This is a genomic window from Pseudomonas rhizozeae, assembly GCF_031583775.1.
Classification (GTDB): Bacteria; Pseudomonadota; Gammaproteobacteria; order Pseudomonadales; family Pseudomonadaceae; genus Aquipseudomonas.
The window spans coordinates 1-57,671 of sequence record NZ_JAVLSB010000021.1 but is presented as its reverse complement, the minus strand read 5'-3'; the positions used below and the strand labels follow the sequence as shown (position 1 = coordinate 57,671).

General features: G+C 61.9%; 50 protein-coding genes and 1 pseudogene (1 of these 51 running past the window's edge). 26 read left to right on the top strand and 25 right to left on the bottom strand.

Annotated elements, in window-relative coordinates:
* Positions 1-646, top strand: partial view of a choline metabolism transcriptional regulator GbdR gene (gbdR, locus tag RG836_RS04535; protein WP_259497202.1) — the 3' portion only. It extends 458 nt beyond the left edge of the window; only the last 646 of its 1,104 coding nucleotides appear in the window; its start codon lies beyond the left edge, outside the window; its stop codon occupies positions 644-646.
* A 149-nt stretch (positions 647-795) separates the two neighbouring features.
* On the opposite strand, the gene RG836_RS04530 is transcribed toward gbdR, so the two are convergent.
* From RG836_RS04530 to choX, 5 genes are all read right to left on the bottom strand, one after another.
* Positions 796-1,059 (bottom strand): hypothetical protein, encoded by a 264-nt coding sequence (locus RG836_RS04530; protein WP_310843556.1) that lies wholly within the window; start codon positions 1,057-1,059, stop codon positions 796-798.
* A 342-nt stretch (positions 1,060-1,401) separates the two neighbouring features.
* Complete coding sequence (locus tag RG836_RS04525; protein ID WP_310843555.1) at positions 1,402-1,878, bottom strand: thioesterase family protein; 477 nt, start codon at positions 1,876-1,878, stop codon at positions 1,402-1,404.
* Positions 1,879-2,000: 122 nt separating this feature from the next.
* Positions 2,001-2,966, bottom strand: a complete 966-nt coding sequence (locus RG836_RS04520) for an L-carnitine dehydrogenase (RefSeq protein ID WP_310843554.1) — start codon at positions 2,964-2,966, stop codon at positions 2,001-2,003.
* Between the two features lie 140 nt (positions 2,967-3,106).
* A complete protein-coding gene (cdhC, locus tag RG836_RS04515) occupies positions 3,107-3,994 on the bottom strand; it encodes a 3-dehydrocarnitine:acetyl-CoA trimethylamine transferase CdhC (protein WP_310843553.1) in 888 nt (295 codons plus the stop codon).
* 86 nt (positions 3,995-4,080) lie between these two features.
* Entirely contained in the window at positions 4,081-5,025 is a 945-nt protein-coding gene (gene choX, locus RG836_RS04510) for a choline ABC transporter substrate-binding protein (RefSeq protein WP_310843552.1), read from the bottom strand.
* A gap of 194 nt (positions 5,026-5,219) precedes the next feature.
* On the opposite strand from choX, the gene RG836_RS04505 reads away from it, so the two are divergent.
* Positions 5,220-6,179 carry a GlxA family transcriptional regulator gene (locus RG836_RS04505; protein WP_310843550.1) on the top strand — a complete coding sequence of 320 codons (960 nt, stop codon included), beginning with the start codon at positions 5,220-5,222 and terminating at the stop codon, positions 6,177-6,179.
* A gap of 32 nt (positions 6,180-6,211) precedes the next feature.
* On the opposite strand, the gene RG836_RS04500 is transcribed toward RG836_RS04505, so the two are convergent.
* On the bottom strand, positions 6,212-6,628 hold the full coding sequence (locus RG836_RS04500) for a DUF3010 family protein (RefSeq protein ID WP_310843549.1): 417 nt from the start codon (positions 6,626-6,628) through the stop codon (positions 6,212-6,214).
* A 51-nt stretch (positions 6,629-6,679) separates the two neighbouring features.
* Positions 6,680-7,081 (bottom strand): lysozyme inhibitor LprI family protein, encoded by a 402-nt coding sequence (locus RG836_RS04495; protein ID WP_310843547.1) that lies wholly within the window; start codon positions 7,079-7,081, stop codon positions 6,680-6,682.
* 238 nt (positions 7,082-7,319) lie between these two features.
* Here RG836_RS04495 and RG836_RS04490 point away from each other — a divergent pair, with 238 nt between their 5' ends.
* The 6 genes from RG836_RS04490 (at position 7,320) to etfB (ending at position 15,146) form a co-directional block, all read left to right on the top strand.
* Positions 7,320-8,297, top strand: a complete 978-nt coding sequence (locus RG836_RS04490; RefSeq protein WP_310843546.1) for a dipeptidase — start codon at positions 7,320-7,322, stop codon at positions 8,295-8,297.
* Positions 8,298-8,374: 77 nt separating this feature from the next.
* Entirely contained in the window at positions 8,375-8,905 is a 531-nt protein-coding gene (locus tag RG836_RS04485; protein ID WP_005792152.1) for a DUF5943 domain-containing protein, read from the top strand.
* A 15-nt stretch (positions 8,906-8,920) separates the two neighbouring features.
* Positions 8,921-10,981, top strand: a complete 2,061-nt coding sequence (dgcA, locus tag RG836_RS04480) for a dimethylglycine demethylation protein DgcA (RefSeq protein WP_310843543.1) — start codon at positions 8,921-8,923, stop codon at positions 10,979-10,981.
* 209 nt (positions 10,982-11,190) lie between these two features.
* A complete protein-coding gene (gene dgcB, locus RG836_RS04475; protein ID WP_310843542.1) occupies positions 11,191-13,140 on the top strand; it encodes a dimethylglycine demethylation protein DgcB in 1,950 nt (649 codons plus the stop codon).
* Complete coding sequence (gene etfA, locus RG836_RS04470; RefSeq protein ID WP_310843540.1) at positions 13,140-14,360, top strand: electron transfer flavoprotein subunit alpha; 1,221 nt, start codon at positions 13,140-13,142, stop codon at positions 14,358-14,360. Before dgcB ends, etfA begins: the two co-directional genes overlap by 1 nt.
* 15 nt (positions 14,361-14,375) lie before the next feature.
* Positions 14,376-15,146, top strand: a complete 771-nt coding sequence (gene etfB / locus RG836_RS04465; protein ID WP_310843539.1) for an electron transfer flavoprotein subunit beta — start codon at positions 14,376-14,378, stop codon at positions 15,144-15,146.
* A gap of 277 nt (positions 15,147-15,423) precedes the next feature.
* Here etfB and RG836_RS04460 read toward each other — a convergent pair whose 3' ends face one another.
* Positions 15,424-15,651 (bottom strand): hypothetical protein, encoded by a 228-nt coding sequence (locus RG836_RS04460; protein WP_310843538.1) that lies wholly within the window; start codon positions 15,649-15,651, stop codon positions 15,424-15,426.
* 298 nt (positions 15,652-15,949) lie between these two features.
* Between RG836_RS04460 and RG836_RS04455 the strand changes: the two genes are divergently transcribed.
* Positions 15,950-17,602 (top strand): PI-PLC domain-containing protein, encoded by a 1,653-nt coding sequence (locus tag RG836_RS04455; RefSeq protein WP_310843537.1) that lies wholly within the window; start codon positions 15,950-15,952, stop codon positions 17,600-17,602.
* 50 nt (positions 17,603-17,652) lie between these two features.
* Here RG836_RS04455 and gbcA read toward each other — a convergent pair whose 3' ends face one another.
* Positions 17,653-18,948, bottom strand: coding sequence for a glycine-betaine demethylase subunit GbcA (gbcA, locus tag RG836_RS04450; protein WP_310843535.1), 1,296 nt, complete (start codon positions 18,946-18,948; stop codon positions 17,653-17,655).
* 295 nt (positions 18,949-19,243) lie between these two features.
* On the opposite strand from gbcA, the gene gbcB reads away from it, so the two are divergent.
* A complete protein-coding gene (gene gbcB, locus RG836_RS04445; protein WP_310843534.1) occupies positions 19,244-20,344 on the top strand; it encodes a glycine-betaine demethylase subunit GbcB in 1,101 nt (366 codons plus the stop codon).
* A gap of 233 nt (positions 20,345-20,577) precedes the next feature.
* Here the strand turns inward: gbcB and RG836_RS04440 are convergent, their stop codons facing one another.
* Positions 20,578-21,618, bottom strand: coding sequence for a threonine aldolase family protein (locus tag RG836_RS04440; protein WP_310843533.1), 1,041 nt, complete (start codon positions 21,616-21,618; stop codon positions 20,578-20,580).
* Positions 21,619-21,750: 132 nt separating this feature from the next.
* On the opposite strand from RG836_RS04440, the gene RG836_RS04435 reads away from it, so the two are divergent.
* The 9 genes from RG836_RS04435 to RG836_RS04395 all read left to right on the top strand — a co-directional run bounded on the left by RG836_RS04435 (position 21,751) and on the right by RG836_RS04395 (position 32,611).
* Positions 21,751-22,467, top strand: a complete 717-nt coding sequence (locus RG836_RS04435) for a TraX family protein (protein WP_310843532.1) — start codon at positions 21,751-21,753, stop codon at positions 22,465-22,467.
* Between the two features lie 317 nt (positions 22,468-22,784).
* On the top strand, positions 22,785-24,038 hold the full coding sequence (glyA, locus tag RG836_RS04430) for a serine hydroxymethyltransferase (protein WP_310843530.1): 1,254 nt from the start codon (positions 22,785-22,787) through the stop codon (positions 24,036-24,038).
* A 23-nt stretch (positions 24,039-24,061) separates the two neighbouring features.
* The gene (locus RG836_RS04425) at positions 24,062-25,312 is read left to right on the top strand and encodes a sarcosine oxidase subunit beta (protein ID WP_310843528.1); all 1,251 of its coding nucleotides are present in this window, start codon (positions 24,062-24,064) and stop codon (positions 25,310-25,312) included.
* A gap of 14 nt (positions 25,313-25,326) precedes the next feature.
* Complete coding sequence (locus RG836_RS04420; RefSeq protein ID WP_310843526.1) at positions 25,327-25,656, top strand: sarcosine oxidase subunit delta; 330 nt, start codon at positions 25,327-25,329, stop codon at positions 25,654-25,656.
* Positions 25,653-28,670: a sarcosine oxidase subunit alpha gene (locus RG836_RS04415; protein WP_310843525.1), complete on the top strand. Its 3,018-nt coding sequence runs from the start codon at positions 25,653-25,655 to the stop codon at positions 28,668-28,670. The genes RG836_RS04420 and RG836_RS04415 overlap by 4 nt, the downstream gene beginning before the upstream one ends.
* A gap of 132 nt (positions 28,671-28,802) precedes the next feature.
* Positions 28,803-29,435 carry a sarcosine oxidase subunit gamma gene (locus RG836_RS04410; RefSeq protein WP_310843524.1) on the top strand — a complete coding sequence of 211 codons (633 nt, stop codon included), beginning with the start codon at positions 28,803-28,805 and terminating at the stop codon, positions 29,433-29,435.
* A gap of 217 nt (positions 29,436-29,652) precedes the next feature.
* Positions 29,653-30,510: a formyltetrahydrofolate deformylase gene (gene purU, locus RG836_RS04405; RefSeq protein WP_310843523.1), complete on the top strand. Its 858-nt coding sequence runs from the start codon at positions 29,653-29,655 to the stop codon at positions 30,508-30,510.
* Positions 30,511-30,694: 184 nt separating this feature from the next.
* Entirely contained in the window at positions 30,695-31,894 is a 1,200-nt protein-coding gene (gene fdhA, locus RG836_RS04400; RefSeq protein WP_310843521.1) for a formaldehyde dehydrogenase, glutathione-independent, read from the top strand.
* A gap of 159 nt (positions 31,895-32,053) precedes the next feature.
* Positions 32,054-32,611, top strand: a complete 558-nt coding sequence (locus RG836_RS04395) for a DUF2780 domain-containing protein (protein WP_310843520.1) — start codon at positions 32,054-32,056, stop codon at positions 32,609-32,611.
* Here the strand turns inward: RG836_RS04395 and RG836_RS04390 are convergent.
* Positions 32,608-33,495, bottom strand: coding sequence for an acyltransferase (locus tag RG836_RS04390; RefSeq protein ID WP_310843519.1), 888 nt, complete (start codon positions 33,493-33,495; stop codon positions 32,608-32,610). The two genes, RG836_RS04395 and RG836_RS04390, sit on opposite strands and share 4 nt — an antisense overlap.
* Before the next feature lie 196 nt (positions 33,496-33,691).
* On the opposite strand from RG836_RS04390, the gene rloA2 reads away from it, so the two are divergent.
* The 4 genes from rloA2 (at position 33,692) to creD (ending at position 37,859) form a co-directional block, all read left to right on the top strand.
* Positions 33,692-34,198 (top strand): retropepsin-like aspartic peptidase RloA2, encoded by a 507-nt coding sequence (rloA2, locus tag RG836_RS04385; RefSeq protein WP_310843518.1) that lies wholly within the window; start codon positions 33,692-33,694, stop codon positions 34,196-34,198.
* 75 nt (positions 34,199-34,273) lie between these two features.
* Positions 34,274-34,954, top strand: a complete 681-nt coding sequence (creB, locus tag RG836_RS04380) for a two-component system response regulator CreB (protein ID WP_310843517.1) — start codon at positions 34,274-34,276, stop codon at positions 34,952-34,954.
* A complete protein-coding gene (gene creC, locus RG836_RS04375; RefSeq protein WP_310843516.1) occupies positions 34,954-36,372 on the top strand; it encodes a two-component system sensor histidine kinase CreC in 1,419 nt (472 codons plus the stop codon). The genes creB and creC overlap by 1 nt, the downstream gene beginning before the upstream one ends.
* A 116-nt stretch (positions 36,373-36,488) precedes the next feature.
* Complete coding sequence (gene creD, locus RG836_RS04370; RefSeq protein ID WP_310843515.1) at positions 36,489-37,859, top strand: cell envelope integrity protein CreD; 1,371 nt, start codon at positions 36,489-36,491, stop codon at positions 37,857-37,859.
* A 204-nt stretch (positions 37,860-38,063) separates the two neighbouring features.
* Here the strand turns inward: creD and RG836_RS04365 are convergent, their stop codons facing one another.
* From RG836_RS04365 to RG836_RS04330, 8 genes are all read right to left on the bottom strand, one after another.
* On the bottom strand, positions 38,064-38,693 hold the full coding sequence (locus RG836_RS04365; RefSeq protein WP_310843514.1) for a glutathione S-transferase family protein: 630 nt from the start codon (positions 38,691-38,693) through the stop codon (positions 38,064-38,066).
* A gap of 76 nt (positions 38,694-38,769) precedes the next feature.
* Positions 38,770-38,949 carry a hypothetical protein gene (locus RG836_RS04360; RefSeq protein WP_310843513.1) on the bottom strand — a complete coding sequence of 60 codons (180 nt, stop codon included), beginning with the start codon at positions 38,947-38,949 and terminating at the stop codon, positions 38,770-38,772.
* Entirely contained in the window at positions 38,946-40,079 is a 1,134-nt protein-coding gene (locus RG836_RS04355; protein WP_310843512.1) for a PepSY-associated TM helix domain-containing protein, read from the bottom strand. The genes RG836_RS04360 and RG836_RS04355 overlap by 4 nt, the downstream gene beginning before the upstream one ends.
* 73 nt (positions 40,080-40,152) lie before the next feature.
* Positions 40,153-42,579, bottom strand: coding sequence for a TonB-dependent siderophore receptor (locus tag RG836_RS04350; protein ID WP_310843510.1), 2,427 nt, complete (start codon positions 42,577-42,579; stop codon positions 40,153-40,155).
* Between the two features lie 121 nt (positions 42,580-42,700).
* Positions 42,701-43,669: a FecR family protein gene (locus RG836_RS04345; RefSeq protein WP_310843509.1), complete on the bottom strand. Its 969-nt coding sequence runs from the start codon at positions 43,667-43,669 to the stop codon at positions 42,701-42,703.
* Positions 43,666-44,184, bottom strand: coding sequence for an RNA polymerase sigma factor (locus RG836_RS04340; protein WP_310843508.1), 519 nt, complete (start codon positions 44,182-44,184; stop codon positions 43,666-43,668). The genes RG836_RS04345 and RG836_RS04340 overlap by 4 nt, the downstream gene beginning before the upstream one ends.
* Before the next feature lie 260 nt (positions 44,185-44,444).
* Entirely contained in the window at positions 44,445-45,152 is a 708-nt protein-coding gene (locus RG836_RS04335; protein ID WP_310843506.1) for a 3'-5' exonuclease, read from the bottom strand.
* Positions 45,149-47,083 (bottom strand): putative nucleotidyltransferase substrate binding domain-containing protein, encoded by a 1,935-nt coding sequence (locus RG836_RS04330; protein WP_310843505.1) that lies wholly within the window; start codon positions 47,081-47,083, stop codon positions 45,149-45,151. The genes RG836_RS04335 and RG836_RS04330 overlap by 4 nt, the downstream gene beginning before the upstream one ends.
* A gap of 261 nt (positions 47,084-47,344) precedes the next feature.
* Here RG836_RS04330 and RG836_RS04325 point away from each other — a divergent pair, with 261 nt between their 5' ends.
* The gene (locus RG836_RS04325; RefSeq protein WP_310843504.1) at positions 47,345-47,791 is read left to right on the top strand and encodes a response regulator; all 447 of its coding nucleotides are present in this window, start codon (positions 47,345-47,347) and stop codon (positions 47,789-47,791) included.
* 189 nt (positions 47,792-47,980) lie between these two features.
* Here the strand turns inward: RG836_RS04325 and RG836_RS04320 are convergent, their stop codons facing one another.
* Positions 47,981-50,158 (bottom strand): malate synthase G, encoded by a 2,178-nt coding sequence (locus RG836_RS04320; protein WP_310843503.1) that lies wholly within the window; start codon positions 50,156-50,158, stop codon positions 47,981-47,983.
* 634 nt (positions 50,159-50,792) lie between these two features.
* On the opposite strand from RG836_RS04320, the gene RG836_RS04315 reads away from it, so the two are divergent.
* Entirely contained in the window at positions 50,793-51,311 is a 519-nt protein-coding gene (locus tag RG836_RS04315) for a glycine cleavage system transcriptional repressor (protein ID WP_310843502.1), read from the top strand.
* A 226-nt stretch (positions 51,312-51,537) separates the two neighbouring features.
* On the opposite strand, the gene rarD is transcribed toward RG836_RS04315, so the two are convergent.
* From rarD to RG836_RS04290, 5 genes are all read right to left on the bottom strand, one after another.
* Positions 51,538-52,425, bottom strand: coding sequence for an EamA family transporter RarD (rarD, locus tag RG836_RS04310; protein WP_310843501.1), 888 nt, complete (start codon positions 52,423-52,425; stop codon positions 51,538-51,540).
* A 179-nt stretch (positions 52,426-52,604) separates the two neighbouring features.
* On the bottom strand, positions 52,605-53,579 hold the full coding sequence (locus RG836_RS04305; protein ID WP_310843500.1) for a serine/threonine protein kinase: 975 nt from the start codon (positions 53,577-53,579) through the stop codon (positions 52,605-52,607).
* A gap of 162 nt (positions 53,580-53,741) precedes the next feature.
* Positions 53,742-55,637 carry a PhoX family protein gene (locus RG836_RS04300; protein ID WP_310843499.1) on the bottom strand — a complete coding sequence of 632 codons (1,896 nt, stop codon included), beginning with the start codon at positions 55,635-55,637 and terminating at the stop codon, positions 53,742-53,744.
* 72 nt (positions 55,638-55,709) lie between these two features.
* Complete coding sequence (locus RG836_RS04295) at positions 55,710-56,474, bottom strand: TOBE domain-containing protein (RefSeq protein ID WP_310843498.1); 765 nt, start codon at positions 56,472-56,474, stop codon at positions 55,710-55,712.
* 62 nt (positions 56,475-56,536) lie between these two features.
* Positions 56,537-57,277, bottom strand: a complete 741-nt coding sequence (locus RG836_RS04290) for a ComF family protein (protein WP_310843497.1) — start codon at positions 57,275-57,277, stop codon at positions 56,537-56,539.
* 90 nt (positions 57,278-57,367) lie between these two features.
* Between RG836_RS04290 and RG836_RS04285 the strand changes: the two are divergent.
* A pseudogene (locus RG836_RS04285) lies at positions 57,368-57,671 on the top strand (biotin synthase BioB); the annotation flags it as partial.

The window sequence follows — 57,671 nt, the reverse complement described above, 5'->3', positions numbered from 1 at the left end:
GGCGATGAGCACTCGTCTGTTCACCCTCGATCGCAATCGCTTCACCAGCTCCGGCGGCACCGCACCGCTGGACATGATGCTGCACCTGATCAGCCGTGATCATGGCCGTGAACTGTCCGCCGCGATCTCGGAGATGTTTGTCTACGAGCGTATCCGCAACGAACAGGATCACCAGCGCGTGCCGCTCAAGCACATGCTCGGCACCAACCAGCCGAAGTTGCAGGAAATCGTCGCGCTGATGGAAGCCAACCTCGAAGAGCCAATCGACCTCGACGAACTGGCGGTGTATGTCGCCGTGTCGCGTCGTCAACTGGAAAGGCTGTTCCAGAAATACCTGCACTGCTCGCCGTCGCGCTATTACCTCAAGCTGCGGCTGATTCGTGCACGGCAACTGCTCAAGCAAACGCCCATGTCGATCATCGAAGTGGCGTCGGTCTGCGGTTTCGTCTCCACGCCGCACTTCTCCAAGTGCTACCGCGAATACTTCGGCATCCCGCCGCGCGACGAACGCGTCGGCTCCAACACCACCCAGCAAGTGGCAATGATGCCGCTGCCGCAAGCGATGGTGCTGTCACCGCTGTCCGGCCCGTTGTCAGCCCTGAGCCAGGCGCGCAATGAATCAACGTTTGCCAGTGTAAGGCTGTAGATCGAACACGCTTTTGTGGCGAGGGAGCTTGCTCCCGCTGGGCTGCGTAGCAGCCCCTAAACCTCATCACGCGTTCTGTCTGATCTAACGCATCGACTGGTCTTGCGACCGCTTCGCGCTCGAGCGGGAGCAAGCTCCCTCGCCACAAGTCAGGCGCTACGGGATTGTTGATACTCCGCTAACGCTGGCAGCAATTGCTTGTCGATAGCCTGGCGCACCGCCGGCAGGATGGTGGCGCTGCTGGTGTACATCTGCTTGACCATCGTGCGCAAGGTGATGGCCCGTTCGTCGTTCAAACCCCGCACTGCGCACTCGCAGGCCTGCTCGGCGGTGGAGCCGCTCGGCACCTGGAAACCCAGCGACTTGAGCTGGCCCAACAGGTCTTCCTGGTCAATCAAATCGGCGTGCATCATGACGCAAATCCTTCTTCTGGGAACGTGGTCGTGGCTCGATTCTGGTAGCGGTGCGCGGGGACGGCAAGGGCGTTTTGTCGCAGTGGCCGCTTTACCTATGAACAGGTCGTTTTCGGCTAACTTGCCCGCGAGCGCTATAGGCACACTGGATTCAGCTGGCTTCACGAAGGTTTGGTCACCCTCGCGCAACAGCTCCTCAACAGTAGACCCTGCCCCGATCCAGTCACGGCTTGATCGGGGATTTTTTTGTCTGGGTTTCAGCGATGAGAGTAGTGTTTGAACGGACGCTATCGCGGGCGAGCCCTCTCTCACAGGGTCTTGTGGCAGGCGAAAAGCGAACGCTTACTTCGCCGGGGGCAGGGCGATGACGCGGCCGATATAGGCGGGCGGCGGCAGGCCGGCTTGTTCGGCAACCAGGCGACGCAACACCGCGAGGGTCGACTCACTGAACGGTGCCGAGCGCGGGCCGGCGAGGTCCACGTGCAGCAGCATTTGCTCATTACCCGCCAGCTCCTTGTCGTCTCCCGCCAAGTGCAGGCTGTGGTAGAGGTGCAGGCGTTTGCTGTCGTGAGCGATGATCTGGGTACGCACTTCAACCTCGGCATCGAGCTTCACTTCGTGCAGGTAGTTGAGGTGCAATTCGAGGGTGAACAGTGAGTGGCCGCTGGCTTCGCGATTGCTGCTGTCCATGCCGAGGCGATCCATCAAGGCGTCGGTGGCGTAGCTGAAAATCAGCAGGTAAAAGGCGTCGCGCAAGTGGCCGTTGTAGTCGACCCAGTTGGGGATGATCTGGGTTTGGTAGGTGGTGAGGGCGGGCATTGTGTCTGCTTCCAACATGTAGGGTGACTGGGCTGCCGCCTTCGCGAGGCCCGCTCCCACAGGTGATCGTGTACCGATGTGGGAGCGAGCCTGCTCGCGAAGGGGCAGGACCTGCGAGTGAATCAGTCAGCGAACGCCATCCCGTGCTTCTCTTTAGTGGTCTTGACCGCCTCCAGCACCGCTAGCAGGCAATCATCGCGATAACGCTCCAGCGCCGAGATGCTGTGGGAACCCAGTTGATCGCTGGTGCCGTCCACCACGTCGTCGATCAGTTTGTCGGTCAGTTCTGGGGCCGGCAGGTAGGTCCACGGCAACTGCAGTGCCGGGCCGAATTGCGCCATGAAGTGCCGCATACCGGCGTCGCCACCGGCCAGGGTATAGGTCAGGAACGTGCCCATGAACGACCAGCGCAAACCGGCGCCGAAGCGAATCGCATCGTCGATTTCACCGGTGGTGGCCACGCCGTCATTGACCAGGTGCAGCGCTTCGCGCCACAGCGCTTCGAGCAGGCGATCGGCGATGAACCCCGGGACTTCCTTGCGCACATGCAGGGGGCGCATGCCGAGGGATTCGTAGACGTTGATCGCCGCTTGCACGGCCTCCGGCGCGGTGTTTTTGCCGCCGACCACTTCCACCAGCGGCAGCAGGTATACCGGGTTAAACGGGTGGCCCACTACGCAGCGTTCCGGGTGGGTCGAGCCTTCGTAGAATTCGCTCGGCAGCAGCCCCGAGGTACTGGAACCGATCAGTGCGTTGGGCTTGGCCGCCGCGCTGATTTTGCTGTGCAGATCGAGTTTCAGGTCGAGGCGCTCGGGCGCGCTTTCCTGGATGAAGTCGGCATCCTTGACGCACTCTTCGATCGTCGCGACGAAGCGCAAGCGATCCTGCGACGCACCTGGCGCCAGGCCTTGTTTCTCCAATGCGCCCCAGGCATTCGCGACCCGTTTGCGCAATGCCGCTTCCGCGCCGGGCGCCGGGTCCCAGGCCACGACGTCGAGGCCATGGGCGAGGGCGCGCGACACCCAGCCACTGCCAATGACACCGCTGCCCAGCGCGGCGAAGGTTTTGATTTCGGTGATAAAGGTCATGGCAATTTCCTGAAAAAAATCGGTGATACCTTGCGGGAGCGGGCTTGCTCGCGAAAGCGGAGTGTCAGTCGACAACGATGTCGGATGTGACGGCCCCTTCGCGAGCAAGCCCGCTCCCACAGGTGGAGTGTTTGGTGAGGTCAGCCGCGCTTGGTCAGGCCCATTTTTGCCCGGCCTTGCGCCGGGGTCATGACGCGGGCGCCGAGGCGGCTGAGGATTTCGCTGGCGCGTTCGACCAGTTGGCCGTTGGTGGCGAGCACGCCTTTGTCCAGCCACAGGTTATCTTCCAGGCCGACCCGCACGTTGCCGCCGAGCAATACCGCTTGCGCGGCCATCGGCATTTGCATGCGCCCGATGCCGAACCCGGCCCAGACCGCATCAGTCGGCAAATTGTCGACCATGGCTTTCATGGTGGTGGTGTCGGCCGGCGCGCCCCATGGGATGCCCAGGCACAGCTGGAACAACGGGTTGTCCAGCAGACCTTCCTTGATCATCTGTTTGGCGAACCACAGGTGGCCGGTGTCGAAAATTTCCAGCTCGGCTTTCACGCCCAGCTCTTGAATGCGTTTGGCGCCGGCGCGCAGTTGCGCCGGGGTCGACACGTAAATGGTGTCGCCGTCGCCGAAATTCAGGGTGCCGCAATCGAGGGTGCAGATTTCCGGCAGCAGTTCTTCAACGTGCGCCAGACGGGTCAGCGGGCCGACCAGGTCGGTGTTGGGGCCGAACTCCATAGGGTTCTCGCCGCCGCCGATCTCCAGGTCGCCGCCCATGCCGGCGGTGAGGTTGACGATGATGTCGATGTCCGCCTCGCGGATGCGCTCCATCACTTCGCGGTACAGCGCCACGTCACGGCTGAACTTGCCGGTCTCGGGATCGCGGACGTGGCAGTGGACCACGGTGGCGCCAGCCTTGGCGGCTTCCACGGCGGCAGCGGCGATCTGTTTCGGGGTGACCGGCACGTGGGGGCTTCTGGCGGTCGTGTCGCCAGCACCGGTAAGTGCGCAGGTGATGATGACGTCGTGGTTCATGAGGCGGGTTCCTTATTGCGTGGATTTCAGGCGTAGGGCGGCCGTCCGCAGCCCCTGTGGGCTGCGAATCAGTGAGGCGATCGGGATTAGTTGCTGGTGAGTTTCAGATTGGCTTCGGCCGGTTTGCCGTCGAAGGTGGTCACGCCTTCAAGCCAGCGTTTCTGGTCTTGCGGGTGATCCTTGAGCCATTGTTTGGCGGATTCGAAGGCGTCCTTGTGATCCAGCAGCGGCTGCATCATCCGGCTCTCGTCTTCGGCGGTGAAGGTCAGGTTGCTGAGCAAACGGCTGACGTTCGGGCAGGTTTGCGCATAGGTCGGCGCGGTAACCGTCCAGACAGTGGCCATGCCTTCGTTCGGGCCCAGGGCATCTTCACTGCCGGTGAGGTAAGTCATTTTCACGTTGACGTTCATCGGGTGCGGCGCCCAGCCGAAGAACACCACGGCTTCGTTACGGCGTACGGCGCGATCCACGGCGGCGAGCATACCGGCTTCGCTGGACTCGACCAGCTGGAATTTGCCGAGACCGAACTGGTTCTTGGCGATCATCGCTTTAATCTGGGTGTTGGCGCCCGAACCTGGCTCGATGCCGTAGATCTTGCCGCCCAGCTCTTTCTCGAACTTGGCGATGTCGGCGAAGGTTTTCAGGCCCTTATCGGCCAGGTAGGTCGGCACGGCCAGGGTGGCGCGGGCGTCCTTGAGGCTTGGCGCGTCGAGCACCTTGACCTGGTTGGCCTCGACGAACGGGGTGATGGTCTGCGTCATCAGCGGGTTCCAGTAGCCGAGGAACATGTCCAGGCGCTGGTCGCGGATGCCGGCGAAGATGATTTGCTGGGAAGCACTGGTTTGTTTGGTCTTGTAGCCGAGGCCGTCGAGCAGCACTTGGGTCATGGCGCTGGTGGCGATGACGTCAGTCCAGTTCACTACGCCCATGCGCACGTTCTGGCACGCGGCGGCATCGGCCGCCATGGCGTTGGCGCTCAACAAAGCGGTACCGCTGAGTGCAAGAACACAGCTGCTGATCAGTCGTTTCATAGTGAGGTTTCCTCGGCAGACGTTATTGTGGGTTCCGGCATCTTTGCGCACCGGTGACCACACGTTACGCAGCTGCGGCGCCGTGAAAACGCACAGCGGCGACAGGCTCTTGCACTGGAGCGACCTGCACCCTTGAATGGCGCGTGCAACTGGCGTATCAACGTCCACACGCTACCCGCTACCGAGTGCGCTTCATGTCCCAGGATTTCTACTTCTTGTTGATGCCGGGTTTCTCGGCGATCGGTTTCATCTCGGCGATTGAACCGCTGCGCGTGGCCAATCGCTTTCGCGGCGAGTTGTACCGCTGGCATGTGCTGAGCGCCGACGGCGGCGCGGTGCTGGCGAGCAACGGCATGTCCGTCAACGCCGATGCGGCACTCGAGCCCCTGAAAAAAGGCGCGACCCTCTTGGTGGTGGCTGGCTTCGAGCCGCTGAAGTTCGCCACCCCGGCGCTGGAGCATTGGCTGCGTCGGCTCGATCAGGAAGGCGTGACCCTGGGCGCCATCGACACCGGCAGTTTTGTCCTCGCCGAGGCCGGCCTGCTCGAAGGCCATCGCCTGACCCTGCACTGGGAAGCCATCGACGCGTTCAAGGAGTCCTATCCGCAGCTCAGCGTGACCCAGGAGTTGTTCGAAATCGATCGGCGGCGCATCACCTCCGCCGGCGGCACCGCGTCCATTGACCTGATGCTGGATCTGATCGCCCAGGCCCACGGCCCGGAACTGGCGATCCAGGTCAGCGAACAGTTCGTGCTCGGGCGTATCCGCCCGCGCAAAGACCACCAACGCATGGAAGTCGCCAGCCGTTACGGCATTCGCAACAAGAAACTGGTGCAGGTGATTGGCGAGATGGAGCAGCACAGCGAGCCGCCCCTGAGCACCCTGCAACTGGCGGAATCGATCAAGGTCACCCGGCGCCAGCTCGAGCGGCTGTTCCGCCTGCACCTCAACGACACGCCCAGCAACTTCTACCTGCGCTTGCGCCTGGAAAAAGCCCGGCAACTGTTGCGCCAGACCGACATGAGCGTGCTGGAAGTGAGCATTGCCTGCGGCTTTGAATCACCGTCGTACTTCACCCGCAGCTATCGGGCGAAGTTCGAGCGCTGCCCGCGGGAAGATCGACGGCGGTTGGGGGATGGGCGGGAGGTGGTTTAGCTCCGTCGTAAACCCGAAAACGGGTCAATCGCTTACTTCTTCATCAGCGCCGAGCAAGCCGCCTTGTACGCCTCATGCTGATACTTGTTCAGCGTGGCCGGCAGGGCGAAGTCGAACTTCTTGTGTTGGGCGTTGATGGTTTGCGGCGACAGCAGCGTGACCTCGCAATTTTCCAGCAACTGGAAAACCCCTTCGATCTTGAACGTGGTCGGCCCGCCGGCGAACTCGCCCTTCTTGCTGCGCTTCTTGATGACGATACGGTCGACCGCGTTCTCCCGCACAAAAGACGCCACCTGCGCGGCGAAGACCTTGACATTGGCGGCCTCGTCGTCATCGTCCAGAGCGATTTTCTTGGTCGCCAGCACCACATGCAGCAGTGTCTGACCGTCCAGCGCGGCCACGGCGATGATCGCTTCGCTGCCTTTGATTTCGATGCCGCAGATGTTCATGGCTATTCCTTGAGTGGCTGATGGGTGCAGCTTACAGCCTCATATGAAACATCACTCCTGCGAAATCGACTCCAAAAACTCTGACCGTTCGTCGCTCATGCGTGCCACGCAGTCGTTCAGTGCCATGGTGAAGGCTTTGCTGCCGGTTTTGGCGGGGAAGACTTCGACGTCGCAATCGGCGTCGCGGGTTTTCAGCCATTGCTGTTGCGAGGCCTTGAGTTTGGCGGTGACCTCGGTCAGTTGCCCTGGGGTCTTGCCGTAGGCGGTTTGCAGGCGTTCGGTGAGGGCTTGGAAGTTTTCGTTTAGCAGTTGTTCGGCGGTGGTCCTGCCGTACGCCGAGCATTCCACGGTCTGCACGTCGTCTTCGACCGCGTCGCAGGGGTTGTTTTGCGCTTCTTCAGCGGCGTGCACGCCGGTCGCGATCAGTGCCATTGCCAGGAACATCGATTTCATTGCGCAGCCGCCCTTTGATTTCAGTGACGCATCCAGTGATGCGGCGGATTCTCGCCCAAGCCGAGGGGCTTGAACAGGTGGGCGATGGCCCCGGTTGACGCCCCTTTGTCGCGGATTGACGCTTTCGGCAATTCCCCTGTCGTTTTTGCACCCGGCTGCTCAGGCACCGAGGCATATGCTGGCCCCAAAGCGCCGGCAGACGATTCGGCGCATGAATCGCTAATAAGGGGACAGCCTGATGAGCCCAGCCGAATTGCACGCCGACAGCATCGTTATCGACGGGCTGATCATTGCCAAGTGGAACCGTGAGCTGTTCGAAGACATGCGCAAGGGCGGCCTGACCGCAGCCAACTGCACCGTGTCGGTGTGGGAAGGCTTCCAGGCCACCGTCAACAGCATCGCCGCGAGCCAAAAGCTGATCCGCGAGAACAGTGACCTGGTGATGCCAGTGCGCACCACCGCCGACATCCGCAAGGCCAAGGAACAAGGCAAGACCGGGATCTTGTTCGGCTTCCAGAACGCCCATGCTTTCGAAGACCAGATCGGCTACGTCGAGATCTTCAAGCAGCTGGGCGTGGGCATTGTGCAGATGTGCTACAACACCCAGAACCTGGTGGGCACCGGTTGCTACGAACGCGACGGCGGCCTGTCCGGCTTCGGTCGCGAGATCGTCGCCGAAATGAACCGGGTGGGCATCATGTGCGACCTCTCCCACGTCGGTTCCAAGACCTCCGAGGAAGTCATCCTCGAGTCGAAGAAGCCAGTGACCTATTCCCACTGCCTGCCTTCGGGGCTCAAAGAACACCCACGCAACAAGTCCGATGCCGAACTGAAGTTCATCGCCGACCACGGCGGTTTCGTCGGCGTGACCATGTTTGCGCCGTTCCTGGCCAAGGGCATTGATTCGACCATCGACGACTACGCCGAAGCCATCGAATACGTGATGAACATCGTCGGCGAAGACGCCATCGGCATCGGCACCGACTTCACCCAGGGTCATGGCCAGGACTTCTTCGAATACCTGACCCACGACAAGGGCTACGCGCGCCGTCTGACCAGCTTCGGCAAGATCATCAACCCGCTGGGCATCCGCACCGTCGGCGAATTCCCGAACCTCACCGAAACCCTGCTCAAGCGCGGCCATTCCGAGCGCGTGGTACGCAAGATCATGGGCGAGAACTGGGTTCGCGTGCTGGCGGATGTCTGGGGCGAATAAGCCAATTCATCACTGATTTTTTCCCTCTCCCGTTCGCGGAGAGGGCACCCAAACGAATTTTCTGGAGTTAAGTTTCCATGGCCAAGATCGCCCCGCAATTGCCCATCGAAGTCGACAGCGAAACCGGTGTCTGGACCTCCGACGCCCTGCCAATGCTGTACGTGCCCCGTCATTTTTTCGTCAACAATCACATGGGCATCGAGGAAGTGCTGGGCGCCGACGCTTACGCCGAGATCCTCTACAAGGCCGGCTACAAATCCGCTTGGCACTGGTGTGAAAAAGAAGCCGAATGCCACGGCCTGGAAGGCGTCGCGGTGTTCGAGCACTACATGAAGCGCCTGTCGCAACGCGGCTGGGGGTTGTTCAAAATCCAGGACATCGACCTCGACAAAGGCACCGCCAGCGTCAAGCTCGAGCACTCCGCGTTCGTCTACGTGTACGGCAAGGTCGGGCGCAAGGTCGACTACATGTTCACCGGTTGGTTTGCCGGCGCCATGGACCAGATTCTCGAAGCCCGGGGCAGCAAGATCCGCACCGTCGCCGAGCAAGTCTACGGTGGCTCCGAAGAAGGCCATGACGACGGCTTGTTCACCGTCAAGCCGTTGTAAGTCGAGGACCGTTCCATGGCTTTTGAAGCGATGTTCCAGCCGATCCAGATCGGCAAACTGACCATCCGTAACCGCGTGCTCAGCACCGCGCACGCCGAGGTCTATGCCACCGACGGCGGCATGACCACCGACCGGTACGTCAAGTATTACGAAGAGAAAGCCAAGGGCGGGATCGGCCTGGCGATTTGCGGCGGTTCCTCCAGCGTGGCCATCGACAGCCCGCAAGGCTGGTGGAAGTCGGTCAACCTGGCCGACGACCGGATCATTCCGCATTTCCAGAACCTGGCCGATGCCATGCACAAGCATGGCGCCAAGATCATGATCCAGATTACCCACATGGGGCGTCGCTCCCGTTGGGACGGCGATCACTGGCCAACCCTGATGTCGCCGTCGGGCATCCGCGAACCAGTGCACCGCGCCACCTGCAAAACCATCGAGCCGGAAGAAATCTGGCGGGTGATCGGCAACTACGCCAGCGCTGCGGCGCGGGCCAAGGCCGGTGGCCTGGACGGCGTGGAACTGTCGGCGGTGCACCAGCACATGATCGACCAGTTCTGGAGCCCGCGGGTCAACAAGCGCACCGACGAATGGGGCGGCAGCTTCGAAAACCGCATGCGGTTCGGCCTCGAAGTGCTGAAAGCCGTGCGCAAGGAAGTCGGCGATGATTTCTGCGTCGGCCTGCGTATCTGCGGTGACGAGTTCCACCCGGACGGCTTGTCCCACGAGGACATGAAACAGATCGCCAAGTATTACGACGACACCGGCATGCTCGATTTCATCGGCGTCGTGGGTTCGGGTTGCGACACCCACAACACCCTGGCCAACGTGATTCCGAACATGAGTTACCCGCCGGAGCCGTTCCTGCACCTGGCCGCCGGCATCAAGGAAGTGGTCAAGGCGCCGGTGCTGCACGCGCAGAACATCAAGGACCCGAACCAGGCCACCCGTATTCTCGAGGGCGGTTACGTCGACATGGTCGGCATGACCCGCGCGCACATTGCCGACCCGCACCTGATCGCCAAGATCAAGATGGGCCAGATCGACCAGATCAAGCAGTGCGTCGGCGCCAACTACTGCATCGACCGCCAGTATCAGGGCCTCGACGTGCTGTGCATCCAGAACGCCGCGACCTCCCGTGAATACATGGGCGTGCCGCACATCATCGAGAAATCCACCGGTGTAAAACGCAAGGTGGTGGTGGTTGGTGCCGGCCCGGCCGGGATGGAAGCCGCCCGTGTCGCCGCCGAGCGTGGCCACGACGTGACGCTGTTCGAGAAGAAAGAATTCATCGGCGGGCAGATCACCACGGCTTCGAAAGCGCCGCAGCGTGACCAGATCGCCGGCATCACCCGCTGGTTCCAGTTGGAACTGGCGCGGCTGAAAGTCGACCTGCGCCTGGGCGTGGCGGCGGATGCGCCAACCATCCTGGACCTGCGCCCGGACGTCGTGGTGCTCGCCGTCGGCGGCCATCCTTTCCTGGAGCAGAACGAACACTGGGGCGCCGCTGAAGGCCTGGTGGTCAGCAGTTGGGACGTGCTCGACGGCAAAGTTGCGCCGGGCAAGAACGTGCTGGTCTACGACACCATTTGCGAGTTCACCGGGATGTCGGTGGCGGACTTCCTCGCCGACAAGGGCAGCCAGGTCGAGATTGTCACCGACGACATCAAGCCCGGCGTGGCCATCGGCGGTACGTCGTTTCCGACTTACTACCGCAGCATGTACCCGAAAGAAGTGATCATGACCGGCGACATGATGCTGGAGAAGGTCTACCGCGAAGGCGACAAACTGGTGGCAGTGCTGGAGAACGAATACACCGGCGCCAAAGAGGAGCGGGTGGTCGACCAGGTCGTCGTCGAAAACGGCGTGCGCCCGGACGAGGAAATCTACTACGCCCTCAAGGAAGGCTCGCGCAACAAAGGCCAGATGGACATCGAAGCCCTGTTCGCGATCAAGCCGCAACCATCGTTGAGCACCACGGGTGAGGGTTACTTGCTGTTCCGCATCGGCGACTGCGTGGCCCAGCGTAATACCCATGCCGCGATCTATGACGCCCTGCGGTTGTGTAAAGACTTCTAACGGCTTCACCACCATCACCTGTGGCGAGGGAGCTTGCTCCCGCTGGGTTGCGAAGCAGCCCCAAAACCAGCCAATGCGCAGTGTCTGAAAAACGCACTGGCCGGTTCACGACTGCTTCGCAGCCGAACGGGGGCAAGCCCCCTCACCACAGGTAGGTACGTCGCCCTTGCTGGCGCGCACATGACCCCGAGGTCTTTGGGAGCTTCACCATGTTGAACACCCTTCTTCCAATCCTGCTGTTCGCTGCCCTGGGCCTTGCGGTCCTGGGTGCTGTGCGGCGGATGGCTATGTGGCGCCGTGGCCGGGCGTCCAAGGTCGACCTGATCGGCGGCCTGCTGGCCATGCCCAAGCGCTACATGGTGGATTTGCACCACGTCGTCGCGCGGGACAAATACATCGCCAACACCCACGTGGCCACCGCCGGTGGCGCAGTGGCGTCGATCATTCTGGCGATCCTGGTGCATGGCTTCGGCCTGCATAACCGCATCCTCGGCTATGCGCTGCTGTTGATGTCGGCACTGATGTTCGTCGGCGCGGTGTTCATGTACCTGCGTCGACGCAACCCGCCGGCGCGTCTGTCGAAAGGCCCGTGGATGCGCCTGCCGAAAAGCCTGATGGCGTTCTCGGTGAGCTTCTTCCTGGTGACCCTGCCGGTGGCCGGGATCCTGCCGGAAAACTTCGGCGGCTGGCTGGTGGCGGCAGTGCTGGGTCTCGGTGTGTTGTGGGGTGTCTCGGAACTGTTCTTCGGCATGACCTGGGGCGGGCCGATGAAGCACGCCTTTGCCGGTGCCTTGCACCTGGCCTGGCACCGTCGCGCCGAGCGCTTTGGCGGCGGCCGTTCCACCGGATTGAAACCGCTGAACCTCAACGACAAAACCGCGCCGCTGGGCGTGGAGAAACCCAAGGATTTCACCTGGAACCAACTGCTCGGTTTCGACGCCTGCGTGCAGTGCGGTAAATGCGAAGCGGCGTGCCCGGCGTTCGCCGCCGGCCAGCCGCTGAACCCGAAAAAACTGATCCAGGACATGGTGGTCGGCCTGGCCGGTGGCACCGATGCCAAGTTTGCCGGCAGCCCGTATCCCGGCAAGCCCATCGGTGAACATGGCGGCAATCCCCATCAACCGATCGTTAACGGCCTGGTGGACGCCGAAACCCTGTGGTCCTGCACCACCTGCCGCGCCTGCGTCGAGGAATGCCCGATGATGATCGAGCACGTCGACGCCATCGTCGACATGCGCCGTCACCTGACCCTGGAGAAAGGCGTGACCCCGAACAAGGGCGCCGAAGTCCTGGAAAACCTGATTGCCACTGACAACCCAGGCGGCTTTGCCCCAGGCGGGCGGATGAACTGGGCGGCGGATTTGAACCTCAATCTGCTCAGCGACAAGAAATCCGTCGACGTGCTGTTCTGGGTCGGCGACGGTGCCTTCGACATGCGTAACCAGCGCACCTTGCGAGCCTTCGTCAAAGTCCTGAAAGCAGCGAAAGTCGACTTTGCCGTGCTCGGTCTTGAAGAGCGCGACAGCGGCGACGTGGCCCGGCGCCTCGGCGATGAGGCGACCTTCCAGTTGCTGGCCAAGCGCAACATCCAGACCTTGACCAAGTACAGCTTCAACCGCATCGTCACCTGCGACCCGCACAGCTTCCACGTGCTGAAGAATGAATACGGCGCCTTCGACGGCCATTACCTGGTGCAGCACCACAGCACCTACATGGCGGAAATCATCGACGCCGGCGCGCTCAACCTCGGCCAGCACAAAGGCAATAGCGTGACCTACCACGACCCGTGCTACCTCGGCCGCTACAACGGCGAATACGAGGCACCGCGCCAAGTGCTGCGCGCGCTGGGCATCGAGGTCAAGGAAATGCAACGTTCCGGCTTCCGTTCACGCTGCTGCGGCGGCGGTGGCGGGGCGCCGATCACCGACATTCCAGGCAAGCAGCGGATCCCCGACATGCGCATGGACGACATCCGCGAGACCGGTGCTGAGTTGGTGGCGGTGGGTTGCCCGCAATGCACGGCAATGCTCGAAGGGGTGGTTGAACCACGGCCGCTGATCAAGGACATCGCCGAACTGGTGGCCGACGCGTTGCTCGAAGACGCCGCGCCAAGCAAACCGGCAACACCCGCCAAACGTGAACCTGCGGAGGCCCACTGATGAGCGACATTATCCGCCGCGACCCGCGGGCCGAATGGATTGCCCGTAACCGCCTGCACCCGCTGCACGCGGCCATGCAGCCGGCGCAGCACAGCTGGATGGGGCCGAACGGCGTCATCCGCAAGAACCTGCATGGCATCGGGTTTATCGGCCCCAACGGCATCAAGCGTATTGACCGAAGTGGCGTGCAGCAGGGCGGGGCAAGCAAACGTTCGGCCGCCGTTGAGGTGCAACTGCCGCTGCATCAAGTGCCAACGCCAGCGTTTTACATCAGCGTGGTGCCGGACATGGTCGGCGGCCGCTTGAGCAGCCACGACCGCGACTTGCTCGGCCTCGCCCATCAATTGGCCGGCCCGGACGGCGCGGTGCTGGCGGTGGTGTTTGGTGAACACAAGGAAAACGCCTTCGCCACGGCGGGCGTCGATCGATTGCTGGTGCTGGAAGGCGATCAGTTCAGCGGTTATGCCCCGGAACAACGGGTGCAAGGCCTGCGGGCTGTGGATAACCAGTTCAACCCGCGCCACTGGTTGCTGCCGGACAGCCGCAGCGGCGGTGGCGAACTCGGTCGACGCTTTGCCGCCGCCCTGGGCGAACGCCCGGCCACGCGGGTCTGGCAGGTCAAGGATCAGGCGTGCATCGGCCGCGCCGGTGCCGGTCTGCAGGACCTGGCCCGGCCGCTGGCACGGCTGATTCTGGCCGCCGCGGAGTGTGCCGAGCCTGTCAGTGAAACCCGTCACGAAGCCTTGCCAGTTGAGTTATCCACAAGCGTGGTGCGCAGCTTGTCGCGCATTGAGGATCTGGGCGCGGTGGCGGTGGACCCGGCGGCGATTCCCATGGCCGAGGCCGAATTCATCTTCTCCGGCGGTAACGGCGTCAAGGACTGGGGACTGTTCCACAGGACCGCCGAAGCCCTGGGCGCCACCGAAGGCGCCTCGCGTGTCGCGGTGGACGACGGCTTCATGGCGCGCGATCGCCAGGTCGGCGCGTCCGGCACCTGGGTCACCGCGCGGGTCTATGTGGCGGTGGGGATTTCCGGGGCGATCCAGCACCTGCAAGGCATTGGTGCCTGCGACAAGGTGGTGGCGATCAACCTTGATCCGGGCTGCGACATGATCAAACGGGCCGACCTGTCGGTGATCGGCGAGAGCGCCGAGATTCTTCAAGCCTTGATCGATGCGGTGGCGGCTTACCGCAACGACGCCAAGCGCGATGCGGCTTAAGGGAAGGAAAGGGTTATGAGCACGAAAATCATCAGCCTGGTGTCCATCGGCGCCCACCCGACCTCCGGCCGGCCACGGCGCGCCGAGCAAGACGCACGCGCGGTGGAACTGGGCCTGCAACTGGCTGGGGATAACCTCGAAGTGCTGCACGCCGGCGACGCTTCCGAGCCGGCGCTGCGCGCTTACCTGGGCATGGGGCTGGAAGAATTGCGCGTACTGGAACAACCGCCCGGCGCCGATGCACTGGTGGCATTGACCGATTACCTGCGCGATGCCGGCGCCCAAGTGGTGCTGACCGGCAGCCAGGCGGAAACCGGCGAAGGGTCGGGCATGCTGCCGTTCCTGCTGGCGGAAAGCCTGGGCTGGCCGCTGGTGGTGGGCCTGGCGCAAGTGGAATCGATCGAGGCCGGCTCGGCAATGGTGTTGCAAGCCTTGCCCCGTGGCCAGCGGCGACGGTTGAAGGTCAAGCTGCCGTTCCTGGCCACTGTGGATAACGCCGCGCCAAAACCACGGCAAAGCGCCTACGGCCCTGCCACGCGTGGCGTGTTGCAGGCGGAAGAAGTCGAGATCATCGACGATCAACTGCTGGCGGTGGCTTCGCTGCAAGCGGCAAAGCCACGTCCCAAACGCCTGAAAGTGATCAAGGCCAAAAGCGGCGCCGACCGCATGAAAGCCGCCACGGCCAAGGCCAGCGGCGGCGGTGGGCAGGTCCTCAAAGGCGTGAGCGCACAAGCTGGCGCGGATGCAATCCTCAAACTACTGATTGAGGAGGGCGTGGTGCGCTAAGCGCCCACGTCATAATCACCACGGTTACCCACAATCCCTGTGCGCGCTTCTGTGGATAACATGTTTGCCCATTGCTGCAGCCCTTGCCCGCTGAGCGCTGCAAGCCATCGATCACAAAATGATCAGTCTAACCAACGGTTTTTATTGGGTTTTCCCCAGCCTGAGCGGCGAACTTGCCCCCAATGTCTGTTGGCGCTTCTGTGGATAAGATGTTCGCTGACCTCTGTAAGCCATACGGACCGGGGCTTGCAGGCTTCTGGTTAAATATTGATCAGAATCACGCTTTCGTCTGTGCTAGAGCCGTATAAGCCACTGAATCAGCGCGCTTTGCGCGGTTTTCCACAGCGCCTGCAGAGTTGCCCCCAAAGTCTGTTGGTGCATCTGTGGATAAGATGTTGGCGGTCTTCCGCAGGCCATGAATAACGTGGCTTTTGGCGGATTGATCAAAAATCGCACAATCATGTCTGGCAGCCTGTCTTTTTAATAAGTCACGGTTTTTATTCATCTTTCGCAAATATTTCTTCGCCTATGCCCGCAGTTGTCCCCAATAGCTGTGGGCGGAGGTGTGGATAACTTGTTCGCGGAACTCTGCAAGCCCCGGCCGCTATAGCGCCCGTCGCCGTCGATCAAATTTCATCCAGTTCTAGACTGCATCCGCTATCGATCTACTGGTGTTCGAACTACTGACAACTAAAACAAATTGAACAACTTTTGAGCTGGGCGACAAGTTGGGTTTTAAGGTTAATAGCGCTCCGGCCGGCTGCACTTACTTAGTTGCCGGCACTTATCAAGGATGATCAGTAATGTTTAAGTTAAAAAGAACGGCGCTATTGCTGGCGGTTATCGCTGCGCAAGTTATTAGTTGGCAACCCGCGCTTGCCGCGGAGACAGCGCCCGGTATCAGTGATTTCAAGAAACCCTTCAACGAATATACCTGGGTCATGGCCCATAACGGTTTTCTGGATGAAATGCGCGCGCAACTTGATCGAGGTGTTCGTGGTTTTATGCTGGACTTGCACGTGGGCAACTTGAGCGGCGGTTCGACCGCTTACTTGTGCCATACGTTGGATACCTGGAAGTGTGATGTGCGCACCGACATGAAATTTTCCGATGCGCTGAACACGGTATTTCTGCCGTTCCTGCGGGCCAACCCTAATGCTGTGGTGACGGTCACCCTGGAAAACTACGTCGATCGTTCCGTGCTCAACAGCGCATTCGATGCGGTGCCGGGCCTGGCCGATGTTGTCTTTGATCCACGGGCCTATGCGGGCTCGCGGACCTGGCCGACGTTGGAACAGATCATTGCCAGCGGCAAGCGTCTGATCCTGCTGACTGATGGCCATCCCGGGGAATACATCATCAACGGCAAACCGCTCAACCTGCTCAAGGACAGCCAGTGGGAAAACCAGAACTATTGGGATCTGGGGCGGACTACGCTGCAACACGACTGGAGTTGCCCGTCGCGCTGGAGTTCGTACACACCTACCGTCGGCGCGGCTGGCTTCACCCAATGGCCACGGCTGTTTGTGATGAACCAGTTCCACAGTTTCGAAAAGAACGCGGCACATGCCGGCGATGTCGATAACAACCTCACCTACCTGGAACGTCGCGTTGACAACCATTGCGCCAGCCAATGGGGCAAGCGCACCCCGCCCAATTATTTGGGCATCGATTACAACCAGCGCGGTGATGCCCTGGCCTACGCCGCGGCACTGAGCCAGGGCGGTTATTACTTCTACGAGCAAAACAGCGCCAATGCCGCCGGTGACACCACCTGCGTGATTCCAGCGGGTCAGGATTACAACTTCAGCCTGCCGGCCCGTGGTTGTGAAAATGATGAAGCCCGGTCGCTCAAGTTGCGCGGTATTGCCAAAGGCACGCGAATTACTGTTTACGATGCATCGAATGGTGACTTGAAAGATGACCATGCCTATATCGACGTTAAACGCGATATCGGTCTGCATGAGTCTGTGGTGGTGGGTACGTTTGAAACTCAATACGAAGATGCGGACTTCAAGCTGACTTACATTCGTAATAACGGCTTGGACGGCAAAGTGTCGCGTATTGCGGTGGGCAAGACCCCGGTGGACTTCTCCGATGCCAGTGTCGTGTTGTATGAAGGTAACGGCGCCGGGCAGAACATTGTCTGCACGGTCAGTTTGGCCCGCAGTGCAAATTTTAATTTCAAGTCTGGCAACGCGTGCGCGAACGACGAAGCCAAGTCGGCAAAAATCCTCAAGGCCAAGGCCGGTTCCAGTTTCAGCGTGTACGGGAATTGGGATCAGAACCAGAATCAGGGATACGCCCGGGTAGATATCCTGCGTGACATCACTCAACCGGTGGTGGTCGGCAGTTTTGAGCGCAACTATGAAGGTGGGTCGTGGCGCATCACGCGCGGCGGGTCGTCCTCGCAACTCGACGGTAAAGTGTCGAGCATGACGGTCCAGCAACCTTGAGGCAAAAAAACGCCCGTCATTTAGACGGGCGTTTTTCGTTTCGTTAAGGCTCAGCCTTGCACTGGCACGCCTTTGAGGTAAGGCGCGGGTTCGGCGCCAAGGTTGTTCAGCAAGCGCTCGCTGTACCAGTCGACGAAATTCACTACGCCGAACTCATAGGTCTTGGAATAAGGCCCTGGCTGGTAGGCGGTGGAGTTAATCCCGCGCTGGTTTTCTTCGGCCAGGCGACGGTCCTGGTCATTGGTGGCGTCCCACACCTGGCGCATGCGGTCGACGTCGTAGTCCACGCCTTCAACGGCGTCCTTGTGCACGATCCACTTAGTCGTAACGATGGTTTCCTGAGCGCTGACCGGCCACACGGTGAACACGATGATGTGGTCGCCCATGCAATGGTTCCACGAATGCGGCAGGTGCAGGATGCGCATCGAGCCGAGGTCCGGGTTTTTGATCCGGCCCATGAGTTTCGCGCAGCCCTGCTTGCCGTCGAGGGTCATCGACACGGTGCCTTTGAGTAGCGGCATGCGCACGATGCGGTTGCGCAGGCCGAAACTGGCGTGGGCGTAAGGGATTTTCTCGGCTTCCCAGGCAGCGGCGGACGCGGCGACGTGGTCCTTGAAGGCCTGGTCGGCTCGAGGGTCGGTGACGTCGTCCCATTCCAGCAGGGTTTTCAACAGCTCCGGGTGCGAGGCGTTGCAGTGGTAGCACTCGCGATTGTTTTCCAGCACCAGCTTCCAGTTAGCCTTTTCTACCAGGGTGGTGGTAATCGCCACCTTGGTGTTCTCCATGTCGTAGGGTTCCATGTAGTGGTTCAGCGTCGACAGGAAGTCGTCGATAGCCGGTGGATTCTCCGCCAGGCTGATGAAGATGTAGCCCCCCGACGTCTTCACGTTCACCGGTTTGAGGCCGTACTGCTTCATGTCGAAGTCGGCGCCCATCTCGGTGCCGGCGAACAGCAGGCGGCCATCCAGTTCGTAGGTCCACTGGTGGTAATGGCACACGAGTTTGGCGACCTTGCCTTTGTCGCTGGTGCACAAGCGCGAGCCACGGTGGCGGCAGACGTTGTGAAACGCGTGGACCACGCCTTCGGCGCCGCGAATCACGATGATCGGATTCTTGCCGATTTGCAGGGTGATGTAATTGCCCTTGGACGGGATCTCGCAGGTCATGCCGGCGATCAACCACTCTTTCTGGAAGATTTCCTGCATGTCGATATCGAACAGGCGCTCGTCAGAGTAAAACGGCTGCGGCAACGAGAAAGTGCGCTCGCGCTCTTGCAGCATCTGCGCGGTGGCCTTGCGTGCGGGTTCCAGCGGATCGCCCAGGCTGATTTTTGCGGTGACGTCCATCGATTTGATCCTCAAGGCCATCTGCGTGGCCGGCGAAAGTGGCTAATCAGGTTTTTGCTACGCAAGGTGTGAAGCAGGTGTAAAGGATGTGTATGGATATGGGGCGAGTGTGGGGCCGGCGCACACCAGAACCTTATCCATGGGCGACATGGCCCAATCTGTTCCCGACGCGCAACCCCCGGTAGTTGGGGGCTGGTCGCGATAAGTATGTGAATGTCGCAGATAGGTAAATGGGCGATCTGCGCTATACGCAGAATCGCCACCATAAGGCCGAGCATCGGCGGTGGAGAACAGCATGTCCAACAGCTTCCTGAATCCGGTAACCACCCAGACCTGGGCCAATGGTCGGCATATCGTCCGTTGCGTCAAAGTCATCCAGGAAACCTGGGACGTGCGCACCTTCTGCTTCATGGCTGACCAGCCGATCCTGTTCTTCTTCAAACCGGGGCAGTTCGTCACCCTCGAGCTGGAAATCGAGGGCGTGCCGATCATGCGCTCGTACACCATCTCCAGTTCGCCGTCGGTGCCGTACAGCTTTTCGGTGACCATCAAACGCGTGCCGGGCGGCAAGGTCTCCAACTGGCTGCACGACACCCTGCACGAAGGCCAGGAGCTGGCAGTGCACGGGCCGGTCGGGCTGTTCAACGCCATGGACTTCCCGAGCCCGAAGGTGCTGTACCTCAGCGGCGGCGTCGGTATTACGCCGTGCATGTCGATGGCACGCTGGTTCTACGACACCAACGCCAATGTCGACATGACGTTTGTCCACAGCGCCCGCTCACCGAAAGACATCATTTACCACCGCGAGCTGGAGCACATGGCGTCGCGGATCGACAACTTCAGCCTGCACTTGATCTGTGAGAAACATGGCTTGGGCGAACCCTGGGCCGGCTATCGCGGGTACCTGAACCATAAGATGCTGGAACTGATGGTGCCGGACTTCATGGACCGCGAAGTGTTCTGCTGCGGCCCGACGCCGTACATGAACGCGGTCAAGCGCCTGCTCGAAGCCGCCGGTTTCGACATGGAGCGCTACCACGAGGAGTCCTTCGGCGCCACGCCACCGGAAGCCCGCGCCGACGCGGTGGAACAAGCCGAGCAAGCCGCCGACGCTCCGGAGCCGGATGCTGCCGATCTGCACCAAGTGGAATTCACCGCCTCCGGCAAGAGCATCCGCGTGGCGCCGGGCGAAACCGTCCACGCCGCCGCCGCCAAAGTCGGCCTGCTGATCCCGAAAGCCTGCGGCATGGGCATCTGCGGCACTTGCAAAGTGCTGAAACTGGGCGGCGAGGTCGAGATGGACCACAACGGCGGCATCACCGAAGAAGACGAAGCCGACGGCTTCATCCTGTCCTGCTGCAGCGTGCCGAAGGGTGATGTGCGGATTGAGTTCTAAACCCCAATCTGTGGCGAAGGAGCTTGTCGTGGCCCGAAAACTTTTGTAGCTCAGGAGCTTTTTGTGGCGAGGGAGCTTGCTCCCGCTGGGCAGCGCAGCAGACCCGATCCCTGACAACTGAGTGTGTCAGGTAGCCCGCGAGCTCAGTGTTCAGGGCCGCTGCGCGCCCCAACGGGGGCAAGCCCCCTCACCACAGAAGAGCAATCCCCTCACCAAAGGAATCGCATGGTTGCTTAGCGCGACATCACATCGCGAATATCCGCCGCCAGTTCACGCACGCGTTCTTCTTCGGTGTCCCACGAGCACATGAAGCGTGCGCCGCCGTTGCCGATGAAGGTGTAGAAGCGCCAGCCGCGGGCGGTGAGGGCGGTGATGGCGGGTTCCGAGAGTTGCAGGAACACGCCGTTGGCCTGCACCGGGAACATCAGCTCGACGCCGGGAATGTCGCTGACCAGTTCCGCCAGCAGTTGCGCGCAGTGGTTGGCGTGGCGGGCGTATTTGAGCCAGGCGTTGTTTTCCAGGATGCCGACCCACGGCGCTGACAGGAAGCGCATCTTCGAGGCCAATTGCCCAGCTTGTTTGCAGCGGTAGTCAAAGTCTTCGGCCAGTGTGTGGTTGAAGAACAGAATCGCCTCGCCCACCGCCATGCCGTTTTTCGTCCCGCCAAAACACAGCACGTCGACGCCGGCCTTCCAGGTCAGGTCCGCTGGGGTGCAGCCGAGGAACGCGCAGGCGTTGGAGAAACGCGCGCCGTCCATGTGCAGGTTCAGGCCCAGTTCCTTGCAGGTGGCGCTGATGGCGCGGATTTCGTCCGGTGTGTAGACGCTGCCGACTTCAGTGGCTTGGGTCAGGGTCACAACGCGGGGTTTAGGGTAGTGGATGTCCTGGCGCTTGAGCGCCACTTCGCGGATCGATTCCGGCGTCAGCTTGCCGTTTTCGGTGCGGGCGATCAGCAGTTTGGAGCCGTTGGAGAAGAATTCCGGGGCGCCACATTCGTCGGTTTCGACGTGGGCGGTTTCCGAGCAGATCACGCTGTGGTAACTCTGGCACAGCGACGACAGGGCCAGGGAGTTGGCCGCGGTGCCGTTGAAGGCGAAGAACACTTCACAGTCGGTTTCGAACAGCTTGCGGAAATCATCGGACGCGCGCGCGGTCCATTCATCGTCGCCATAGGCGCGCTGGTGGCCGTGGTTGGCCTGTTCCATGGCAGCCCAGGCTTCGGGGCAAATACCGGAATAGTTGTCGCTGGCGAATTGTTGGCTCTTGTCGGTCATGGCCGTTTTCCGTAATCGAGGCGCAAGGGATAAAAGCGCCGCGTGGTCAATGATGGTGCGCACTGTACCGAAGATCATCCGGCAAGCGCACGGGATGTTGCTTTCTGACAAACACAAGGAACGACGGCAATTATGCACATGCGCACACGCGACGGCGCGCTCGATCTGCTCAAGTGGCTGGCGCTGCTGAGCATGCTGCTTGATCACCTGCGATATGTCGGCTTCTCCGCCGATTGGCTGTATGTGCCGGGGCGCCTGGCGTTTCCCTGGTTCTGCCTGGCGATGGCGGCCAATCTCGCGCGGGCTGATAGCCTTAAAGTCGATGGCCGGTGGCGCTACCTTGGATGGTTACTGTTGTTCAGCGCCCTCAGCGAAATTCCCTACCGACTGTTCATACCCGATCCCGACACCCTGAACGTGTTGCCAACCCTGGTGCTTGGCCTGCTGGTGGCCCGTGGCTGGCAGCAGCCAACGTCCGTGGCGCGCTTGCTCTCGGTGGCTGCGGCGCTGCTGGCGATGCTGTTTTCCAAGTACCTGATGTTCGGTTTTTTCGGCGTGCTGCTGCCGCTGGCGTTGCTGCTGGTGTATCGCCGGCCGTGGTACTTCAGCCTGTTGGCGGGTCTGGTGTGCCTGGCTGCCAATCAATGGCAGGTGCTGTATCTCGCCGCCCGCGTTGGTAATGCTGCGGCGATTCTCGGGTTGATCGCATGCCTGATCGCGCCATTGCTCGGACTGTTCCTGTTGCGACACGCACAGGGCGTAAAACCACCGCCGATGCGGCGTTGGGCTTATGCGCTGTATCCGTTGCATTTCCTGTTGTTGCTGGCCGTGCGCCAGGTCATCGCCTGACACCGCTCACCTGTGGCGAGGGAGCTTGCTCCCGCTGGGTTGCGCAGCAGCCCCGGCCTGGCTGGCCTCTCAATACCTGATGCAGTGGGATACCAGGGCCGGGGAGTCCTTCGGCCTCTAGCGGGAGCAAGCTCCCTCGCCACGGAGCTATTCGCCACCGGGCCATTTCAGGCCATGTCGTAAACGCACCTTTGCGTGGCGTCCATAGGCATTTGGCCTGCCTGCGCCGGCCATACCATCGCATCCAAAGGGCACGGTCGAAAGACCCGTGCCTCACCGAGACGAAAGGCGCACAAGCCGCCGCTGGGAGAGACGCGATGTTCAGCAAGCAAGACCAGATCAAGGGTTACGACGATGCACTGCTGGCGGCGATGAATGCCGAGGAGCAACGCCAGGAAGATCACATCGAGCTGATCGCGTCAGAGAACTACACCAGCCAGCGCGTCATGGAAGCCCAGGGCAGCGGCCTGACCAACAAGTACGCCGAAGGCTATCCGGGCAAGCGCTACTACGGTGGCTGCGAGCACGTCGACAAGGTGGAAGCCCTGGCCATCGAACGCGCCAAGCAGCTGTTCGGCGCCGATTACGCCAACGTCCAGCCGCACTCCGGTTCCTCGGCCAACAGCGCCGTGTACCTGGCGCTGATCCAGCCGGGCGACACCATCCTCGGCATGAGCCTGGCCCACGGCGGCCACCTGACCCACGGCGCCAAAGTGTCGTCCTCGGGCAAGCTGTACAACGCCGTTCAGTACGGTATCAACACCGATACCGGTCTGATCGATTACGACGAAGTCGAGCGTCTCGCCGTCGAGTGCCAGCCAAAAATGATCGTCGCCGGTTTCTCTGCGTACTCCAAGACCCTGGATTTCCCGCGTTTCCGTCAGATCGCCGACAAGGTCGGTGCACTGCTGTTCGTCGACATGGCGCATGTGGCCGGTCTGGTTGCCGCTGGCCTGTACCCGAACCCGCTGCCGTACGCCGATGTGGTCACGACCACCACGCACAAAACCCTGCGCGGTCCACGGGGCGGTCTGATCCTGGCCAAGTCCAACGAAGAAATCGAGAAGAAGCTCAACGCCGCGGTATTCCCCGGCGCCCAGGGCGGCCCGTTGATGCATGTGATCGCCGGCAAAGCGGTGTGCTTCAAGGAAGCGCTGGAGCCTGGCTTCAAGGCGTATCAGCAGCAGGTGATCGACAACGCCCAGGCCATGGCCGGCGTATTCATCAAGCGCGGTTATGACGTGGTGTCCGGCGGCACCGACAACCACCTGTTCCTGGTCAGCCTGATCCGCCAGGGCCTCACCGGCAAAGACGCCGACGCCGCGCTGGGTCGCGCCCACATCACCGTCAACAAAAACGCCGTGCCGAACGACCCGCAATCGCCGTTCGTGACCTCCGGCCTGCGCATCGGCACCCCGGCCGTGACCACCCGTGGCTTCAAGGTCAGCCAGTGCACCGAACTCGCCGGCTGGATCTGCGACATCCTCGACAACCTCGGCGATGCCGACGTCGAAGCGAACGTCGCCAAGCAAGTCGCGGCCCTGTGCGCCGACTTCCCGGTTTATCGTTGAGTGCGGTTTTGGAGTAAATGACTATGCAACGCTACTCAGGCTTCGGCCTCTTCAAGCACTCTCTGAGCCACCACGAAAACTGGCAGAAAATGTGGCGCACGCCGACCCCGAAAAAGGTCTACGACGTGGTCATCGTCGGCGGTGGCGGGCATGGTCTGGCGACTGCTTACTACCTGGCCAAGGAGCACGGCATCACCAACGTCGCCGTGGTCGAGAAAGGCTGGCTGGGCGGCGGTAACACCGCGCGCAACACCACCATCGTGCGTTCCAACTACCTGTGGGACGAATCGGCGCACCTGTACGAGCACGCGATGAAACTGTGGGAAGGTCTGTCCCAGGACCTCAACTACAACGTGATGTTCTCCCAGCGCGGCGTCTACAACCTGTGCCACACCCTGCAGGACATCCGTGATTCCGAGCGTCGGGTCAGCGCCAACCGCCTCAACGGCGTCGATGGCGAACTGCTCGATGCCAAGCAAGTCGCCGACGAGATCCCGTACCTCGACTGCTCGAAAAACACCCGCTACCCGGTGATGGGCGCCACCGTCCAGCGTCGCGGCGGTGTGGCCCGTCACGATGCCGTGGCCTGGGGCTTTGCCCGCGCCGCCGACGCCCTCGGCGTGGACCTGATCCAGCAGACCGAAGTGATCGGTTTCCGCAAGGAAAACGGCGTATGCATCGGCGTGGAAACCAACAAAGGCTTTATCGGCGCCAAACGCGTCGGCGTGGTCACCGCCGGTAACTCCGGGCACATGGCCAGACTCGCCGGTTTCCGCCTGCCGATCGAATCTCATCCGCTGCAAGCGCTGGTGTCCGAGCCGATCAAGCCGATTATCGACAGCGTGATCATGTCCAACGCCGTGCACGGTTACATCAGCCAGTCCGACAAAGGCGACCTGGTAATCGGTGCCGGCATCGACGGCTACAACGGCTACGGCCAGCGCGGTTCGTACCCGGTGATCGAGCACACCATCCAGGCCATCGTCGAGATGTTCCCGGTGCTCTCGCGGGTGCGCATGAACCGTCAGTGGGGCGGCATCGTCGACACCACGCCGGACGCCTGCCCGATCATCTCGAAAACCCCGGTACCGAACATGTTCTTCAACTGCGGTTGGGGCACCGGTGGCTTCAAGGCCACGCCCGGCTCGGGCAACGTGTTTGCCGCGAGCCTGGCCAAGGGTGAAATGCACCCATTGGCCGCTCCTTTCTCCATCGACCGTTTCCACAACGGTGCGTTGATCGATGAACACGGCGCAGCTGCGGTCGCCCACTAACAGGAGAAATCCCTATGTTGCATATCTTCTGTCCTCACTGCGGCGAACTGCGCTCCGAAGAGGAATTCCACGCATCCGGCCAGGCGCACATCCCGCGTCCACTGGACCCGGCGGCCTGCACCGACGAGGAGTGGGGCGACTACATGTTCTTCCGCGACAACCCGCGCGGCCTGCACCATGAGTTGTGGATTCACGCTGCCGGTTGCCGCCAGTACTTCAACGCGACCCGCGACACCGTGACCTACGAAATTCTCGAAACCTACAAGATCGGCACCAAGCCACAATTCACCGACAAGACCGAGAGCCCGAAAGCGGCGACCACGGCTCTGGGAGAGAAGGTATGAGCCAGATCAATCGCCTGTCCAACGGCGGCCGGATCGACCGCAACAAAGTGCTGAGCTTCACCTTCAACGGCCAGACTTACAAAGGCTTTGAAGGCGATTCCCTGGCGGCTGCGCTGCTGGCCAACGGTGTCGACATCATCGGCCGCAGCTTCAAGTATTCGCGGCCGCGCGGCATCTTCGCCGCCGGTGCCGAAGAGCCCAACGCGGTGCTGCAGATCGGCGCCACCGAAGCCACGCAAATCCCGAACGTGCGCGCCACGCAACAGGCGCTGTATCAGGGCCTGGTCGCCACCAGCACTAACGGTTGGCCGAGCGTCAACAATGACGTGATGGGGATTCTCGGCAAGGTCGGCGGCAAGCTGATGCCGCCGGGCTTCTACTACAAAACCTTCATGTACCCGCAATCGTTCTGGATGACTTACGAAAAGTACATTCGTAAGGCCGCCGGCCTGGGTCGCTCGCCGACCGAGAACGATCCGGACACCTACGACTACATGAACCAGCACTGCGACGTGCTGATCGTCGGCGCCGGCCCGGCTGGCCTGGCGGCCGCACTGGCCGCCGCGCGCAGCGGGGCCCGGGTGATCCTGGCCGATGAACAGGAAGAGTTCGGCGGCAGCCTGCTCGATTCCCGCGAAAGCCTCGACGGCAAACCCGCGGCTGAATGGGTGGCGAGCGTTATCGCCGAATTGAAAGACACGCCGGACGTGCTGTTGTTGTCGCGCGCCACGGTCAACGGTTACCACGACCACAACTTCCTGACCATTCACGAACGCCTGACCGATCACCTCGGCGACCGCGCGCCGATTGGCCAGGTGCGCCAGCGCATCCACCGGGTTCGCGCCAAGCGTGTGGTACTGGCGACCGGTACCCATGAACGTCCGCTGGTCTATGGCAACAACGACGTGCCGGGCAACATGCTGGCCGGTGCGGTGTCGACTTACGTGCGCCGCTACGGCGTGGCGCCGGGCAAGAAACTGGTGCTGTCGACCAACAACGATCACGCCTACCGCGTGGCCCTGGATTGGCTGGATGCGAGCCTGCAAGTGGTCGCCATCGCCGATGCCCGCAGCAACCCGCGCGGTGCGCTGGTGGAAGAGGCGCGCGCCAAAGGCATCCGCATCCTCACCGGCAGCGCCGTGATCGAAGCCCGTGGCACCAAGCGTGTGACTGCTGCGCGCATCGCCGCGATCGACGTTAAAGCCCACAAAGTCACCAGCCCAGGCGAGTGGCTCGACTGCGACCTGGTGGCCAGCTCCGGCGGCTACAGCCCGGTGGTTCACCTGGCGTCGCACTTGGGTGGCAAGCCGATCTGGCGTGAAGACATCCTCGGTTTCGTACCGGGCGAAGCGCCGCAGAAACGCGTGTGCGTTGGCGGCATCAATGGCGTCTACGGTCTCGGCGATACGCTCGCCGACGGTTTCGAAGGTGGCGCCCGCGCGGCCAGTGAAGCCGGTTTCGGCGTGGTCGAAGGCACCTTGCCGAAAGCCTTGAGCCGTCTTGAAGAGCCAACCTTGGCGCTGTTCCAGGTGCCGCACGAAAAGAACTCGGCGCGTGCACCGAAGCAATTCGTCGACTTCCAGAACGACGTCACTGCCGGCGGCATCGAACTGGCGACCCGTGAAGGTTTTGAGTCGGTCGAACACGTCAAGCGCTACACCGCGCTCGGCTTCGGCACCGACCAAGGCAAGCTCGGCAACGTCAACGGCCTGGCGATTGCGGCTCGCTCGCTGAACGTGACCATCCCGCAGATGGGCACCACCATGTTCCGCCCGAACTACACGCCGGTGACCTTCGGCGCGGTGGCCGGTCGGCACTGCGGGCACATCTTCGAACCGGTGCGCTTCACTGCGCTGCACCACTGGCACCTGAAAAACGGCGCCGAGTTCGAAGACGTCGGCCAATGGAAGCGCCCATGGTACTTCCCGAAAAACGGTGAAGACCTGCACGCCGCCGTGAAACGCGAATGCAAAGCCGTGCGCGACAGCGTCGGCCTGCTGGACGCCTCGACCCTGGGCAAGATCGACATTCAGGGCCCGGATGCCCGCGAGTTCCTCAACCGCATCTACACCAACGCCTGGACCAAGCTCGACGTGGGCAAAGCCCGCTACGGCCTGATGTGCAAAGAAGACGGCATGGTCTTCGACGACGGCGTGACGGCTTGCCTGGCCGACAACCATTTCGTCATGACCACCACCACCGGCGGCGCGGCGCGCGTACTGCAATGGCTGGAAATTTACCAACAGACCGAATGGCCAGACCTGAAGGTGTACTTCACGTCCGTGACCGATCATTGGGCAACCATGACCCTGTCCGGGCCGAACAGCCGTAAGCTGCTCAGCGAAGTCACGGACATTGATTTGAGCAACGATGCCTTCCCGTTCATGACCTGGAAAGAAGGCCTGGTCGGCGGTGTGCCGGCGCGGGTGTTCCGGATTTCGTTTACCGGTGAGCTGTCCTACGAAGTCAACGTGCAGGCCGACTACGCCATGGGCGTGCTGGAAAAAATCGTCGAGGCTGGCAAGCAGTACAACCTGACCCCGTACGGCACCGAGACCATGCACGTGCTGCGCGCTGAAAAGGGCTTCATCATCGTCGGCCAGGACACTGACGGCTCGATGACTCCGGACGACTTGAACATGGGCTGGTGCGTCGGTCGCACCAAACCGTTCTCGTGGATCGGCCAGCGCGGCATGAATCGTGAAGACTGTGGGCGGGATCAACGCAAGCAACTGGTGGGCCTCAAGCCGATCGACCCGACCAAATGGCTGCCGGAAGGCGCGCAACTGGTGTTCAACACCAAGCAAGCGATCCCGATGACCATGGTCGGCCACGTGACCTCAAGCTACGCGCACAACTCCCTGGGCTATTCGTTTGCCATGGGCGTGGTCAAGGGCGGCTTGAAGCGCATGGGCGAGCGGGTGTTCGCACCGCTGGCCGATGGCAGCGTGATCGAGGCGGAAATCGTGTCGTCGGTATTCTTCGATCCGAAGGGTGAGCGGCAGAACATCTAACACCACAGTCCCTGTGGGAGCGTGGCTTGCCCGCGATGGCGTCAGACCAGACAACACCTCTGCGACTGACGAATCGCCATCGCTGGCAAGCCAGCTCCCACAGGGTATGAAGAATTCAGGAACAGGTGCTTTATGACCACAGCCAATGTGTACCAACAACGCCCGACCACCGGGGCCAAGGCCGAGTCGTCGCTGCATCATGCCGACCTCGCCAGCCTGGTGGGCAAGGGCCGCAAAAATGCCGGCGTGATCGTGCGGGAAAAGAAACTCCTCGGCCACTTGACCCTCCGTGGCGACGGCCATGATGCCGCGTTCGCCGCCGGTGTGCACAAAGCCCTGGGCATCGAATTGCCGGGTGCGCTGGCCGTCATCGTCAAGGGCGAGACCAGCCTGCAATGGATGGGCCCGGATGAGTGGCTGCTGATCGTGCCGACCGGCGAAGAATTCGCCGCCGAACAGAAACTCCGTGAAGCGCTGGGTGACCTGCACATCCAGATCGTCAACGTCAGCGGCGGCCAGCAGATCCTCGAACTGAGCGGCCCGAACGTGCGCCAGGTGCTGATGAAGTCCACCAGCTACGACGTGCACCCCAACAGCTTCCCGGTGGGCAAAGCCGTGGGCACCGTGTTTGCGAAGTCGCAACTGGTGATCCGCCACACCGCCGAAGACACCTGGGAACTGCTGATTCGCCGCAGCTTCTCGGATTACTGGTGGTTGTGGTTGCAGGATGCGTCGGCTGAGTACGGCTTGAGCGTTCAGGCCTGACTAGTATTGAGTGGGGACTGCTTTTGTGGCGAGGGAGCTTGCTCCCGCTCGGCTGCGAAGCAGTCGCAACCCATGCGAGCGCATTCTTTCTGGAAGAACGCAGTTGCTGATTTTAGGGTTGCTTCGCAACCCAGCGGGAGCAAGCTCCCTCGCCACAGAACTTATTCGCCACACAGTTCGTTCTGCTCACAGATGTTGAAACAGGAGTCACCGCACCATGAGCCGCGCCCCAGACACATGGATTTTGACTGCCGACTGCCCTAGCGTGCTCGGCACGGTGGATGCGGTTACCCGCTTTTTGTTCGAGCAGGGCTGCTACGTCACCGAGCACCATTCCTTCGATGACCGGCTCTCGGGCCGTTTCTTCATTCGTGTGGAATTCCGTCAGCCGGACGGCTTTGACGAGCAGGGTTTCCGCGCTGGCTTGGCCGAGCGGGGTCAGGCCTTCGGCATGATCTTCGAGCTGACCGCGCCGAACTACCGGCCGAAAGTGGTGATCATGGTCTCCAAGGCCGATCACTGCCTCAACGACTTGCTCTACCGCCAGCGCATCGGCCAATTGTCGATGGACGTGGTCGCGGTGGTGTCCAACCACCCGGACCTCAAGCCGCTGGCCGACTGGCACCAGATCCCCTACTACCATTTCCCCCTGGACCCCAATGACAAACCGTCCCAGGAGCGTCAGGTGTGGCAAGTGGTGGAAGACTCCGGCGCTGAACTGGTGATCCTTGCGCGCTACATGCAGGTGCTGTCGCCGGAGCTGTGCCGCAAGCTCGATGGCAAGGCGATCAACATTCATCACTCGCTGCTGCCGGGTTTCAAGGGCGCCAAGCCGTATCACCAGGCCTACAACAAAGGCGTAAAACTGGTCGGCGCCACGGCGCACTACATCAATAACGACCTCGACGAAGGCCCGATCATTGCCCAGGGTGTCGAGGTGGTGGACCACAGTCACTACCCGGAAGATTTGATCGCCAAGGGGCGGGATATCGAGGGCCTGACGTTGGCACGGGCGGTGGGTTATCACATTGAGCGCAGGGTGTTTTTGAACGCCAATCGCACGGTCGTTCTTTAGATCGCCATCGCTGGCAAGCCAGCTCCCACAGGGATGTGTGAATCCACCACGAATCCTGTGGGAGCTGGCTTGCCAGCGATGAGGCCTTAACAGGCAATACAACAATCAGCATCTGTACCCGAGCATTTAACGCGCTGCCTGCCTGGGCAACGCAGTTCCATAAAAACAACAGCGAGGTGAAAGCATGTCTGGCAATCGTGGTGTGGTGTATCTCGGCAGTGGCAAGGTCGAAGTGCAGAAAATCGACTATCCGAAAATGCAGGACCCGCGCGGCAGGAAGATCGAACACGGCGTCATCCTGCGTGTGGTGTCCACCAACATCTGTGGTTCCGACCAGCACATGGTGCGCGGCCGGACCACGGCGCAGACCGGTCTGGTGCTGGGCCATGAAATTACCGGTGAAGTGATCGAAAAGGGCAGCGACGTCGAGAACCTGAAGATCGGTGATCTGGTGTCGGTGCCGTTCAACGTTGCGTGCGGGCGCTGCCGTTCCTGCAAAGAGCAACACACCGGCGTGTGCCTGACCGTTAACCCGGCCCGTGCCGGTGGCGCCTATGGCTATGTCGACATGGGCGACTGGACCGGCGGCCAGGCCGAATACGTGCTGGTGCCGTACGCCGATTTCAACCTGCTCAAACTGCCGGACCGCGACAAGGCCATGGAGAAAATCCGTGACCTGACCTGCCTCTCCGACATCCTGCCGACCGGTTACCACGGTGCCGTCACCGCAGGCGTGGGCCCCGGCAGCACGGTGTACATCGCCGGTGCTGGCCCTGTCGGCCTGGCCGCTGCCGCTTCCGCTCGGCTGTTGGGCGCGGCGGTGGTGATCATCGGCGACGTCAACTCGATCCGCCTGGCGCACGCCAAGGCTCAGGGTTTTGAAGTGGTCGACCTGTCGACCGACACCCCGCTGCATGAACAGATCGCCGCATTGCTGGGCGAGCCTGAGGTGGACTGCGCGGTGGACTGCGTGGGCTTCGAAGCCCGTGGTCACGGCCATGACGGCGTGAAGCACGAGGCCCCGGCCACCGTGCTCAACTCGCTGATGGGCGTGGTTCGCGTAGCAGGCAAGATCGGTATCCCTGGCCTGTACGTCACCGAAGATCCGGGCGCCGTGGACGCCGCCGCGAAAATGGGCAGCCTGAGCATCCGCTTCGGCCTCGGCTGGGCCAAGTCCCACAGCTTCCACACCGGCCAGACTCCGGTGATGAAGTACAACCGCCAGTTGATGCAGGCGATCATGTGGGACCGCATCCACATTGCCGACATCGTCGGCGTGGAAGTCATCAGCCTGGATGACGCCCCACGCGGCTATGGCGAGTTCGATGCCGGTGTGCCGAAGAAATTCGTGATCGACCCGCACAAGTTGTTCAGCGCGGCGTAAGTGTTCATGCGGTGATAAGCGGCGACCTTCGGGTCGCCGTTTTTTTTCCAAAAACGCTGCGACCGGCGCACGGGGGAACATGTGGCGGCGGTGTCAGTCCAAACCGCAGTTTTCCGGCCGTTAGCGCGGGCGGTTTTGATGGCACAAGAGGATGTCTGGATGAAGATTTCACGCGGTTTTGCCCTGGCCTCACTGATGACCGTCGCGGCGGGCCCGGTGTTTGCCGCCGGTTTCAGCCTCGATGACGTGAACAAAGCGGTGTCCGGCATGCAGGGCGGCAACAATGCCGCGACGCAAGCGGCGCCGACCTCGGAAACCGCCGGCCTGCTCGGGGCGCTGACCAAGCAACTGGGCGTCACCCCGCAGCAAGCGGTGGGCGGTACCGGCGCCATGTTGGGGCTGGCGAAGAACAAACTGAGTTCGACCGATTATTCGCAACTGGCCAAGGAAGTGCCAGGGCTGGACAAGCTGTCCGGTGGCGGCGAGATGGGTGCACTGGCCGGTCTGCTCGGCTCGTCGGGCAAGTCCGCCGGCCTCGAAAATGCGCTGGGTAACGTCAAGGACACCAGTGACCTGAACAGCGCGTTCGGCGCGCTGGGCATGGACAGCGGCATGATCGGCCAGTTTGCCCCGGTGATCCTGCAATACCTCGGCCAGCAAGGCGTCGGCGGCTCGTTGCTGCAAAGCCTGGGCGGGATCTGGGGCACCGGCAGCTAAAGGCGTTCGCCGCGCAAAGTGGCGATCCGCTGGTCTTTCTCGGTCCAGAGCTGGTTGACCCAGTTCTGGACGTGCTGACGAAACACCGGATCGTTTTCGTAATCGCCTTGCCACAGTGCCGGGTCAAGGTCGCGGGTCTGGATGTCGATGATGACCTTGGGCACCGCGCCGCTGATCAAATCCCAAAACCCCGGAATCTTCTGCTGCGGATACACCACCGTGACGTCGAGGATTGCGTCCAGTTGTTCGCCCATCGCCGCCAGTACAAACGCCACGCCGCCGGCCTTGGGTCGCAGCAGGTGGGTGAAGGGTGACTGCTGCTGGGTGCTTTTCGCCGCTGTGTAGCGGGTGCCTTCGAGGTAATTGACCACGGTCACCGGTTGGCGCTTGAACAACTCGCACGCGGCTTTGGTGATCTCCAGATCCTTGCCGGCCAGCTCAGGGTTTTTCGCCACGAAGGCCTTGGAGTAGCGCTTCATGAACGGGTAATCCAGCGCCCACCAGGCGAGGCCGAGGAACGGCACCCAGATCAGTTCTTTCTTGAGAAAGAATTTGAAGAACGGCGTGCGCCGGTTCAACGCCTGGATCAGCGCCGGTATGTCGACCCAGGATTGGTGGTTGCTGATCACCAGGTACGAAGTGTCGCCGCGCAGATCGACGCCGCCACGGATGTCCCACTGCGTGGGGATGCACAGCTTGAAGATCAGCTTGTCGATCTCGGCCCAGGTCTCGGCGATCCACATCACCGCCCACGAAGCGTAATCGCGAAAGCGGCCGGGCAGGACCAGTTTGAGCAGGGCAAACACCATCAGCGGCCCGATCAGGACCAGGGTGTTGAGCAGTAACAGCAGGGTAACCAGACAGCCGGTGAGCAGGCGGCGCATAAGTAACTCTTGAAAACGGTTGGGCGCGCCATGATAAGCAGCTTCGCGCGGCAGGCCAAATCGACGGCGACGAATGTTTCACTTTTGCACCGGTATGCTCCACGGCTTGGCCACAGGCTCGGCGCTGCTCCAACTATCGGTGCTTTTCGCGGTCTAGACTCCGCATGTGCCTTCATTACTCAAGGAAGCCCCTTCCGTGAAATCCGTCCTTGCCCTGCTGTCCCTGATTGCCCTGCCCGTGCTGGCCGCCGAGCCAACCTTGTACGGCCGCTACGAATACATCGCGCTGCCGGAACTCGGCGGCGAAGTGCTCAAGGCCAAAATGGACACCGGCGCGCTGACGGCGTCGCTGTCGGCCAAGGACATCGAGACCTTTACCCGTAATGGCGAAGACTGGGTGCGGTTCCGCCTGGCCACCAAGGACGCCAGCAACAAGGTCTATGAGCACAAGGTCGCGCGCATCAGCAAGATCAAGAGCCGCGCCGATGAAGATGACGAAGATCGCGAAGTGACCGAGGTCGCCAAGCGCCCGGTGGTCGATCTGGAACTGTGCCTGGGCGACGTCAAGCGCACGGTCGAAGTCAACCTCACCGACCGCAGCAGCTTCAACTATCCGTTGCTGATCGGTGCAAAGGCCCTGCGTGAATTTGGCGCCGCCGTTAACCCGGCGCGGCGCTTTACCGCCGACAAACCTGACTGCTGATCAGGCCAGGCCTGATTGACGGGACGCGCGACTTGGGAGCACCGTGGCGCAACTTAATTGCCAGGCTCGGATGCCATGCCCCACATCCTGATAGTCGAAGACGAAGCAGCGATCGCCGATACGCTGATTTTTGCCCTGCAGAGTGAAGGCTTTACCACCACCTGGTTGAGCCTCGGTGCCGCCGCGCTCGAACATCAGCGCCAGTCCCCGGCCGATCTGCTCATCCTGGACATCGGCCTGCCGGACATCAGCGGTTTCGAAACCTGCAAGCAATTGCGCCGCTTCAGTGAGGTGCCAGTGATGTTCCTCAGCGCGCGCGATGCGGAAATCGACCGCGTCGTCGGCCTGGAGATCGGCGCCGACGATTACGTGGTCAAGCCGTTCAGCCCCCGGGAAGTGGCGGCGCGGGTACGGGCCATTCTCAAACGCATGGCCCCGCGTCCGGTAGCGGAGCCCGGCTCGACGCTGTTTCAGCTCGACGCCGAGCGGGCGCAGATCAGTTATCGCGGCAAAGCCCTGAGCCTGACCCGCCACGAATTTCGCCTGTTGCAGTGCTTGCTGGCCCAGCCGGAGCGGGTGTTCAGCCGCGAACAATTGCTCGATGCCCTCGGCGTGGCGGCCGATGCCGGTTACGAGCGCAGCATCGACAGCCACATCAAAAGCGTGCGCGCCAAATTGCGCCTGGTGGTAGCGGACGCCGAGCCGATCCAGACCCATCGTGGCCTCGGCTACAGCTACAACCCGGGCAACAGCTGATGCCGCTGGGGATCCGGATTTTCCTGGTCTACCTGATGTTTATCGGGTTGACCGGTTACTTCGTGCTCAACACCGTGATGGAAGAAATCCGCCCCGGCGTGCGCCAGTCCACCGAAGAAACCCTGGTGGACACCGCCAACCTGCTGGCGGAAATCCTGCGCGACGACTTCAAGGCCGGCACCCTCAGCGAGAATCGCTGGCCGCAATTGCTCAACGAATACGGCGAGCGCCAGCCCAACGCCAGCATCTGGGGCCTGGCGAAGAACCAGGTCAATCACCGCATCTACGTCACCGACGCCCGAGGCATCGTGGTGCTGGACTCCAGCGGCACGGCGGTCGGCCAGGATTACTCGCGCTGGAATGACGTCTACCTGACGTTGCGTGGCCAATACGGCGCGCGCTCGACCCGCAGCGATCCGCAGGACGCCGGCTCGTCGGTGATGCACGTCGGCGCACCGATCCGCGACAACGGCCAGATCATCGGCGTGGTCACCGTGGCCAAGCCCAACAGTTCGCTGCAACCCTACGTCGAACGCACCGAACGGCGGCTGCTCGGCTATGGCGCGGGGTTGATCGTCCTCGGTCTGCTGTTTGGAGCGTTGTTGTCCTGGTGGCTCAGCGCCTCGCTGCGGCGCCTCACGGCGTACGCCCAGGCCGTCAGTGAAGGCCGGCGCGTGGCAGTGCCGCACTATCGCGGCGGCGAGCTGCAACAACTGGCCACGGCCGTGGAGCAGATGCGTACGCAACTGGAGGGCAAGGCCTACGTCGAGCGCTACGTTCACACCTTGACGCATGAATTGAAAAGCCCGCTGGCGGCGATTCGCGGCGCAGCGGAATTGCTCGAAGGCGAGATGCCGACCGAGCAACGCCAGCGCTTCGTCAGCAACATCGACAGCGAAAGCGCGCGCCTGCAGCAGTTGATCGAGCGCCTGCTGAACCTGGCCCAAGTCGAGCAACGTCAAGGCTTGGAAGAACGGGTCGAGGTGCCGCTGGCGGCGCTGCTGGATCAGGTGTTGCAAGCCCAGGCAGCGCGCATCGAGGGCCGGCACCTGCGCATCGAGCAGAACGTCGCGGCGGGTATTTCGCTCAGCGGCGAACCTTTCCTGCTGCGCCAGGCCCTCGGCAATCTGCTGGAAAATGCGCTGGACTTCACCCCCGTCGGTGGCGTTGTGCGATGCAGCGCAGTACGGGTCGACGGGCAACTGGCGTTCACCCTGTTCAACGAAACCGCAGCGATCCCCGACTACGCACTGCCGCGCCTGACCGAGCGCTTCTACTCACTGCCGCGCCCGGAGACGGGGCGTAAAAGCACCGGGTTGGGGCTTAACTTCGTCGAAGAGGTCATCAAGCTGCACGGCGGTGCGTTGCAGATCGGCAACGTCGACGGCGGTGTGGAGGTGAGGCTCCGGCTACCCTGACGTGCCCGCTCGCTTCTTTGCTCTGAGCGACATCTCCACAAAGTCTCCACATCCCCTCCATAAAGCCCCCACACAGCCCGGCCAGACTCGCCCTCATTCAACCAGGGAGAGACCCGATGAACCGAAGCCTGACTATCAAACTGGGGGTGATTGCGCTCCTGATTCTGTCGCTGCTGATTCCGCTGTTGATGATTGACGGGATGATCGATGAGCGGCAAAACCTGCGCGACGGGGTGCTCGACGAGATTGCCCGCAGTTCCAGTTTCAGCCAGCAACTCAACGGGCCGCTGATCGTGGTGCCGTACCGCAAGCAGGTGCGTGTGTGGAAGACCCGGGAAAAGGATGGTGCGCGTTACCTGGAAACAGCGGAGCAGGCCGGGCAGTTGCTGTTTTTGCCGGAGCATTTCGAGCTTGATGGCAAGGTCCAGACCGAGTTGCGGGCGCGGGGTATTTACCAGGCGCGGCTGTTTCATGCGGACAATCGGATCAGCGGGCGTTTTTCGATTCCCGAGCGTTACGGGGTCACCAAGGACTTCGCTGATTACCAGTTTGAGCGGCCGTTCCTGACCCTGGGGATCAGCGATATCCGTGGCATCGAAAACGCCTTGAAGCTGCAAGTGAACCAACAGACCGTGGATTTCGCCCCGGGCACTCAGGTCGGCTGGCTGGGTGAAGGCGTGCACGCGCCGCTGCCGATGCTCGACCCGCAACGCCAGATGGACCTGGCGTTTGGCTTTGACCTGCGCCTGCAAGGCACCGGGCAACTGCAAGTGTTGCCGGTGGGTAAGACCAGCAAAGTGCACCTGGCCGCCAATTGGCCGCACCCGAGTTTTATCGGCAACTACTTGCCGGCGACGCGGGAGATCACTGACCAGGGTTTCAGCGCCGATTGGCAAACCTCGTTTTTTTCCACCAACCTCGAAGAAGCCTTGGGCCAATGCCAGCTCAGCGACGGCTGCGCCGAGTTCAAGAGCCGCAGTTTCGGCGTGAGTTTCATCGAGCCGGTGGACCAGTATTTGAAAAGTGACCGGGCGATCAAATACGCCTTGTTGTTCATCGCCCTGACCTTCGCCGGTTTCTTTCTGTTCGAAGTGCTCAAGCGCCTGGCAGTGCACCCGATCCAGTACGCCCTGGTCGGCGCGGCACTGGCATTGTTCTACCTGTTGCTGCTGTCGCTGTCGGAGCACCTGGGATTTGCCCTGGCGTATCTGCTGTCGGCCAGCGCCTGTGTGTTGTTGATCGGGTTCTATGTGTGCCACGTGCTGCGCAGCGTGCGCCATGGCCTGGGTTTTTCCGCAAGTTTGGCGGCGCTGTACGGTTTGCTCTACGGGCTGCTGAGCGCTGAGGACTACGCACTGCTGATGGGCTCGCTGCTGCTGTTCGGTTTGCTCGGGATGTTTATGGTGCTGACCCGCAAACTCGACTGGTACGGCGTGGGGTTCAAACCGGGCAAGCCGCTGGCGTTTGATATCGGAGAGGTGCAGTGAGCGGGTGGTTGGGGTTGCGCGAAGAGCGTCGCGAGGTGGCGGGATTGGTCAGGCGGATTTTGCAGTGCCTGCCTGATGAACCGGGTGGCTGCATTCGCGAGCAGGCTCACTCCTACACTGGGTTTGAGGTGTTGCACCCATTGAGTGAACAACCCAAAACCCTGCGGGAGCGAGCCTGCTCGCGAAAAGGCCAGCGCTAGAGATTCACAGCTTAGGCATGGTCGCCAGCATCGATGGCCGCTGGCTCACTTCGAAGTACCACGCCGCCAGTTGCGGATTGGCAACGCGCCACTCCAGATCCGGGTGGCGCAGGTCGAGGTAACCGAGGGCGCAGGCCACGCTGATCGCCGCCACATCAAAATGGCTGGTCAGTTCGGCGATGGCCTCGGCTTCGAAAGCGGCCAGGGTGCGGCGGATTTTTTCGCGCTGGCCGTCCAGCCATTCATCCCAGTGCTTGTCCGCCGGGCGCAGGGCCAGTTCGTAGCGCAGCAGCAGGGCGGCGTCCATCGCGCCATCGGCCATTGAGGCCAGGGTCAGGCGTCGCCAGCGGGCTGCGCCTTCCTTGGGGATCAACGGATTGCCCACGTGTTGCTGGTCGAGGTAATCGAGGATCACTCGACTGTCGTGGATCAGGTTGCCATCCGCCAGGCGCAGCGCGGGGACCTTGCCCACCGGGTTTTCCTCGATCAGCGCCGGGTCTGGGACCACCGGGGTCGGCACGCTGGTTTGCAGCGCCACACGGTCGACCTGGCCGGTCTCGTGCAACAGCACCATGATCTTGCGCACAAAGGGTGACAGGGTGTTGTGGAACAGGGTCATGCTCGGGGCGGCCATCGGCGTTTCCTCCAGGGGGCAGAGGCCAAGCCTAGTCAGTTCGGCGCGGACTGGCGAGTGCGATATCGAAGCTTTCTTACGTCTTTTTCAGCAAGCCGTATATCCCCAACAGCGCTGGTATGCCGAGACCGAGCCAGCTCAGGCTGTCCCAGGCGCCATCCCCCAGCAGTGCGGCGAACAGCCCCGTGGCGCTGAGCAGGGCGATCACCACCGGCACGCCGAAGACTTTCCAGAAACTCGACTGACGCGGCTTCATGCCGTGGCCTCGGCTTCCACGGTAAGCGACTTCTTCGCGGCCTTGCGCCGCACGACCCACAAATACACGCCGCTGCCGAGCACGATGATCGTCAGCACATCGAGCACGGCCCAGAGGATCTGCATCGGCCGGCCGCCGTAGTCGCCGAAATGCAACGGTTGCGACAGGCCCATGGCGTCCATGTACCACGGTCGCTCGGCCACCGCGGTGACCTTCAGGGTGGTGGCGTCGATCAGCACCGGGGTCAGCAAGTGCGAGGTCAGGTGAGTGCTGCCTTTCATGAACACCGCGTAGTGATGCTCACTGGAGAACCGTGTTCCGGGGAAGGCAATGAAATCGGTGGTCATGCCCGGCGCCGCTTCCTTGGCGATCTCCAGCAACCGTGTGGCCGGGGCCAGTTGTGTCAGCGGCGGCGCGCCACGGTAGGGCTCGATCATCGCGCCGAGGGCTTCGTTGCGCCATGCGGCGATCAACAGGTCGGCGCAGGCGCTGATCACCCCGGTCACGCCCACTACCAGCGCCCATGTCAGGGTGACCACGCCGATCAGGTTGTGCAGGTCGAGCCAGCGCAGGCGCGTGGATTTGTCGTTGCGCACCGTGGCGAACTTCAGGCGGCGCATGAACGGCAGGTACAGCACGGTGCCGGAGACGATCGCCACCACGAACAGCACGCCCATGAACGCCAGCAGCAGCTTGCCGGGCAGGCCGGCGAACATATCGACGTGCAGACGCAGCATGAACAGCATGAAACCGCCATTGGCCGACGGTGTTTCCAGCGCTTCGCCGGTGCGGGCGTCGAGCATGAAAGTGTGGGATTCGTTGGGACCGGTGCCGGCGGTTTTGGCCATGATCGCGGTTACCGCGTTCGGCTCGTCTTCCGACTCACCGAAATACTGCATCACTTCGCCCGGCCGGTGTTTCTCGGCGGCTTCCACCAATTGCTGCAGGTTCAGGCGCGGCGTGTCCGCCGGCATCTCGCGCACTTCAGGGGCGTCGCCCAGCAAGTGGTCGATCTCGTGATGGAAGATCAACGGCAGGCCGGTCAGCGCCAGCATCAGCAGGAACACGGTGCAAATCAGGCTGGTCCAGGTATGGACGAAGGACCAGCGGCGAATTGTTTTACTTTTCATTTCCAGACCTTCAGAAAGCCAAAGCCGTCCAGGAGAGGACGGCTCGGTTTTTACTACGTATTACGGCAACAAATTACCACTTGTAACTGGCGCTGGCGACGACGCTGCGTTGGTCGCCGTAGTAGCAGTAGAAGCTGTCACAGGTGGAGATGTAGTCCTTGTCCAGCAGGTTGGTGGCGTTGAGTGCCAGCGACGCGCCTTTGAGGCTGTTATCGAGGCGACCGAGGTCGTAATGCACGGCGGCGTCGAACACGGTGTAGGCCTTGGCTTTGCCCAGCCAGGTGTTGCCCTGGTCGCCGTAGGTGTTGCCGGTGTAGCGCGCGCCGGCGCCGAGGCCGAAGCCGTCGAGCACACCGTTGTGCCAGGTGTAGTCAGCCCACAGCGAGGCTTGTTGGTTCGGCATCAATTGCAGACGGTTGCCCTTGTTGTCGCCTTTCTGCACTTCGGACTTGGCCAGGGTATAGGCGGCGATGATTTTCAGGTTGTCGGTGACGTCGGACACCGCTTCCAGCTCCAGGCCCTTGACCTTCACTTCGCCGGTCTGGCTGGTGATCGGGGTGGCGCCGACGGTGGTGGTGACCGAGACATTTTTCTGGGTCAGGTCATACACGGCGGCGGTCAACAGGGTTTTGCTGCCCGGTGGCTGATACTTGATGCCCAGTTCCCACTGCTTGCCTTCGGTCGGCTTGAAGCTTTCGGTGCTGGAGGCCGAGGCGCCGGTGGTCGGCTGGAAGGATTCGGCGTACGACAAGTACGGCACGAAACCGGAGTCGAACACGTAGCTGATCGCCGCGTTGCCGCTGAATTTCTTGTCACGCTGGGTGTTGGTCGCGTCGCCACGGTTGAAGAATTCGGTGCTGGTGTGCACCCAGTCTTCACGCCCGCCGAGGGTCAGTCGCCACTGGTCGAGGGCCATCTGGTCCTGGGCGTAGACGCCGGTCTGGTAGGTTTTCTGATTGAGGTCGTAGAACGCGGTGGAGCGATCCGGACGGGTGATCGGCAAACCGTGGATCGGGTTGTTGACGTTGATCGCCGGCGCGCTACCGAAGATCGAGGTGTAGTTGGTGTTGTTGCGCTGGTGATCGAGGCCCAGCAACAGGGTGTGACGAATCTCACCGGTGTCGAAGTCGGCCTGGAAGTTGTTGTCCACGGCGAACTGGCTGATGTCTTCATCCACGATGGTGGTGCTGCGGCCGACGTTGCCGTCGTTGTCCACTTGGGTGAACGGGTACGAACCGACGGTGATGCCCTGGAACGACAGATCCGACTTGGTGTAGCGCAGGTTTTGCTTGAACTGCCACACGTCGTTCAAACGGTGTTCGAAGGCATAACCCAGCGCGTAGTAGGTGCGGTCGTAGTATTCCCACTCCGGGTCGCCGAGGTTTTTGTGGTGCGAGACGTTGCCGAACGGCATATCGATCTTGGTGCCCTGCACCGGCAGGAACTGGCTGGTGATGCCGGTATCGTCGCGGGTGAACTGGGTAAGCAAAGTGAACTTGGTGTCTTCGTCGATGTTCCAGGTCAGGCTCGGGGCGATGTTGTAGCGCTTGTTGTCGACGTGGTCGATTTGCGTGCCGCTGTCACGCACTACGCCGCTGAGGCTGTACAGGAACTGACCTTCATCATCGATTTTGCCGGTGCTGGCGAAGTTGATCTGGCGATGATTATCGCTGCCGTATTGCAGCTGGATTTCACTGCTCTGCTCGGCGCTCGGACGGCGGCTGACCATGTCCAGCAGGCCGCCGGGCGGGGTCTGGCCGTACACCGAAGAAGCCGGGCCGCGCAGCAGAGCGAGGCGATCGAGGTTCCAGGTTTCCTGTTTCGGGTTGGCATAGGTGCCGCGTGGCAACGGCAGGCCATCAAGGAATTGGGTCGGCTCGAAGCCGCGCACGCGTAACCAGTCGGCGCGGGTGTCGCTGCCGTAGCTGCTGGCGGTGATGCCGGGCATGTAGCGCACGGCGTCATCGAGGTTTTGCACGTTGCGGTCTTCCATCTGCTGGCGGGTCGCGACCGAGATCGAGCGCGGGGCTTCGACCAGTGCGGTATCCGTCTTGGTGCCGGCGGCAGTGCGAGTGGCGGTGTAGCCTTCGACCGGACTCCAGGCGGTTTCGGTGTTTTCCACGCCGATGACGCTGGTGGCCGGCAAATCGATCACGCCTTCCGGCACGGCGACCAGGGTGAAGGTGCCGGCGCCGCTTTGTTCAAGCTGCAGACCGGTGCCGCGCAGGGCTTCTCGCAGGGCGGCAGTGGCGTCGAACTGGCCGTTGACCGGGGCCGATGTTTTGCCGGCGGCCAGTGACGGGTTCAGCGATAGCGCAACACCGGCCTGGCTGGCGATCTGGTTCAGGGTGCTGGCCAAGGGTGCGGCCGGCAGGTTGTAGGCGCGCACGCTCGAGGCCTGCTCGGCGGCTATCAACGGGCTGCAGGCGAACGGGGCGCAGAGGGCAATGGCAACGGCCAACAAACTGGGGCGCAACACAGTGTCGAGAGTGCGGGACATACAGCGGCTCCTGAATGGAAATATTTCTCAATTGCCTGTGTGCCGAACGAGAATCGAAAAGTGATAGGGCGGGGTGAAAATATTTTTTGAGCCACTGTGCTGTGGCAAGGGCGGTGCGCTCTTAGAATTTCGGCGCGACCGTCGTCCACCACGAGGTGTGCTGCTCGATCTGCACCGGCAACGTCGGCAACAGGGCGGCGAGGGCCAGGTCGGTGTCGTGCAGCGGGAAGCTGCCGGTGATGCGCAGGTCCGCCACTTGCGGCGACACCCCGAGATGGCCGCGACGGTAGCGGCTCAGTTCATGCACCAGGTCGCCCAGCCGTGCGTTGTCCACCACTAGCATGCCGCGGGTCCAAGCGTCGGCGCCGGGGTTCAGAGTCACTAGCGGACCGAGGCCGTTTTTGCGCAACAGCACTTGTTGGCCTTCCTGGAGGATTTGCTCCTTGGGGTCGGCTTCCGGTCGCGCGGCCACTGCAGATTTCAGCACGCTCAGGCGCGTACCTTCTTCTTCGCGCTTGACCAGAAACCGGGTACCCAGCGCGCGCATGCGCCCTTCGCGGGTCTCGACGATGAAGGGGCGACTGTCGTTGTGGCCGGTTTCGACGAGGATTTCCCCTGCCTGCAGGATGATCCGCCGGGTTTTGTCGTCGAAGCGCACATCCACCGCACTGTGGGTGTTGAGGTTGATCACCGTGCCGTCGGCCAGGTGCAGGGTGCGTTGCTCGCCGGTGTCGGTGCGCTGGTCCGCCAGCCAGTAACCCAGCGGCAGGTAGCGATCACCGACGAACAGGGCCAGGCCGAGGGCGAGCATCAGGCTCGCGGCGCCGCTGCCGAGTTTGCGTACCCGCTGCCGGATGCCGTCGCGCGATTGCAGCAGCGCCGCGCGGGCCGGGCCGCTGGCGACACTGAAGCGTTGATCGAGCATGCCCAGTTGGCGCCAGGCGCGGGCGTGTTCTTCGTGGGCGGCGTGCCATTTGGCGAACTCTTCGCGCTCCAGCGGGCTGCCGCTGCCGGAATCGAGGGACAGTTGCCAGGCAATCGCCGCGTCCAGCACCTGGGCCGAGACCGGTTTCGAGCTGACCGGGTTCATGCCGGCTCACCGTACAACGCGATGTAACACTGGCGGATGCCTTGGGCCAGGTACTGCCGCACGCGCGGCACCGAAACCCCGAGGCGTTCGGCGATTTGCGCGTGGCCGAGGCCGTCGAGACGGTTATAGAGGAACGCGGCGCGGGCCTTGCTCGACAGCTTGCCGAGCAGGCGATCAATGGCTTTGAGGTCTTCGAGGATCAGTTGCTGTTCTTCAATGGACGGCTGTTCGCCCTCGGGGATCAGCATCAACTCGGTGAGATACGCCTGTTCGAGGGCCGCGCGACGGAAATAATCGAACAGCAAGCCCTTGGCGATCGCCACCAGAAATGCCCGGGGTTCGCGCGGTTCCCGCAGTTCATCGCGCCCGAGCAGGCGGACGAAGGTGTCTTGGCTCAGGTCTTCGGCCCGTTGCGGGCACGCCACGTTGCGCCGCAGCCAGGCCAATAGCCAACCGCGATGGTCGCGATACAGCGCACCGACGAGATCACTGCGGGGACTTTGGGCTGACGACACGGTGCGCACCGATTGGGAAGCGTTAACCAACGAGAATAGTTCGCGATTCTGGCAGAGGCGTTGCGCGTAAGCAATTGGCGCTGGTCGGCTGTTTGTGGGGTGTTTTGTGGCGAGGGAGCTTGCTCGCGCTCGGCGGCGCAGCCAACGCTGACCATCAGCGCATGGTCTGGAGGACCGCAGTGGGGCCGCTGCGCGCCCCAGCGGGAGCAAGCTCCCTCGCCACAGGAGGTTGCGGGAGCCAAGGAGCTCTTGGCGGTGACTTAGAAAGTCGGTGACTGCTGCCGGCGTTTCCACTGCCCCAGGCGTTGTTGCAGATTCAGCGGGCTGTGAATCTGCTGCAGGCGCGCGCGGCTGAACAGGATCAACGCCAGTTCGGCGGTGGCCAGGGCGTCGGCGCTGGCGTTGTGGCGTTCGAACACCTCGAGTTTGAACCAATCGATCCAGTCATCGAGGCCGGCCTCGCGAATGTTTGCTTGCGGGCACAGCAGCGGGGCGATTTCCGCCACGTCTAGGAATACATGGTTGAGGCGATAACCCAAATGGTCTTTCAACGCGCGCCCGAGCATGTGCTGATCGAAGGGTGCATGGAAGGCCAGCAGCGGACTGTCGCCAACGAACTCCATGAACTCCAGCAACGCCAGCGCCGGATCGCTGCCGGCGGCAATCGCGCTCGGGCCGAGGCCGTGGATCAACACGCTGGGCGCGACCTTTATGTCGGCGCATTGCAGGGTGCGCTCGAACTGTTGGCTGAAATCGATCGCACCGTCCTCGATCACTACCGCGCCGATGGATAACACCCGGTCTTTGTTCAGGTTGAGCCCTGTAGTTTCCAGGTCGAGCACCACCCAGCGCTGTTCGCGCAGGCTGCATTCGGTCAGCGGCGTTACGGCAGGCAACTGCGCCACCCGGGGTTGCAGTTCCGCCGGCAAGTTCGGGCCCGCCGGGCGCAGCCAGGAAAACAGGCTCATAGCTGATACCGCAAGGTCAGGCTGCTTTGCAGGCGCTGGGCCTGGCGCAGCGACTCGCGCAGGATGCGCCGGTCAAGATGATTGAGGCTGTCAGGGTCGACCCGGTTGGAGTAGGGCAGGTTTTCCCGGGTCTGCAGTTGATGCTGCTGCATGCGCGTCTGCTGAATGAAGTGATAAGCCTCTTCATACGCCGCACCGTCGAGGCGTTCAATCACCTCTTTGGCGACCAGTTGGCGAAAACGCTCCAGGGTGTTGTTGGTCTCGATACCGTTGGCCAGCGCCAGCAGTCGCGCGCCATCGACGAAGGGCATCAGACCTTGGGCCTTGAGGTCGAGGGTGGCTTTCTCGCCGTTCTTCTTCGCCAGCACGAACTCTCGAAAGCGCCCCACGGGCGGGCGCTGGCGCAACGCGTTCTCGGCCATCATGCGCTGGAACAGGCGGTTGTCGCCGACCTGATCGAGGATGCCACGGCGCAATTGTTCGCAGCCCTGTTCGTCGCCCCAGACCACGCGCAGGTCGAAATAGATGCTCGATCCGAGCAGATTCTCCGGCGTCGCCTCGCGGATAAACGCGGCGAAGCGGCGCGCCCATTCGACCCGTGACAGACACAGCTCGGGGTTGCTGGCCATGATGTTGCCCTTGCACAGGGTGAAGCCGCATTGCGCCAGACTGTGGTTGATCTGATGGGCAATCGGCAGCAGCTTGCCGCGAATTTCCGCCGCGTGCGCCGCGTCGCGGGCCTCGAACAGAATGCCGTTGTCCTGGTCGGTGTGCAGGGTTTGTTCGCGGCGGCCTTCGCTGCCGAAACACAGCCAACTGAAGGGTACGCCGGGGTCGCCCTTGTCGGCCAGGGTCAGTTCGATGACCCGGCACACGGTGTGATCGTTGAGCAAGGTGATGATGTGGGTGATCTGCGTCGACGACGCACCGTGGGCCAGCATGCGCTCGACCAGCTGACCGATTTCGCCGCGAATCGCCACCAGGTTTTCCACCCGTTGCGCACTGCGAATGGTCCGTGCCAGGTGCACCAGGTCGACCCGTTGCAGGGAAAACAAATCGCGCTCGGACACCACGCCGCACAGGCGTTGGTCCTTGACCAGGCAGACGTGGGCGATGTGCCGTTCGGTCATGGCAATCGCCGCATCGAAGGCACTGTGGTCTGGCGTCAGAAAGAACGGCGCGTGGATCATGTGGCGCTCGATGCTTTCGCTGAAATCACCGACGCCATCGGCCACCACCTGACGCAAGTCACGCAGGGTGAAAATGCCCAGCGGCGCCTTGTGCTCATCGACGATCACGATGCTGCCGACCTGCTGTTCGTGCATCAGGGTCACCGCTTCGCGCAGCGGCGTGTTTGGGGTGCAGGTCACCGGGTGCCGCATGGCCAGTTCGCCCAGCCGGGTGTTCAGCGAATACTGGGTGCCGAGGGTTTCGACGGCTTTCTGCTGGACTTGCTGGTTGACCTGGTCGAGCAGGCTGCTGACGCCGCGCAGGGCGAAATCGCGGAAGGCATTGGACAGTGCGAACAGCTTGATAAAGGCCAGTTTGTTCAGTTGCAGGCAGAAGGTGTCTTCGGCGGCCAGGTGCTCGGTGCGGGTCGCCCGTTCACCGAGCAGTGCGGCGAGGGGAAAGCACTCGCCGGTGGTGATTTCGAAGGTGGTTTCGGTGCCGCCCTTCGCCGAGTGCGGACGTTCTCCGACCACACGACCCTGCTTGACGATATAGAAGTGTTCGACCGGGCCGTCGGCGGGCTTGATGATGCTCTCGCCGGGGCCGTAGAAACGCAATTGGCATTGCTCCACCAGATAAGCTAGGTGGGCGTGTTCCATCTGATTGAAGGGCGGGAAGCGCTGGAGGAATTGCAAGGTGCCATGGATGTTCTGCAACACCGCGGTTTTCCCTGCCTGGATGAAGGCGTCCGCTTTACTCATAACGTGTACCGCAGTCTTTTTTTGAGTTGTTGTTGTCGGATTGATCAACTCATGGTCGACCCCTGAGAGCCGAGTGCCCATTGGACGTAAGTCTAGGTAAGCGTGATGGCCTCGCTGTTTCGGAGATGGACTACACGCTCTGAGGGAAAAACCTCGCACCGTGCCTCTTGGAAAACTTTCCGACGAAGTGCACATTGAAGGTCTGCTTAGCGATGTCTCACCACTGTGCTAGGGGATTGACTTGAACATGTAGAGAAACCTATGTCCGACCACGATATTTTGAGTGACGCCGAGCGCGAGGCGCTGAGTGCCGTCATGCTGGAACCTGACCTGCCGCCGCAACGGGTGCTGATCGTCGATGACGACAAAGATGCCCGGGAGCTGCTGTCGGAGATTCTTGGCCTGGACGGGGTGCATTGCATGACCGCCGCCAGCGGCGAAACGGCTCTCAAGATGTTGCAGACCAAGCCTGCCATCGGCTTGATGATTACCGATCTGCGCATGGGCAATGTCGATGGCCTGGACTTGATCCGGCAGGTCCGCGAATCAGAGCGGGCAGCGCTGCCGATCATCATCGTCTCCGGCGACGCCGATGTGAAAGACGCGATCGCCGCCATGCACCTGAGCGTGGTGGACTTCCTGCTCAAGCCGATCGACACCGCCAAACTGCTTGGCTTGGTCAAACATGAGTTGGGGATGGAGGCTTAATTCGAACCTGTGAGCGCTGTACCACCCCTTGTGGGAGCGAGCCTGCTCGCGAAGGCCTTTTCTCAGCCAACATTTATTCCACCTGACGCATCCTCGTCGCGAGCAGGCTCGCCCCCACACGGGACAGCCGTAATAAAAAAGCCCTGATCGCAAGATCAGGGCTTTTTCATATCCGGCGGTCGCGGCGGGTTACAGGCCGTTGGCAGCCTTGAACTCGCGACGACGACGGTGCAGCACCGGCTCGGTGTAGCCGTTCGGTTGCTTGGTGCCTTCGATCACCAGTTCGACCGCCGCCTGGAAGGCGATGTTGCTGTCGAAGTTCGGCGCCAATGGACGGTACAACGGGTCGTTGGCGTTCTGCCGATCAACCACTGGCGCCATGCGCTTGAGGCTTTCCAGCACCTGAGCTTCGGTGACGATGCCGTGGCGCAGCCAGTTGGCAATGTGTTGGCTGGAAATACGCAGGGTGGCGCGGTCCTCCATCAGGCCGATGTCGTTGATGTCCGGCACTTTCGAACAGCCCACGCCTTGGTCGATCCAGCGCACCACGTAACCGAGAATGCCCTGTGAGTTGTTGTCCAGTTCGTTCTTGATCTGCTCGGCGCTCCACTGCGGGTTGACTGCCAACGGGATGGTCAGGATGTCATCGACCGAGGCGCGCGTGCGCTTGGCCAATTCAGCCTGACGGGCGAACACGTCGACCTTGTGGTAATGCAGCGCGTGCAGCGCGGCGGCGGTCGGCGACGGCACCCACGCGGTGTTGGCGCCGGCCAAGGGGTGGGCGATTTTCTGTTCGAGCATCGCCGCCATCAGGTCGGGCATCGCCCACATGCCTTTGCCGATTTGCGCGCGACCTTGCAGGCCGGTGCTCAAGCCGATATCGACGTTGGAGTTCTCGTAGGCGCCGATCCACTTCTCGGCCTTCATGTCAGCCTTGCGCACCATCGGCCCGGCTTCCATGGAGGTGTGGATTTCGTCGCCGGTGCGGTCGAGGAAACCGGTGTTGATAAACACCACGCGCTCGCTGGCAGCCTGGATGCACGCCTTGAGGTTGACCGTGGTGCGGCGCTCCTCGTCCATGATCCCGACCTTCAGAGTGTTGCGCGGCAGTTCAAGGACTTCTTCGACTCGCCCGAACAGTTCATTGGTGAACGCGGCTTCATCGGGGCCGTGCATTTTTGGTTTAACGATGTACACCGAACCGGTGCGGCTGTTTTTGCGGGTGGTATTGCCGTTGAGGCTGTGGATCGCCGCCAGGCTGGTGAGCAAGCCGTCGAGAATGCCTTCCGGCACTTCGTCGCCCTGGTTGTCGAGGATCGCGTCGATGGTCATCAAGTGGCCAACGTTGCGCACGAACAACAGCGAACGGCCGTGCAGGCTTACTTGGCTGCCGTCGACCGCCGTGTAGGTGCGGTCGGCGTTCATGGTGCGGGTGAAGGTTTTGCCAGCCTTGGCCACTTCTTCCGCCAGATCGCCCTTCATCAGGCCGAGCCAGTTGCGGTAGATCACCACTTTGTCATCAGCGTCGACAGCGGCGACCGAGTCTTCGCAGTCCATGATGGTGGTCAGCGCGGCTTCCATCAGAATGTCTTTGACACCGGCGGCGTCGGTCTGGCCAACCGGAGTGCTGGCGTCGATCTGGATTTCGAAATGCAGGCCGTTGTTCTTCAGCAGGATGGCGGTTGGCGCGGCGGCCTCGCCCTGATAGCCGATCAGCTGCGCGTCATCGCCCAGGCCACTGTTGCTGCCACCCTTGAGGGCGACCACCAGTTTGCCGTCGACGATTTTGTAGCCGGTGGAATCGACGTGGGAGCCTGCCGACAGCGGCGCGGCTTCGTCGAGGAAGGCACGGGCGAAGGCGATGACTTTGTCGCCACGCACCTTGTTGTAGCCTTTGCCTTTTTCCGCGCCATCGGCTTCGCTGATGGCGTCGGTGCCGTAGAGCGCGTCGTACAGCGAGCCCCAGCGAGCGTTGGAGGCGTTGAGCGCGAATCGCGCATTCATCACCGGCACCACCAGTTGCGGGCCGGCCATGCGGGCAATTTCTTCATCGACGTTTTGCGTCGTGGCCTGGAAGTCCGCCGCTTCTGGCAGCAGATAGCCGATCTCTTGCAGGAAGGCTTTATAGGCCACGGCGTCATGCGCTTGGCCGGCACGCGTCTGGTGCCAGGCATCGATTTGCGCCTGGAAATTATCGCGTTTGGCGAGTAGGGCTTTGTTCTTCGGCGCCAGGTCGTGAATGACCTTGTCGGCACCGGCCCAGAACTTATCGGCGGTGAGGCCGGTTCCGGGAATGGCTTCGTTGTTCACGAAGTCGAACAGGACTTTGGCGACCTGCAGGCCACCGACTTGAACGTGTTCAGTCATTGCTTGCCTCACTCTGCTCAGCTATTTCGCTTTTCAGCTCTTCAATTTAACAATGAAGCCACTCGGCCATTTAAACCACAAACCCCTCGACCAGTACATGCCATTGCGGGCGGCTGGGTGGGTCCAATCAACGGCTTGGGGCCTTGCTGACGGGGCTTTTCGGGGTTGCGACCGGGCTTGGGCAGACATCGATCCAAGGTTATGTAGTGCGTGCTGCGGCATACTACATGATGAATTGCGCTTGTGAAAATCAGACTATTTACGTCGTTCTGCGACCCCGTGACGCATTGCAGTCACGGCGAGGAACAGGATGTTCTCAAAAAACTGATGGATTGTTCCAGTTAAATATAAAAACTTGTACACGATTGGCTTGGCTGCGATCCCCTGTGGCCAGACAGCTTGCTTTCGCTCGACGGTGATCCTGTGGCGAGGGAGCTTGCTCCCGTTCGGCTGCGCAGCAGTCGATAAACGGCTGAGCGCGGTTTTGCTGGAAAAGCGCAGGGGGCCGCTTCGCGCCCCAGCGGGAGCAAGCTCCCTCACCACAAAAAGCGCGCTTGCCACAAATAAAGCGCCGCAATGCTGTATCAAATGCGTTGCCTATACTTGCCGTTCAATAATAAAAGAGGGCTGCGCCATGGACCATCTCGTATTGACTGTATTCGCCCCGGACAAACCGGGCCAGGTCGAGCGCATTGCCCAGTGCATCGCCGAGCACGGCGGCAATTGGCTGGAAAGCCGCATGTCGCGCATGGCCGGGCAGTTCGCCGGGATTCTTCGGGTTGGCGTGCCGGCCGAGGCTTACGACGAACTGGTCGACGCCCTGCAAGCGTTGTCAGCTCAGGGCATTCGCGTATTGATCGCCGAGAGCGGCATCGAGCAAGCCTGCACCTGGAAACCGATCGCCATGGAACTGGTGGGCAATGACCGGCCAGGGATCGTGCGCGACATCACGCGTTTGTTGAGTGAGCAGGGAGTCAACCTTGAGCGCCTGGTGACCGAAGTGCGCCCGGCACCGATGAGCAGTGAGCCGCTGTTCCATGCCGAAGCGGTTCTGGCGGTGCCGCTGACATTGTCGCTGGATGTGTTGCAAGCACGCCTGGAAACCCTGGCGGATGACTTGATGGTAGAGCTGGTGTTGCGCAGCGAAGCCTGAATCGATCCCCAGGCGTTATCCCCATAAAACCCGCGTCCGCCTGTGGATAACCTGTAGAGACTCGCCGCCAGCCCGCGTCGGCTATGACGCTTAGGAACCTGAGCAAAAAACGACCAATTTTCAAGGGCTTGTGCACAAACGGCGGGGATCACGCTGTGGATAACCTTGGGACCGATCACTGCAAGCCACGACACCCGTGGCTTGCAAAGGATTGATCGATTTTTGATCAGTTGCGCCGGCGCAGACTCATCCAGGCATCGACGCTGTAAATAAACAAACCGCTCCAGATAAAGGCAAATGTCACCAAGGTGCTGGGCGCAAGGTGTTCATCGAACACCAGCACCGCCAGCAGCAGCACCAGGGTCGGCGCGGTGTACTGCAGGAATCCGAGGGTGGTATAGGGCAAGTGTCGCGCAGCGGCGTTGAAACACACCAGCGGAACCAGCGTCACCGGCCCGGCCGCAACCAGCCACCAGGCTTCGGACGTGGTCCAGAACGCGGCTTGAGCACTGCTGGCGCTTGGATTGAACAGCAACCAGGCCAAGGCAATCGGCACCAGCATCCAGGTTTCCACCACCAGCCCCGGCAGCGCCTTGACCGGCGCTTGTTTGCGGATCAAACCATAGGCGCCAAACGTCAGCGCCAGCACCAGCGAGACCCACGGCAGGCTGCCGACTTGCCACACCTGCTGGGCCACACCGATCGCCGCCAGGCTCACCGCCAGCCATTGCAGGCGGCGCAAGCGCTCACCGAGGATCAACATGCCGAGCAGCACGTTCACCAGCGGGTTGATGTAATAGCCGAGGCTGGCTTCGAGCATGCGCTCGTTGTTCACCGCCCAGACGTAAGTCAGCCAGTTGGCCGCGATCAGGGTGCCGCTGACGGCGAGGATCGCCAGGCGCCGAGGGTTATCGCGTAACTCGCGCCACCAGCCGGGATGTTTCCAGATCATCAGCAGCAAGGCCCCGAACAGCGCCGACCAGAGCACGCGGTGGATGATGATCTCCACTGCCGGGACACTGGCAATGGCTTTGAAGTAGATCGGGAACAATCCCCAGATGATGTAGGCCGAGAGACCCAGAATGTACCCGCGACGCGGGTTGGCGGCTTGCATGCAGAGTCCTTGTTTAGGCAACTGACAAAGAGGCGAGTGTAAGTAATTTTTTCTGAATGTGTACGGATCCGGTGGGAGTGAGCCCGCTCGCGAATGGGTCCAGTCAGACGACTTTCAGTGCCTGACATCAAGCTTTCGCGAGCGGGCTCGCTCCCACACGATATGTATTGATTGATGGTTTAGAACAGCTTCAACGGCTCTTCATTGATTGCCGCCAGTTGCTCACGCAAGGCGAGGATATGGTCGCCCCAATAGCGTTCGGTGCCGAACCACGGGAAGCTGCGGGGGAAGGCCGGGTCGGCCCAGCGGCGGGCGAGCCAGGCGCTGTAGTGCATCAGGCGCAGGGCGCGCAGGGCTTCGATCAGTGCCAGCTCGCGCGGGTTGAAATCGTGGAACTCGTTATAACCGTCCATCAATTCCGAGAGTTGGCCGAGGCATTCCTGGCGATCGCCGGCGAGCATCATCCAGATGTCCTGCACCGCCGGGCCCATGCGGCAGTCGTCGAGGTCGACGATGTGGAACATCTCGTCGCGGCACATCATGTTGCCGGGGTGGCAATCGCCGTGCATGCGAATGTTGGTGTGGGGCGTGTCCTTGTAGACCTGTTGTACCCGTTTGAGCAGGTCGCGGGCCACTGACTCATAGGCCGGCAGCAGGCTTTTCGGGATGTGGCCGCCCTCGAGCAGGGTGTTCAGCGAGTCTTCGCCGAAGTTCTTCACCCCCAGCGCTTCACGGTGTTCGAACGGCCGTGTGGCACCCACTGCGTGCAGGCGGCCGAGCAGTTGCCCGAGGCGATACAACTGATCGAGATTGCCCGGCTCCGGCGCGCGGCCGCCACGGCGGGGAAACAGGGTAAAGCGGAAACCGGCGTGCTCGTGCAGGCTCTCGCCGTTGTGGATCAGTGGCGCCACCACCGGCACTTCGCATTCAGCCAGTTCGAAGGTGAAGCGGTGCTCTTCGAGGATCGCTTCGTTGGTCCAGCGCTGTGGGCGGTAGAACTTGGCGATCAGCGGCTCGGAGTCTTCGATGCCAACTTGATAGACGCGGTTTTCGTAGCTGTTGAGCGCCAGCACGCGGGCGTCGCTGAGGAAGCCGATGCTTTCGACGGCATCGAGCACGAGATCGGGGGTAAGTGTTTCAAACGGATGAGACATGCTGACTCCATGCGCGCAGCAGGCTGCCGCGTCCGGCCAGGCATGGTAGCGCACACCGGCGCAGATAGGTGGCGCCAGTGCTGACGCTTTCGCGAGCAGGCTCGCTCCCACAAGGCGTTGTGCAAGACCGGTGGGAGCGAGCCTGCTCGCGAATGCTGCGGGTCAGGCGCCGACGATGCCGCCGTCCTCTCGGGTGATGGCCATCACCGACGAGCGCGGCTTGCCATTGGGCAGGTGCTCGGGAAAGGTCGAGCCACCGTTCTCGCCCGGGTGCTGAATCCCCACGAACAAGGTTTTGTAGTCCGGCGCGAAGCTGATGCCAGTGACTTCGCAACCCACCGGCCCGACCATGAACCGGCGGATTTCACCGCTGACGGGGTCGGCGCAGAGCATCTGGTTGTTGCCCATGCCGGCAAAGTCGCCGCTGTTGCTGGCGTCGCCGTCGGTAAGAATCCACAGGCGCCCGGCCTCGTCGAAATCCAGGCCATCGGGGCTGTTGAACATGTTCTGGGGCGTGATGTTCGACGAGCCTGCTTTTGGGGTTCCGGCATGCACGCTCGGGTTGCCGGCGACCACGAACAGATCCCAGGTGAAGCGGTGGGCGCCGTGATCGTCGCGGTCGGTGCGCCAGCGCAGGATCTGCCCGTAGACGTTTTTCGCCCGAGGGTTGGGGCCGCCCACCGGTTGGCCGTCGTCGCCGCGTTTGACGTTGTTGGTCAGGGTGCAATAGACCTGGCCGTCCTTGGGGCTGACGACGATCCATTCCGGGCGGTCCATGCGCGTGGCGCCGACCACGCTGGCGGCCAAGCGCGCGTTGATCAGCACTTCAGCCTGGTCGGCGAACCCGCTGCTGGCGTCGATGCCGTGCTGGCCGTGGGTCATTTCGATCCACTGGCCCTGGCCTTTCGGGTGATCGGCATTGCCGTCGCCGGCGTCGAAACGAGCCACGTACAGCGTGCCGTGGTCGAGCAGGTCGCGGTTGGCCTTGGGGTTGCGGTGATTGATTTTGTCGCGGCTGACGAATTTGTAGATGAACTCGCCGCGCTCATCGTCGCCCATGTACACCACGGCGCGCCCGTCGCCGGTTTGCGCCAGTGCGGCGTTCTCATGCTTGAAGCGGCCCAGCGCGGTGCGCTTGACCGGGGTCGACTGAGGATCGAAGGGATCGATTTCCACCACCCAGCCGTGGCGATTGAGCTCGTTGGGATTCTTCGCCAGGTCGAAGCGCGGGTCGTGGGGATGCCAGTTGATCTCTTTGCTGGCGACCACCACGCCGTAGCGTTTCTGTGCGGCATCGAACGCCTGCTCGGGGTTGGTGCTGCCGAAACAATCGGTGAAGTTTTCTTCGCAGGTCAGGTACGTGCCCCAAGGTGTTTTGCCGTTGGCGCAATTCTGGAACGTGCCGAGGACGGTCTTGCCCTGCGGGTCGGCGCTGGTTTTCAGCAGCGCATGGCCAGCCGCCGGACCGCTGACCCGCAGCGCCGAGTTGCCGTGGATCCGCCGGTTGTAGCGCGAACCCCGGACGAACGCCCACTGGCCGTGGCGGCGCTGCACTTCGATCACCGAAACGCCTTCGCAGGCCAGAGCCTTGTGCACGTCGTCAAAGGATTGCGGCATGCCGCCGTGGGGGTAGAGATAGCGATAGTTGGTGTATTCGTTGTTGATCGCCATCAGCGCCCGGTCTTTTTCGCCGGGGAAGGGAAACAGGCTCATGCCGTCATTGTTGTCGCCGAACTGAGCTTCCTGGGCGGCGGCACTGCCGTTGCCGCTAGGGTCGAACGCTGGACCGTTCTTGTGCAACGGCTGGCCCCAACTGATCAGCACCGAGGCTTTGTAGCCGGGCGGCAGGCTGATGCTGTCAGCGGTAGCGGCGGCGATGCTGTCGAAGCCGAGCAAGCGGCCGCTGCCGGTGCTGGCCGCCATGACGCTGCGGCTCAGCAAGTTGCCGCCCAGAAACATCGCCGCACCGCACAGGGCGCCGGCACTGATGAAACCGCGACGGCTGAGACCGACCATCTGCTCGAGGTCGGTGGGTTGGTTATCTTCCAATAGCTTCACATCAGGCTCCCTGCATGGGTTTTTGCAGTCACCTTAATGAGACGGTGTGACGCTAATGTTGCAGTTTGAAGTTCACAGCGGCGTGCCGAGCAGCACGTTGGACGGCGAGAACTGCACCTGAACCGTCAGGCCGGCGGTCAGGCCATGGCTGTTCAAGTGCGCAGGCTCGGCGAGGGCGCAGAGGGTCTGGCCATTGGGTAGGGTGATGCGCACTTCGCTGGGGCCATCGTCGGCGTCGAGAATGTCTTCGAGGGTGCCGCTCAGGCAATTGTTACCCGCCGTTGCCGATTCATTTTCCGCCAGAATCTCCAGCCATCCGGCCTTGATCAGTGCCACCACTTCGGTGTTGGGTTCCAGCTCCAGGCGCAGTGTGCTGTCGTGGGTGATTTGCGCGTCGATGCGCAGGCCTTCGGCCAGGGCCAGGGTAATCCGGTCGTTGCGGCCCTGGGCCTCGATGGCTATGACTTTGCCGTGCAGTTGATTGCGCGCGCTGGTACGCAGCATCAATCGCCCCAGCAGCTCAAGGTCGCTGGCGTCCTCGGCCGCTTCCAGCACCTGGGCCTGCAACGCCTGCAGCTTCTGATACAGCCGCAGCACCCGTTCGCCCTCGGCCGAAAGCCGTGCACCGCCGCCGCCCTTGCCGCCGACGCTGCGCTCGACCAAGGGTTTTTGCGCCAGATTGTTCAGCTCATCAATGGCGTCCCACGCGGCCTTGTAGCTCAACCCGGCGCTTTTCGCCGCGCGGGTGATCGAGCCTTGTTCGGCGATGTGTTGCAGCAAGGCAATGCGCTGCGGACGACGGACGATGTGTTGCGACAACAAAGTGGGCAAAGACATGGCAGGGCACTGCAGTCGAAGTGATGGGGCGGACGTTGGCGGCTTGCGCGCGGCGAGTCAAGTCAGGCCGCCTCGCCGGGTTTGGGTGTGCGCGCCAGGCAATAGACGTCGACCCGCGCCGCGCCGGACTTGATCAACAACTGCGCCAGGGCCTGGGCCGTGGCGCCGGTGGTCAGCACGTCGTCGACCAGCGCCAGGTGCTGGCCCTTGATTGCCGCGCCAGGCGCCAAGGCAAAGGCATCGCGCAGATTGCGCTTGCGCGCGGCGGCGTTGAGTTCCTGCTGTGCGGGGGCGTCCTGGGTCCGCACCACCAGAGTTTCGTCGCAAGGGATTTCAAGCCCGGCGCTGAGCCAGCGCGCGAGCATCGCCGCTTGATTGAAGCCGCGCTGACGCAAGCGCTTGGCCGCCAGGGGTACGGGGATCAAACGGTCGGGGCGATCGAGGTCATTGTCGAAACGATGCTGCAAGGCTTGCGTCAGCAGTTCGCCGAGCAACCGGCCAAACGGCCATTGGGCGCTGTGTTTAAAACGCGTGATCAACGTGTCCAGTGGGAAGCTGTAGCGCCATGGCACCACCACGTGTTCAAACGCGGGCGGCTCGTTCAGGCATTGGCCGCAGACCATTCCGGATAGGGACAAGGGCAGGGCACAGATCCGACACTGCTCGCCGAGCCACGGCAGCTCCGACTCGCAAGGCGTGCAGATCGGCACGGAGGTATCGGTAGTCTCATCGCATAATAAACATGTTTGTTTATTATTTAACCAGATGTAAACCTGTTGTTTGTATCGTGGTTGACAGCGCATGACTCTTCCTTAAATATGCCGAACATCCGTGTCGCGCCTGTGGATATTCCGTTCCACAGCCGCTTGCCAAGCATAAACAAGGAAACGCCCATGAGCGCTAGCACCACTGCCACCTTGCGTCATGACTGGTCTTTGGCCGAAGTCAAAGCACTCTTCGTTCAGCCATTCAATGATCTGCTGTTCCAGGCGCAGACGGTGCACCGCGCGCATTTCGACGCCAATCGCGTGCAGGTGTCGACCTTACTCTCGATCAAAACCGGCGCTTGCCCGGAAGATTGCAAATATTGTCCGCAGTCCGGTCACTACAACACCGGCCTGGAAAAAGAAAAGTTGATGGAAGTGCAGAAAGTCCTCGAAGAGGCGGCGCGGGCCAAAGCCATTGGTGCGACGCGAT

Bases quoted from the DNA above. Each gene is read 5' to 3' on its own strand.
- RG836_RS04455 (WP_310843537.1), top strand. From the start codon at position 15,950: ATGTTTAAGTTAAAAAGAACGGCGCTATTGCTGGCGGTTATCGCTGCG.
- glyA (WP_310843530.1), top strand. From the start codon at position 22,785: ATGTTCAGCAAGCAAGACCAGATCAAGGGTTACGACGATGCACTGCTG.
- dgcB (WP_310843542.1), top strand. From the start codon at position 11,191: ATGTTGAACACCCTTCTTCCAATCCTGCTGTTCGCTGCCCTGGGCCTT.
- choX (WP_310843552.1), bottom strand. From the start codon at position 5,025: ATGAAACGACTGATCAGCAGCTGTGTTCTTGCACTCAGCGGTACCGCT.
- RG836_RS04365 (WP_310843514.1), bottom strand. From the start codon at position 38,693: ATGGCCGCCCCGAGCATGACCCTGTTCCACAACACCCTGTCACCCTTT.
- etfA (WP_310843540.1), top strand. From the start codon at position 13,140: ATGAGCGACATTATCCGCCGCGACCCGCGGGCCGAATGGATTGCCCGT.
- RG836_RS04420 (WP_310843526.1), top strand. From the start codon at position 25,327: ATGTTGCATATCTTCTGTCCTCACTGCGGCGAACTGCGCTCCGAAGAG.
- RG836_RS04315 (WP_310843502.1), top strand. From the start codon at position 50,793: ATGGACCATCTCGTATTGACTGTATTCGCCCCGGACAAACCGGGCCAG.
- RG836_RS04295 (WP_310843498.1), bottom strand. From the start codon at position 56,474: ATGTCTTTGCCCACTTTGTTGTCGCAACACATCGTCCGTCGTCCGCAG.
- creC (WP_310843516.1), top strand. From the start codon at position 34,954: ATGCCGCTGGGGATCCGGATTTTCCTGGTCTACCTGATGTTTATCGGG.
- dgcA (WP_310843543.1), top strand. From the start codon at position 8,921: ATGGCTTTTGAAGCGATGTTCCAGCCGATCCAGATCGGCAAACTGACC.
- RG836_RS04410 (WP_310843524.1), top strand. From the start codon at position 28,803: ATGACCACAGCCAATGTGTACCAACAACGCCCGACCACCGGGGCCAAG.
- RG836_RS04325 (WP_310843504.1), top strand. From the start codon at position 47,345: ATGTCCGACCACGATATTTTGAGTGACGCCGAGCGCGAGGCGCTGAGT.
- RG836_RS04490 (WP_310843546.1), top strand. From the start codon at position 7,320: ATGAGCCCAGCCGAATTGCACGCCGACAGCATCGTTATCGACGGGCTG.
- RG836_RS04360 (WP_310843513.1), bottom strand. From the start codon at position 38,949: ATGAAGCCGCGTCAGTCGAGTTTCTGGAAAGTCTTCGGCGTGCCGGTG.
- RG836_RS04305 (WP_310843500.1), bottom strand. From the start codon at position 53,579: ATGTCTCATCCGTTTGAAACACTTACCCCCGATCTCGTGCTCGATGCC.
- RG836_RS04355 (WP_310843512.1), bottom strand. From the start codon at position 40,079: ATGAAAAGTAAAACAATTCGCCGCTGGTCCTTCGTCCATACCTGGACC.
- RG836_RS04395 (WP_310843520.1), top strand. From the start codon at position 32,054: ATGAAGATTTCACGCGGTTTTGCCCTGGCCTCACTGATGACCGTCGCG.
- rarD (WP_310843501.1), bottom strand. From the start codon at position 52,425: ATGCAAGCCGCCAACCCGCGTCGCGGGTACATTCTGGGTCTCTCGGCC.
- RG836_RS04485 (WP_005792152.1), top strand. From the start codon at position 8,375: ATGGCCAAGATCGCCCCGCAATTGCCCATCGAAGTCGACAGCGAAACC.
- RG836_RS04345 (WP_310843509.1), bottom strand. From the start codon at position 43,669: ATGAACCCGGTCAGCTCGAAACCGGTCTCGGCCCAGGTGCTGGACGCG.
- RG836_RS04330 (WP_310843505.1), bottom strand. From the start codon at position 47,083: ATGAGTAAAGCGGACGCCTTCATCCAGGCAGGGAAAACCGCGGTGTTG.
- RG836_RS04320 (WP_310843503.1), bottom strand. From the start codon at position 50,158: ATGACTGAACACGTTCAAGTCGGTGGCCTGCAGGTCGCCAAAGTCCTG.
- RG836_RS04460 (WP_310843538.1), bottom strand. From the start codon at position 15,651: ATGAATAAAAACCGTGACTTATTAAAAAGACAGGCTGCCAGACATGAT.
- RG836_RS04495 (WP_310843547.1), bottom strand. From the start codon at position 7,081: ATGAAATCGATGTTCCTGGCAATGGCACTGATCGCGACCGGCGTGCAC.
- RG836_RS04520 (WP_310843554.1), bottom strand. From the start codon at position 2,966: ATGACCTTTATCACCGAAATCAAAACCTTCGCCGCGCTGGGCAGCGGT.
- RG836_RS04335 (WP_310843506.1), bottom strand. From the start codon at position 45,152: ATGAGCCTGTTTTCCTGGCTGCGCCCGGCGGGCCCGAACTTGCCGGCG.
- creD (WP_310843515.1), top strand. From the start codon at position 36,489: ATGAACCGAAGCCTGACTATCAAACTGGGGGTGATTGCGCTCCTGATT.
- creB (WP_310843517.1), top strand. From the start codon at position 34,274: ATGCCCCACATCCTGATAGTCGAAGACGAAGCAGCGATCGCCGATACG.
- RG836_RS04530 (WP_310843556.1), bottom strand. From the start codon at position 1,059: ATGATGCACGCCGATTTGATTGACCAGGAAGACCTGTTGGGCCAGCTC.
- RG836_RS04525 (WP_310843555.1), bottom strand. From the start codon at position 1,878: ATGCCCGCCCTCACCACCTACCAAACCCAGATCATCCCCAACTGGGTC.
- RG836_RS04500 (WP_310843549.1), bottom strand. From the start codon at position 6,628: ATGAACATCTGCGGCATCGAAATCAAAGGCAGCGAAGCGATCATCGCC.
- RG836_RS04505 (WP_310843550.1), top strand. From the start codon at position 5,220: ATGTCCCAGGATTTCTACTTCTTGTTGATGCCGGGTTTCTCGGCGATC.
- RG836_RS04435 (WP_310843532.1), top strand. From the start codon at position 21,751: ATGCACATGCGCACACGCGACGGCGCGCTCGATCTGCTCAAGTGGCTG.
- cdhC (WP_310843553.1), bottom strand. From the start codon at position 3,994: ATGAACCACGACGTCATCATCACCTGCGCACTTACCGGTGCTGGCGAC.
- purU (WP_310843523.1), top strand. From the start codon at position 29,653: ATGAGCCGCGCCCCAGACACATGGATTTTGACTGCCGACTGCCCTAGC.
- fdhA (WP_310843521.1), top strand. From the start codon at position 30,695: ATGTCTGGCAATCGTGGTGTGGTGTATCTCGGCAGTGGCAAGGTCGAA.
- RG836_RS04290 (WP_310843497.1), bottom strand. From the start codon at position 57,277: ATGCGCTGTCAACCACGATACAAACAACAGGTTTACATCTGGTTAAAT.
- RG836_RS04415 (WP_310843525.1), top strand. From the start codon at position 25,653: ATGAGCCAGATCAATCGCCTGTCCAACGGCGGCCGGATCGACCGCAAC.
- gbcB (WP_310843534.1), top strand. From the start codon at position 19,244: ATGTCCAACAGCTTCCTGAATCCGGTAACCACCCAGACCTGGGCCAAT.
- gbcA (WP_310843535.1), bottom strand. From the start codon at position 18,948: ATGGACGTCACCGCAAAAATCAGCCTGGGCGATCCGCTGGAACCCGCA.
- RG836_RS04390 (WP_310843519.1), bottom strand. From the start codon at position 33,495: ATGCGCCGCCTGCTCACCGGCTGTCTGGTTACCCTGCTGTTACTGCTC.
- RG836_RS04440 (WP_310843533.1), bottom strand. From the start codon at position 21,618: ATGACCGACAAGAGCCAACAATTCGCCAGCGACAACTATTCCGGTATT.
- RG836_RS04425 (WP_310843528.1), top strand. From the start codon at position 24,062: ATGCAACGCTACTCAGGCTTCGGCCTCTTCAAGCACTCTCTGAGCCAC.
- RG836_RS04350 (WP_310843510.1), bottom strand. From the start codon at position 42,579: ATGTCCCGCACTCTCGACACTGTGTTGCGCCCCAGTTTGTTGGCCGTT.
- etfB (WP_310843539.1), top strand. From the start codon at position 14,376: ATGAGCACGAAAATCATCAGCCTGGTGTCCATCGGCGCCCACCCGACC.